Raw genomic sequence first — 57671 nt, forward strand, 5'->3', positions numbered from 1 at the left:
ACAGCCGCAAGCGCCTGGCGAACATGAAGCAGTACGACCAGGCCACGCAGGCCCAGGAGCGCGTCCTGGAGAAGCTGCTCGAACTGGCCGAGGTCCCCGTCCCCGAGAAGCTCCTCGCGGACGAGATCCAGACCCGCAAGCACAACCTGGTGAACCACCAGCTCGGCCAGATGGGCCTCGACCTCGCGAAGTACCTGGAGATCCAGGGCAAGACCGAGGAAGAGTTCGACGCCGAGACCAAGGAGCAGGCCGAGAAGGGCATCAAGACGCAGTTCGTCCTCGACGAGCTCGTCAACAAGGAGAAGCTGAACGTGAACCAGGAGGAGCTCACCGAGCACCTCATGCGTCGCGCGCAGTCCTCCGGCATGTCCCCCGACCAGTTCGCCCAGGCCGTCGTCGAAGGCGGCCAGGTCCCGATGCTGGTCGGCGAGGTCGCCCGCGGCAAGGCCCTCGCGGTCGTCGTCGAGGCGGCGACGGTCAAGGACACGAACGGTGAGGTCGTCGACCTCGAGGACGAGGACGAGGACGAGACGGCTGCCGCCGAGGGCGAGCAGACCGAGGCCGCCTCCGACGAGGCCGCCGAGGAGAAGACCGAGGCCTGAGCAGCCTCGCTCTGACCCACGCATCACGGGCCCCTGGGATTTCGATCCCGGGGGCCCGTGTCGTGCTCCGTATGGGGCGCGGTGAACCGCGCGGCCGGCCACGTACAAGCCGCAGAAGCCGTAACACCTGGCGTGGCAGACGCGACTGCGGCGCCGCGCGGGCTGAGCGCGCAGTTCCCCGCGACCCTGACGGGGCACCTCCCGGGCCCGGTCAAAGGCGCCCCCGCCAGAACCTGCGCTCACAGCGAACAGTTCCTTCTGCGGGATTCCCCGAAGGGGTCCGCGCGTTAGGGTCCATGAATACGAGGGCAGGGGAGTCCCCGGAGCCGCCCCGGAGCGGCTGGCACGCGGGGTCCCAGCCCCAGCTGAAGACGTGAGACGGCCCGGCGCCGTCGTAAGACGAGCAGGTGGATACGTGACGAATCTGATGCCCTCCGCCGCCGGCGACCCCTCCATCGGTGGTGGCCTCGGCGACCAGGTCTACAACCGGCTGCTCGGCGAGCGGATCATCTTCCTCGGCCAGGCCGTGGACGACGACATCGCCAACAAGATCACCGCGCAGCTGCTGCTCCTTGCCGCAGAGCCGGACAAGGACATTTTCCTCTACATCAACAGCCCCGGCGGCTCGATCACTGCGGGCATGGCTGTCTACGACACCATGCAGTACATCAAGAACGACGTGGTGACGATCGCGATGGGCATGGCGGCCTCCATGGGCCAGTTCCTGCTCAGCGCCGGCACGCCCGGCAAGCGCTTCGCGCTGCCGAACGCCGAGATCCTGATCCACCAGCCCTCCGCGGGCCTGGCGGGCTCCGCGTCGGACATCAAGATCCACGCCGAGCGGCTGCTGCACACCAAGAAGCGGATGGCCGAGCTCACCGCTCACCACACCGGCCAGACCGTCGAGCAGATCACCCGCGACTCGGACCGCGACCGCTGGTTCGACCCGCAGGAGGCCAAGGAGTACGGCCTCATCGACGACATCATGCCCACCGCCGCCGGCATGCCGGGCGGGGGCGGCACGGGAGCCTGAGGCACGCCTCAGCGCCCTGTAAGCCGAATCCTCAGCCCCCGCTCCTCAGGAGACCAAGACAGATGAACAACTACCCCGGCAGCGGCCTCGCCGCGCAGGCCGAGTTCACCGGCGCCCGCGCCGAGTCCCGCTACGTCATCCCGCGCTTCGTCGAGCGCACCTCGCAGGGCGTGCGCGAGTACGACCCGTACGCGAAGCTCTTCGAGGAGCGCGTGATCTTCCTCGGCGTGCAGATCGACGACGCCTCCGCCAATGACGTCATGGCGCAGCTCCTGTGCCTGGAGTCGATGGACCCGGACCGCGACATCTCCATCTACATCAACAGCCCCGGCGGCTCGTTCACGGCCCTCACGGCCATCTACGACACGATGCAGTTCGTGAAGCCGGACGTACAGACCGTGTGCATGGGCCAGGCGGCCTCGGCCGCCGCCGTCCTCCTCGCGGCCGGTACGCCGGGCAAGCGCATGGCGCTCCCGAACGCCCGCGTCCTGATCCACCAGCCCTACAGCGAGACGGGCCGCGGTCAGGTCTCCGACCTGGAGATCGCCGCCAACGAGATCCTCCGGATGCGCGCGCAGCTGGAGGACATGCTGGCCAGGCACTCCACGACGCCGATCGAGAAGATCCGCGACGACATCGAGCGCGACAAGATCCTCACGGCCGAGGACGCGCTCGCGTACGGCCTGGTCGACCAGATCATCTCCACCCGGAAGATGAACAACGCCTCGGTCGTCTGACGCAGAGCTGTAGCATCTGCCGCTCCTTGGCATGGTTCGCGCACGACCCGCGTCGAAGCGAACCGTGCCAAGGGGGGCCCGAACGGGGGGCCCGGCAAGGTACCGTCGGATATGAGGCACCAGGAGCCGCTGAACGTGGCGTCTCCCAGGCGAAGGGGAAGCACCTCGTGGCACGCATCGGTGACGGCGGCGATCTGCTCAAGTGCTCGTTCTGCGGAAAGAGTCAGAAGCAGGTCAAGAAGCTCATCGCAGGCCCCGGTGTGTACATCTGCGACGAGTGCATCGACCTCTGTAACGAGATCATCGAGGAAGAGCTCGCGGAGACGAGCGAGGTCCGCTGGGAGGAACTGCCCAAGCCTCGCGAGATCTACGAATTCCTTGAGGGCTACGTCGTGGGCCAGGAGCCCGCGAAGAAGGCCCTCTCGGTAGCGGTGTACAACCACTACAAGCGGGTCCAGGCAGGAGAGAACGGCGGCGCGCAGGGCCGTGACGACGCGATCGAACTCGCCAAGTCCAACATCCTGCTGCTCGGCCCGACCGGCTCCGGCAAGACGCTCCTGGCGCAGACGCTCGCCCGCATGCTGAACGTCCCGTTCGCCATCGCGGACGCGACGGCGCTGACGGAGGCGGGCTATGTCGGCGAGGACGTCGAGAACATCCTGCTCAAGCTCATCCAGGCGGCCGACTACGACGTCAAGAAGGCCGAGACCGGGATCATCTACATCGACGAGATCGACAAGGTCGCCCGCAAGAGCGAGAACCCGTCGATCACACGCGATGTCTCGGGCGAGGGCGTCCAGCAGGCGCTGCTGAAGATCCTGGAGGGCACCACGGCCTCGGTCCCGCCGCAGGGCGGCCGCAAGCACCCGCACCAGGAGTTCATCCAGATCGACACGACGAACGTGCTCTTCATCGTGGGCGGCGCCTTCGCCGGCCTGGAGAAGATCATCGAGTCGCGGGCGGGCGCCAAGGGCATCGGCTTCGGCGCCACCATCCGCTCCAAGCGCGAGCTGGAGGAGAAGGACCGGTTCGAGGACATCATGCCGGAGGACCTGGTGAAGTTCGGGATGATCCCCGAGTTCATCGGCCGCCTCCCCGTGATCACCTCGGTCCACAACCTCGACCGCGAGGCCCTGCTCCAGATCCTGGTGGAGCCGCGCAACGCGCTCGTGAAGCAGTACCAGCGCCTGTTCGAACTCGACGGCGTGGAGCTGGAGTTCGAGCGTGAGGCCCTGGAGGCCATCGCGGACCAGGCGATCCTCCGCCAGACCGGCGCGCGAGGGCTGCGCGCCATCATGGAGGAAGTCCTCCAGTCGGTGATGTACGAGGTCCCGTCCCGCAAGGACGTCGCCCGCGTCGTCATCACCTCGGAGGTCGTCCGCTCGAACGTGAACCCGACGCTGGTGCCGCGTGAGGTGCGGGGGCCGGGGGCCGGGGAGCAGAAGTCCGCGTAGTACATGCAGTAGTACTCGTAGTACGCGCATGAAAGGGGCGCCCGGCGATTCGTTCGCCGGGCGCCCCTTTTCATACGCCTGGTGAAAGCTACTTGACCTCGACGCGCACGTCGTCGCGGAGATTGGCGACCTGCGTGGCGACGTCGCTCAGTGCGATGTCCTTGCCGCTGCCGGTCGCGGCGGCATCGGAGTACACGGCGTACGCGACCGTGCTGTGGTCGCCCCAGACACACATCGGCGTCTGGAAGCTGTTGGGGACGCCCTCGTCGTCCGCGCCGACCTCGCCCATCTTGAACTCGGCCTTCTGGCACTTCATGATGCCGTTCTCGAAGCCGTCCGGCGTGAACTCCTCCGGGTCGCCGATGAGCTTCATGGCTCCGTCGGAGCCGTTCATCGAATTCTTCTCCATCTCGGCGAACATCGCGTCGACGACCTTCTCCGGATCGTCGACCTCGCCGTACACACCGAAGTAGTTGAGGGACTTCAGACCCGCGCCCTCGCCGTAGCTGTACGCGGCGTGGACGTCCTTGGGGTTGCTGACGCCCCGCTTCTCCAGGTCCTTGAGGTCGCTCGACGACGTACCGCCGCCACCGGACCCCTCGACCTTCTTGTAGCTGCCGAGCACGGTCGCGGGCGCCGTCAGCTTGTACGTCTTGCCGTCGTCGGCGACGGAGGAGCTGTCGCCCTTGGCGAAGAGGAAGTACCCGCCGACCGCGGCGGCGGCCACGACCACCACGGCGCCGATGATGAGCCCGGTCTTCTTGCTCCCACCGCCCTGCGGGGGCGGGGGCGCGGGGAACTGCCCGTAGGGGGGCTGCGGCGGCTGCCCGTAAGGGGCGGGCTGCTGCGGAACGCCCTGGGGCGGCTGGGTGCCGTACGGGCCGGGCTGGTTGTAGCTCACTGCGTCGGGGTTCCCCTCATAGGTGGTGCGGCGGTACGGCGGTGCTGTGTCCCGGTGTCAGAGCTTGACGCGGACTTCCTTGCGGACCTTGAGCGTGGTGGCCGAGGCGTCGTCGAGCGAGACCTTGCCCGCCAGGGCGTCGGCGGCCACCACGGGAACGACGACGGCGACGGTGCTGTTGTCGCCCCAGATGCAGACCGGCATGTGGATCTCCTTGGGACCGGACGAGCCGGTGCCGCTCGGGCTGTCGTTCTTGATCACGGACTCCTGGCACTTGAGGACGACGTCGCCCGTGCTGAAGTCCTTGACGTTGCCGACCAGCTTGCCCGTCTGCGCGCCGGGCTCCTGGGAGTCCTTCTTGACCTTGGCGAACATGCCGTCGACGACCTTCTCCGGGTCGCCGACCTCGCCGTAGACACCCATGAACTGGATGGCCTTCTGCGCCAGGGGGTTGCCCCCGCTCTCCGTCTTGTAGCCGGCGTCGACGTCCTTGGGGTTCTTCACCCCGGCCTTCTCGGCGGCCTTGATGTCGCTGGAGTTGAAGCCTCCGGCCTGGGCGTCGTCCTTCTTGTACTCGCTGAGCACCGTCTCGGGCGTGACCAGCTTGTGCGCCCCGTCGTCCGCCACGGAGGAGGAACCGCCGCCGCTGTCGCTGCCGTTGAAGAGGAAGTACGCGCCGACGCCGAGGGCGGCGACCACCGCGATGCCACCGATGATGAGCCCGGTCTTCTTCTTGCCGCCGCCCGGGAGCGGGGGCGGGACCTGCCCGTAGGGCATCTGCGGCGGGACCTGCCCGTAGGGGCCGGGCTGCTGGGGCTGGCTGTAGCCGCCCTGCGCGGGGGCCTGCTGCGGGTAGCCGTAGCCGGGCTGGGGCTGCGGCGGGGGCGCCTGCTGGGGGTAGCCATAGCCGGGCTGCGGGGCTTGCGGCGGCTGCCCGTAAGGGCCGGGCTGCTGCGGCTGGCCGCCGTACGGACCGGGCTGCTGGGGCTGGCCGCCGTACGGGCCCGGCTGCTGGGGCTGGCCGCCGCCGTACGGCCCGGGCTGCTGCGGCTGCTGCCCGCCGTACGGGCCCGGCTGGTTGTCACTCATGGGGCTTCCCCTCCGAAACGCTTATATGTTCCCGACATCCTGACGCAAGAGGGCCCGGTCGGATGACCGAGCCCCGCCCCCGGGGCCGACGGGCCGCGCGCGCCCCGCCGGGCGTCAGAGCTTGACGCGGACTTCCCCGCGGAACTTGGCCGTGGTCGTCGCGGCCTCGTCGAGGTCGGCGCCCTGGCCGGAGAGCGCGCTCGCCACGTCCGTGGTGACGACGTAGCCGATGGTGCTGTGGTCGCCCCATATGCAGGTCGAGGCGGACATCTCGCTCGGTCCGGTGGAGCCGGTGGTGGAGCCGGTGGTGCCCGCGGCGCCACCCAGGTCGACCTTCATCTCCTGGCACTTGAGGACCGCGCCGTCGAGCTCGGCGGGCTTGAACTCCTTCGGGCTGCCGACCAGCGTGACCTTCTCGCCGCCACTGCTGGCAGTGCCGTCCTTGGCTTCCTTCTCGGCGTTCGTGAACATGTGGTCCACGACGCCCTCGGGGTCCTTGATGTCGCCGTAGATGCCGCCGAAGGACAGGACCTTCTGCGCCATCGGGTTGTCCTTGCTGCCCGACTGGTACTGGGCCTGCACGTCCTTGGGGTTCTTCACCCCGGCCGCCTCGGCCTTGTCGAGGTCGACGCTGTTGAGGCCGCCGGAGCCGCCCGGGTCCTTCTTGTACTCGGTCAGCGCCGTCTCCGGCGTCGTCAGCTTGTGCGGGCCGTCGTCCTTGACGCCGGAGTCGTCGCCTCCGCTGCCGGCCGCGTTCGAGGAGCCGCCGCCCTTGCCGTCGTCACCGCCCGCGAGGACGAAGTAGCCGCCGACCGCGGCCGCGGCGACGACGGCGACCGCGGCTATGACGAGGCCGGTCTTCTTGCCGCCGCCACCGGGGGGCGGCGGGGGCGGGACCTGTCCGTAGGGGCCCTGGGGCTGCTGCCCGTAGGGGCCGGGCTGCTGGGGATGGCTGTAGCCGCCCTGCTGGGGGGCGTGCTGCGGAGCCTGCTGCGGGTAGCCGTAGCCGGGCTGGGGAGCCTGCGGCGGCTGGCCGTAGGGGCCGGGCTGCTGGGGCTGGCCGCCGCCGTACGGCCCGGGCTGCTGCGGCTGCTGCCCGCCGTACGGGCCCGGCTGGTTGTAGCTCATTACTGGGGTTCCCTCCCGATGCTTACGCGTTCCGAACATCCTGGCGGACGGGGCACGGGGAGCGGGGCGGCCGGGCAGGATCGATGCGCAGTTGTTGAACGTCTGTTCCAGAGACCGGACGTGTTCCGGAGACCGCACGGAGACCGCACGGAGACCGCACGAGCTGAGCGCGCTCACGCCTTCACGCGGGCCGCCTCGCGGAGTTCGGCCGCGAAGGAGGCGACCTCGTCGGTGGTCATGCCGCCGCCCTTCGCCAGCGCCGCCATATCCATGCTGAAGACGATGCCGTACGTGTCGGCGGTCTGGCACTTCATGACGGCGTTGTCGAGGGCGTCGGGCTCGACGGTCTCGGGGTCGCCGACGAACGCGAACTCCTCGGGGTCGCCCGCGTTGTCGCCCGCGTCCTCCTTCGCGCTCTCCTCGGCCTTGGCGAAGCCGTCGTCGACGGACTTCTCCGGGTCGTCGATCTCGCCGTACATCCCCTGGAAGCTGATCTGCTTCCCCTTGAGAACCTCGCCCGACTGGTACGTGGCAGGCACGTTCTCGGCGTTACTGATGCCGATCTCCTCGGCGTTCTCCGTGGAGCCGAGTGGGCCACCGGGGGTGTCCTCGCCCTTCTTGTACTCGCCGACCGACGTGGGAGGCACCAGCTTGTGCGCCCCGTCGTCCTCGACCGACGAGGAGCCGCCGCCCCCGCCGAACAGGAAGTACGCGCCGACGCCGAGCGCGGCGACCACCGCGACGGCACCGATCACGAGGCCCGCCTTCTTGCCGCCGCCCTGCGGGGGCTGGGGCGGCGGGACCTGCCCGTAGGGGGCCTGCGGCTGCTGCCCGTACGGGCCTGGCTGCTGGTGGCTCATCGCGGGGTCCCCCTCCGAACTCTGATGTGTCCCGGACATCCTGAACGACGTACGGCAGCCGTGGAGCCCCGAACGGCAAGCGATATCGAACATTCCGGTTTCGGGACCGCTCCGTAACCCCTCTAAACTGACCGCGTGACCGACAACGCTCAGCAGCAGCCTTCAGCGACCACTCCCGAACTGCCGACCCAGTACGCGCCGGCCGAGGTAGAGGGGCCGCTGTACGAGCGCTGGGTGGAACGGGGCTACTTCGCCGCCGACGAGAAGAGCGAGAAGCCGCCGTACACCGTCGTCATCCCCCCGCCGAACGTGACGGGCGCGCTCCACCTGGGCCACGCCTTCGAGCACACGCTCATCGACGCCCTGACCCGCCGCAAGCGCATGCAGGGCTTCGAGACGCTGTGGCAGCCCGGCATGGACCACGCGGGCATCGCCACGCAGAACGTGGTCGAGCGCGAGCTGGGCAAGGAGGGCAAGTCCCGCCACGACCTGGGCCGCGAGGCGTTCATCGAGCGCGTCTGGAAGTGGAAGGGCGAGTCCGGCGGCCAGATCTCCGGCCAGATGCGCCGTCTCGGCGACGGCGTCGACTGGGACCGTGAGCGCTTCACCATGGACGAGGGCCTCTCGCAGGCCGTCCAGACCATCTTCAAGAAGCTCTACGACGACGAGCTGATCTACCGCGCCGAGCGCATCATCAACTGGTGCCCGCGCTGTCTGACGGCGATCTCCGACATCGAGGTCGAGTACCAGGACGACGACGGCGAGCTGGTGTCGATCAAGTACGGCGAGGGGAACGAGACGCTCGTCGTCGCCACCACCCGCGCCGAGACGATGCTCGGTGACACCGCCGTCGCGGTCCACCCCGAGGACGAGCGGTACAAGCACCTCGTCGGCAAGCAGATCAAGCTGCCGCTGACCGACCGCACGATCCCGGTCGTCGCGGACGAGCACGTCGACCCCGAGTTCGGCACCGGCGCCGTCAAGGTGACCCCGGCGCACGACCCGAACGACTTCGAGATCGGCCAGCGCCACGGCCTGCCGAACATCGCGGTCATGGACGAGCACGCCGTCATCACGGTCCCCGGCCCCTTCCAGGGCCTGGACCGCCTGGAGGCCCGCTCCGCCATCGTCGGCGCCCTGCGCGCCGAGGGCCGCATCGTCGCCGAGAAGCGCCCGTACTCCCACTCGGTCGGCCACTGCTCGCGCTGCAAGACCACCATCGAGCCGCGCCTGTCGATGCAGTGGTGGGTCAAGGTCGGCCCGCTCGCGAAGGCCGCCGGTGACGCGGTCCGCGACGGCAAGGTCAAGATCCACCCGCAGGAGATGGAGAAGCGCTACTTCGACTGGGTCGACAACCTCCACGACTGGTGCATCTCGCGCCAGCTGTGGTGGGGCCACCGCATCCCCGTCTGGTACGGCCCGAACGGCGAGGTCGTCTGCGTCGGCCCCGACGACGAGGCCCCGACCGGCGAGGGCTGGCGCCAGGACAACGACGTGCTCGACACGTGGTTCTCGTCGGGCCTGTGGCCGTTCTCCACGCTCGGCTGGCCCGAGGAGACCGAGAGCCTCGCGAAGTTCTATCCGAACTCCGTCCTCGTCACCGGCTACGACATCCTCTTCTTCTGGGTCGCCCGGATGATGATGTTCGGCCTCTACGCGATGGACGGCACCCCGCCGTTCCACACGATCGCGCTGCACGGCATGGTCCGCGACCAGTTCGGCAAGAAGATGTCGAAGTCCTTCGGGAACGCCGTCAATCCCCTGGACTGGATGGACAAGTACGGCTCGGACGCCCTGCGCTTCACGCTCGCCCGCGGCGCCAACCCCGGCACGGACGTGCCGATCGGCGAGGACTGGGTCCAGGGCTCGCGCAACTTCGCCAACAAGATCTGGAACGCCACTCGCTTCGCGATGATGAACGGCGCCACGATCGAGGGCGAGCTGCCCCCGGTCGAGCAGCTGTCCGCCACCGACCGCTGGGTCCTGTCCCGGCTGAACGCGACGGTCGCCGACGTCGACGCGCTCTACGACGACTTCCAGTTCGCCAAGCTCTCCGACGCCCTCTTCCACTTCGCGTGGGACGAGGTCTTCGACTGGTACGTCGAGCTGTCCAAGACGACGTTCATGGCGGGTGGCGAGGGCGCGAAGGTCTCGGCCCGCGTGCTGGGTGAAGTCCTCGACGTCACCCTGCGCCTGCTCCACCCGATCGTCCCGTTCGTGACGGAGACGCTCTGGACGGCGCTGACCGGCCGCGAGTCGATCGTCATCGCCGACTGGCCGGTCGACAGCGGCTTCCGCGACACCGCCGCCGAGCAGGAGATCGAGACCCTCCAGCAGGTCATCACGGAGGTCCGCCGCTTCCGCGCCGACCAGGGCCTCCAGCCGGGCCAGAAGGTCCCGGCCCGCCTCACCCTGGACGGCACGGCGCTCGCCCCGCACGAGGCCGCGATCCGTCAGCTGCTGCGCCTCCAGCCGGAGGGCGACGCCTTCACGGCGACGGCGACGCTGCCGGTCTCGGGCGCCACGGTCGCGCTCGACCTGTCCGGCACGATCGACGTGGCCGCCGAGCGCAAGCGCCTCGCCAAGGACCTCGCCGCCGCCGAGAAGGAGAAGGCGCAGGCCGAGGCGAAGCTCGGCAACGAGGCGTTCCTGGCGAAGGCCCCCGACCAGGTCGTGGACAAGATCCGCGGCCGCCTCACCAAGGCGGAGGCCGACATCGCGCGGCTGACGGCGCAGTTGGAGGCGCTGCCGGCCGCGTAAGACCCCCTCGCCCGACCCTCGTACTGCCTCGTACCGCCTCGTACCGCCTCGTACGAGAGTCAGGCGAGGGGGCGCGTGTCGCGTGCCCGCTCGTCGGCGGGTCCGGCGGGCGCGATGAGGTCGACCGGCCCGAAGAACTCGACCGGGCCGTCGCACGGGGCCGGGGGCTCAAGGCCGAGCCGCTCCAGCTCCGCGCCCGCCAGGGCGTCCAGGATCTCCGGGTCGCCGTGCCGCCAGCCCCAGGCGAGGCTGCCCGGGGTCGAGCCGGGGATGTCCGAGGCGGTGGCGGCCACCTCGTCCAGGGGCCTGAGCAGCGAACGCAGGGCCAGCAGGTCGCGGCCGTCGTCGGAGGCGGCGAGGTCCCGCGCCGCGCCCGCCTGGCGGATCCAGCGGAGCCGGCGTGGCAGCCAGACGACCAGGACCAGACCGACCGGTACGACGAACAGGGCGACGGCGCCCACCGCCACCGCCGTGCGCACGGTCACCGGGTCCATGGCGTCGACGGCGTCCGCCACGCGCCGCAGCGCCGTGTCGACGCGCCCGCCGACCAGCGGCAGCGGCGCCCGGTGCTCCTGGAGGGCGCGGGGCAGGGCGAGCAGACAGGTCAGCCGGTACGCGATGACGGCGGCGCCGGCCCACAGCGCGGTCCACAGGAGGACCGCGGCGTCACCGGCGAGCTGATGGGTCCGCCGGGCGGAATTCTGGGCATACCACATGGTCAGATCTGACCCCCGGCACAGTCCGGGGCCCGTCAGCCGCGCCGCGAGCCCGTGCGAGCCCGTGCCGCAAATCACCAAATTAGGGTCATAAGTCAGATGAACCGTGTCTAAAGACCTTGGATGATGGAGAGCATGCACGACCGCCCCGCCGCCCAGGCGATACGCCAGGCGGCGGCCACCGGCCGTCGCCTCGCCGGGCGCTGGGCCAAGGCGACCGCCACCCTCGACCTCCTCACGGCGCTGAGCGCGCTGGCGCTGATGAGCCTGGACGTGCCGGGCCTCGCGGCGGCGGACAACTCCCTCAACGGCCCGAGGGCCGCCCTCGTCCTGACGGCGGGCGCCGCCTCCCTGCTGCTGCGCCGCGCGGCGCCCTGGCTGCCGTACGGCATCGCGCTGCTGCTGCTCGGCTGGCTGCACGAGCTGACGCTGGCGCAGTTCGCGCTGTACTCACTGGGCCGCTACCGCGGGCGCCGGGCGGGCACGTTCGGCGTCGTCGGCTACGTCGCGTTCGCCTACGGGATGTTCCTGCTGCCCGGCTGGCCGCCCCACCGGGGCGAGACGCTGAGCGAGTTCCTGAGCCTCGTCGTACCGATCGGCGTGCTCGCGGCGGGGGTCGGCGTCGCCGCGAACCGGCAGGACCTGGTCCGCGCCCTGGAGGCGCAGCGCGCGGAGACGGACACGTTGCACGCCGTCCAGCGGGAGCGGGCCCGCATCGCGCGTGACGTGCACGACTTCGTCGGCCGCGAGCTGACGCTGCTGAGCGTGCGCTCCCAGGTGCTGGCGCGCCGGGCCGCGGGCGGGCCCTTCGCGGACGGTTTCGAGGAGCTGTCGGAGACGGCGCGCAGCGCGCACCGCATGCTGAACGAGATCATCGTCCAGCGCGGTACGGACGGGGCGCCGACGCCCGGCCTCGACGCGCTGCCCTCCCTCGCGGAGCGCAGCGGGCGCGCGGGGAGCCCTGTGGAGCTCCTGATCGACCCCGCGGCCCATCGGCTCTCGCCGCTGCGGCAGGCGGCGGTCCACCGCGTGGTCCAGGAGTGTCTGACGAACGCGGCGAAGCACGCGCCGGGGGAGCGGGTCACCGTACGGGTGGACGTGGCGGACGGCCGTCTTCACATCGCGGTCCGCAACGCGCTGCCTGCGGCGGCGCCCGCGGCTGCGCCGGTCTCGGCGGGCATGGGCACCACGGGGATGGCTGAGCGGATCCGGGCGGTGGGCGGTGGGTTCACGGCGGGGCCGGTGGACGGAGCGTACGAGGTCCTGGCGTGCCTTTCGGCGGGCGAGCTGTCCTGAGGGGTCCAAAAAGACCACCTGAGGGTCCAAAAAGACCACCTGAGGGGTTCAAAAGACCACAGGCCGCCTACGCCGCCGACATCACCCTTTCCAGCCCGTCGAAGTCCTCCACACACTTCCCGCACCCCAGCGCCACACTGTCCAGCGGATCCTCGGCCACGAACACCGGGATCCCGGTGCCGGAGGCGATCCGCAGGTCGAGGCCGGGGAGCAGCGCACCGCCGCCCGTCAGCACGATCCCGTGCTCCATGATGTCGCCGGAGAGCTCCGGCGGGCACTCCTCCAGAGTCGTCTTCACCGCCGCGATGATGTGCTCGACGGGCTCGTCGAGAGCGCCCCGGACCTCCCGTACCGTCAGGTCCACGGTCTTCGGCAGTCCGCCCACCTTCTCCCGCCCCCGCACGGTGAACGTCCGCCCTTCGAACTCCTCCTGCCCCGGCACGGGCCACGCGGAGCCGATCGCGACCTTGATGTCCTCGGCGGTGCGCTCGCCGATGAGGAGCGAGTGCTCCTTGCGTACGAAATCGGTGATCGCGATGTCGAGGCGGTCGCCGCCGACCCGCAGTGACTGGGCCGTGACGATCCCGCCCAGCGAGATGACGGCGACCTCGGTGGTGCCGCCCCCGATGTCGACGACCATCGACCCGCGGGGTTCGGCGACCGGGAGGCCCGCCCCGATCGCGGCGGCCATCGGCTCCTCGATGAGGTGGACGGCCCGCGCCCCGGCCCGCTGCGAGGCGTGCACGATGGCGCGCCGCTCGACGGGCGTGACGCCGCTCGGTACGCACACGACCATGCGTATGCGGGGCCGCCGCCCGGGCACGGCCTTGCGGACGAAGTGGCGGATCATCTCCTCGGCGGCTTCGTAGTCGCTGATCACGCCGTCCCGCAGCGGACGGATGGCGGTGATGGACCCGGGCGTGCGCCCGATCGTCTCCTTGGCCTCCGTGCCCACGGCGAGCACCCCGCCCTTGCCTCCCCTGTCCGACCGCACGGCGACGACGGACGGCTCGTTGAGCACGATCCCCTTGCCGCGCACGTAGAGGAGGGTGTTCGCAGTGCCGAGATCGATACCTATGTCCATGATCGCAAGTCTGCCGGGCGCCCCGAGGAAGCGGAGGGACCAAGGTCCCGAATCGGACGGGCCGAAAGTCCCGACGAGGTGTCGCGGGCCCGACCGACAGGTCGGGACGCCCGAGTGTCGGTGCGGCTCCGTAGACTGACGTACGTGAGTGACCTCCCCCCGCACGACGAGCACGCCGACCACCCCGCCGACGGCAACACCTTCGAGGAGATCGTCGGCGCCGAGACCGACCGGGACCCCGACCTCGCGGTGATCGAGGCGGGCAGCCGCACCCTGCGCACCCAGGCGGGTCCGCCGCAGGGCGACATCCCCGCCCGCCCCACCGACCCGGAGGTGGACAAGGCGCTGCGCGAGGTCGAGACGGAGCTCGCGGGCCGCTGGGGCGAGACGAAGCTGGAGCCGTCCGTCAGCCGTATCGCCGCGCTGATGGACGTCCTGGGCGAGCCCCAGCGCGCGTACCCCTCGATCCACATCACGGGGACGAACGGCAAGACGTCCACGGCCCGCATGATCGAGGCCCTGTTCTCCGCCTTCGACCTGCGCACGGGGCGGTACACCTCGCCCCACGTGCAGTCGATCACCGAGCGGATCAGCCTGGACGGCGCCCCCATCGAGGCCGAGCGCTTCGTGGAGACGTACAACGACATCAAGCCGTACGTGGAGATGGTCGACGCCCGGCAGGAGTACAGGCTCTCGTTCTTCGAGGTCCTCACCGGCATGGCGTACGCGGCCTTCGCGGACGCCCCCGTGGACGTGGCCGTCGTCGAGGTCGGCATGGGCGGCAGCTGGGACGCGACGAACGTGATCGACGGCTCCGTCGCCGTCGTCACGCCCATCGACCTGGACCACACGGACCGCCTGGGCTCCACACCCGGCGAGATCGCCACGGAGAAGGCCGGCATCATCAAGCCGGACGCGACGGTGATCATGGCCCAGCAGCCGGTGGACGCCGCGCAGGTGCTCCTGAAGAAGGCCGTCGAGGTCGACGCCACGGTCGCCCGCGAGGGCCTGGAGTTCGGTGTGGTGGCCCGAAAGGTCGCGGTCGGCGGCCAGCTCATGACGCTGCGCGGGCTCGGCGGGGAGTACGAGGAGGTCTTCCTGCCCCTGCACGGCGAGCACCAGGCGCACAACGCCGCGGTGGCGCTCGCCGCCGTGGAGGCGTTCTTCGGCATCGGCTCGCAGCACGCGCGCCCGCTGGACATCGACGTGATCCGCAAGGCGTTCGCCTCGGTCGCGTCGCCGGGCCGTCTCGAGGTCGTGCGCCGCTCGCCCACCGTCGTCCTGGACGCCGCGCACAACCCCGCGGGTGCCCGCGCCGCCGCCGCCGCGATCGGCGAGGCATTCGACTTCAGCAACCTCATCGGTGTGGTCGGCGCGAGCGAAGGCAAGGACATGAGGGGGCTGCTCGAAGCCTTCGAGCCGATCTTCGCCGAGGTCGTCATCACACAGAACACCAGCCACCGCGCGATGGGCGCGGACGAGCTGGCCGCGATCGCCGTCGAGGTCTTCGGCGACGACCGCGTCCAGGTCGAGCCGCGTCTGCCGGACGCGCTGGAGGCCGCGATCACGCTCGCCGAGGCAGAGGGCGAGTTCTCGGGCGGCGGCGTTCTGGTCACCGGTTCCGTCATCACGGTCGGCGAGGCCCGACTGCTTCTGGGGAGGGGCTGACTCCAGTGCGTACGCTCTGCGCTTCGACGCTGATCGGTGAGTTCTTCGTCGTCGGCTTCGCCGGTCTGGTCGCCATGAAGGACCCCGACCTCTCCATGGGCACCGTCTGGACGGTCAGCGGTGTCGCGATGTTGCTGTGCGTGCTGCTGTGCGGTGTGATCACCCGGCCCGGTGGGGTGCAGCTGGGCTGGGCCCTCCAGATCGCGCTGATCGCGAGCGGCTTCGTGGTGCCGATGATGTTCTTCCTGGGCGCGGTCTTCGCCGGCCTGTGGTGGGCGTCGGTCCACTTCGGGCGGCAGATCGACGAGGCGAAGGCCAGATTCGCGGCGATGGCGGAGGGGCAGGCGGAGGCCGGAGGTAACGCGGCGTAGCCGCCCCCGGTATCGTGCGGCCCGTCCCCACGTGATCGTAGCGATCGTAAGAACACCTCTTGGAGCCGCACATGAGCCAGCGCACCCTCGTCCTGCTGAAGCCCGACGCCGTCCGTCGTGGCCTGATCGGGGAGATCATCGGCCGCATCGAGCGCAAGGCGGGCTGGACGATCTCCGCGCTGGAGCTGCGTTCGCTGGACCAGGAGACCCTGGAGCAGCACTACGGCGAGCACAAGGGCAAGCCGTTCTACGAGCCGCTGGTCGCCTTCATGTCGTCCGGTCCGGTCGTCGCGCTCGTCGTCGAGGGCGAGCGGGTCATCGAGGGTGTGCGCGCGCTGGCCGGTCCGACCGACCCGATCGCCGCTGCGCCCGGCTCCATCCGGGGCGACTTCGGCACGATCGTGCGGGAGAATCTGATCCACGCCTCGGACTCCGAGGAGTCCGCCGAGCGCGAGCTGAAGATCTTCTTCCCGGGCGTGGCGTAACGCCCCACGCGCGGCGTAACGCCTTATGCGCGGCTTTCTGACGATGCGTTAGCCAAGCACTGCCCTGACCTGGACGGCCGGAGATATTCGGCCGTCCATTGGCATATGCGCCCCAATTGGGGGAACCCGTGCCCCCGATGGCACGTCTCCAAGAGCGGGGCGGTACATCATCTGCTGACAATGGCGAAGACCCTCGCGCCGAGTTCGCGCGACCGAGACTACGATGGAAGCCTCCACTGCCACTCAGCACCCACCTCGCCTACCTAAAAAGCCATCACAAGCTCCAATAGGGAAGGCCAGACGCATCCTCATGGGGAACAACATGTCGTTCATCGGCCGTGACATGGCTGTCGACCTCGGGACCGCCAACACGCTGGTGTACGTCAGGGGTCGGGGGATCGTTCTCAACGAGCCGTCCGTCGTCGCGATCAACACCAACACCGGTGGCATCCTCGCGGTCGGCGCCGAAGCCAAGAAGATGATCGGGCGCACGCCCGGCAACATCGTTGCGGTGCGTCCGCTGAAGGACGGCGTCATCGCCGACTTCGAGATCACCGAGCGCATGCTCCGCTACTTCATCCTGAAGATCCACAAGCGGCGCTATCTCGCGCGCCCGCGCGTGGTCGTCTGCGTGCCGTCCGGCATCACCGGCGTGGAGCGCCGCGCCGTCATCGAGGCCTCCTCGCAGGCCGGCGCGCGCCAGGTGCACATCATCGAGGAGCCCATGGCCGCCGCCATCGGCTCCGGCCTGCCGGTCCACGAGGCCACGGGCAACATGGTGGTCGACATCGGCGGCGGCACCACCGAGGTCGCCGTCATCTCGCTCGGCGGAATCGTCACGGCACAGTCGATCCGCGTCGCGGGCGACGAGCTGGACAACGCGATCATCCAGCACATCAAGAAGGAGTACTCCCTCCTCCTCGGTGAGCGCACGGCCGAACAGATCAAGATCACCATCGGTTCCGCGTACGACATGGACGCCGACGAGCACACCGAGATCCGCGGCCGCGACCTGGTCTCCGGGCTGCCCAAGACCGTCGTCATCTCCGCCGCCGAGGTCCGCAAGGCCATCGAGGAGCCGGTCAACGCGATCGTCGACGCGGTCAAGACCACCCTGGACAAGTGCCCGCCCGAGCTGTCGGGCGACGTGATGGACCGCGGCATCGTCCTGACCGGCGGCGGCGCCCTGCTGCGCGGCCTCGACGAGCGGCTGCGCCGCGAGACCGGTATGCCGATCCACATCGCCGAGGACCCGCTGGACAGCGTGGCGCTCGGCTCCGGAAAGTGTGTCGAGGAGTTCGAGGCGTTGCAGCAGGTGCTGGACGCCCAGCCGCGCAGATGATCTGACGCGAGAACATCCGCCGTACGAGTGCCTGCCACCTCGTGCGGCGGATCGTTGATATAGAGGCAAGAACAGAAGAATTCCGGCAACGCAGAAGAATTCCCCAGAACCCCGTGGAACGCGCAGATTCCACGGAATCCGATTGAGGAAGGCACGCCGCCGCACGTGAGGGACACACGAGAGAGCCGGCTGCTCCTGGTGCTGCTGATCGCCATCGCGTTCGCTTTGATCACGGTGGACATCCGCGGTGGTGAGGACTCGCCGGTCGACGGTGCCCGCCAGGCCGCCGCCACCGTCTTCGGTCCGGTCGAGGAGGGGATGTCCTCCGCCGTCGACCCGATCGGCAACGCCATCGGCGCGGTCCGTGACTCCGGCGACCGCCACGACCGCATCGCCGAACTGGAGCGGCAGAACGCCGTGTTGAAGGCGAAGCTCGGCAGCGACGACCGCAACCGCAGCCGCGTACGCCAGCTCGACGGCATGCTGAAGACGGCGGGCGCCGGGCAGTACGGCATCAAGGGCGCCGAGGTCATCGGCATAGGAGCGGCCCAGGGCTTCTCCTGGACCGTCACCATCGACGTCGGCGCGAACGACGGAATCAAGCGCGACATGACCGTCCTCAACAGCGAAGGGCTCGTCGGCCGCGTCACCACGGTCGGCCCGAACACCGCGACCGTGCTGCTCGCCAACGACCCCGACTTCACCGTCGGCACCCGCATGGAGAAGACCGACGAGCTGGGCTTCGCCACCGGCCAGGGCGACCGGCCGCTCTCCGTCCAGCTGCTCAACGGCAAGGCCAAGGTCAAGAAGGGCGACCGCCTGGTCACGTTCGGCTCGCAGCAGGACAGGCCGTTCGTGCCGGGCGTACCCGTCGGCGAAGTCGTCCGCGTCGACCCCTCGGGCGGTGACCTCACCCGCAACATCTACGTGAGGCCGTACGCCGGGTTCACCAAGCTCGACATCGTCGGCGTCGTCGTCGAGGCGCCCCGCAAGGACCCGCGCGACACGGTTCTGCCGAAGAAGCCCGAGAAGCCCAAGCCGACCCCGACGGTGACCGTCACGGCCACCCCGTCAGGACAGCCCCCGGCCGACGGCGCGGCCGACGGCACGGCCAACGGCGACGAGCAGTAGGAGACCGGACCCATGCGCTTCAACCGAATCCTGCTCTCCACCACCCTGGTCGTCGTCGCCCTGGTCATCCAGGTCAGCGTCCTGGCCCGGCTCCAACTGCCGGGCGCCGTACCGGACCTGGTGCTGCTCACCGTCCTCGGCCTCGCCCTGGTCTACGGCCACGTCGGCGGAGCCCTCATCGGCTTCGGCGCGGGCCTCCTCTCCGACCTGGCCCCGCCCGCCGACCACGCCGCCGGGCGGTACGCGCTGGTGCTCTGCGTCGTCGGTTACCTCGCGGGCCTCGCCAAGCCCGACAGCGGCCGGCTGCGCTCCGCCACCGGTCCGCTCGTCGTGGTCGTCGGGGCGGCCATCGGCTCGACGCTGCTGTACGCGGGTGTGGGCGCCCTCGTCGGCGACACCGCCGCACGCCATGTGGGCCTCGGCGGGCTGCTCTTCACCGCCGCGCTCTACGACCTGCTGCTCGCGCCCTTCACGGTGCCGCTGATCATCGCACTCGCCAGACGCGCCGAGAACGACCCGCTGGGGGAGGGCACCCCGGCCAACAAGGCCACCGACGTCTCCTCAGGCTGGCTCGCCTCGGGCACCGGACTGAGCATCGGCAGCCAGCGCGGCGGCCTGCGCGCCAAGGCGGCCAAGGCACGCGTCGCGCGCGCCGGACGCATCAAGGGGGTCAAGCGCCTGTGAGGGCGAACCACTTCACCGGCCGCGCCGAAGGACGCAGCACCGACCGCGCCGAAGGACCCGAAGGACGTACCGCCGGCCGCGCCGAAGTACGTATCGCAGGACGTATCAGGGGAGGGGAGAAGTGACCAACATTCCGGAGACCGGACGCACCCCCCGCGTCCAGATCCGCCTCATCGTCATCCAGATCCTCGTCGTCTCCCTCCTGCTCACCCTCGGCGGCCGCCTCTGGTACCTCCAGATCCGCAACGGCGACGAGTACGCGGAGGAAGCCTCCGGCAACCACGTCCAGCAGGTCGTCCAGCCCGCCGTGCGCGGCTCGATCCTGGACGCCCGCGGTGTGCCGATCGCCGACAACCACACGCGTCTGGTCGTCTCCGCGTCCCGCACCGATCTGATGAAGATGAAGGACGACGGCAAGGCGGTCCTCGCCAAGCTCGCCGACGTCCTCGCCATGGACCCCAAGGACGTCGCCGACAAGGTCCGCCTCTGCGACGCCAAGACCCCGCAGCCCTGTTGGAACGGCTCGCCCTACCAGCCCATCCCGATCACCGACGAGGCCACGCCCAAGCAGGCCCTCCAGATCCGGGAGCGCTCCGAGGACTTCCCCGGCATCACCGCCGAACCCACCGCCGTGCGCCGCTACCCCGCGCCCGGCAACTCCAACACCGCGCAGGTCCTCGGCTACCTCTCACCCGTCACCGACGACGAGATCAACAAGGCCAAGGACACCGACTCCCCGTTCCTCCGCTCCGACCAGGTGGGCCGCTCCGGTCTTGAACGGACGTACGACAAGCAGCTGCGCGGCAAGGCCGGTGTGACCCGCTACGAGGTCGACAACCTCGGCCGCGTCATCGGCAAGGCCGAGTCCGACAAGGCCGAGCCCGGGGCGAACGTCGTCACCAGCATCGACGCGCGTGTCCAGGCCGTCTCCGAGTACTGGCTGAACGACGCGATGAAGAAGGCCCGCCAGGAGTTCGACAAGAACACCGGCGAGAACTACAAGGCCGACGCGGGCGCCGTCGTCGTCATGGAGAACAAGACCGGCCGCGTCGTCTCCATGGCCTCCAACCCGACGTACGACCCGAACGCCTGGGTCGGCGGCATCTCCGGCAAGGACTACGCCCAGCTCACCGGCAAGAAGTCCAACTACCCGCTGCTGAACCGCGCCATCCAGGGCCAGGCGGCCCCCGGCTCGATCTTCAAGGTCATCCCGACGGCCGCCGCCGTGAACGCGGGCTACGACTTCAACGCCCTCTACCCGTGCCCCAGCTCGTACTCGATCGGCGGCCAGACCTTCAAGAACTTCGAGTCCAAGGGCCACGGCGCCATCACCCTCGGCAAGGCGCTCGAAGTCTCCTGCGACACCGTCTTCTACAAGCTCTCGCACGACCAGTGGGCCAGGGACGGCGGGAACAAGCCGAGGCCCGACGCCAAGGACTGGTTCTACAGGACCGCCCACCAGTTCGGCCTCGGCAAGGAGACCGGCATCGACCTCCCCAACGAGGTCACCGGCCGCGTCCCCGACCGCAAGTGGAAGAAGGACTACTGGAAGGCCAACAAGGACGCCTGGTGCAAGCAGGGCAAGAAGACCGGCGGTGACTACGCCGCGCGCATCGCGTACGAGAACTGCCTCGAAGGCATGAAGATGCGCGCCGGTGACTCCGTCAACTACTCCATCGGCCAGGGCGACACCCTCGTCACGCCGATACAGATGGCGACGATCTACTCCGCCATCGCCAACGGCGGCACCCTCTACGACCCCACCGTCGGCAAGGCGATCATCAGCGCCGACGGAAAGCAGGTGCGGGAGATCGAACCGCGGTCGCACGGCAAGCTGCCCATGGACGCCGAGCTCCAGAGGGACATAGACGGTGCCCTCGCGGACGTCGCGACGCGCGGCACGGCGGCCTGGCGGTTCCAGGGCTGGCCACAGGACAAGATCCCGATGCACGCCAAGACGGGTACCGCCGAGGTCTACGGCAAGCAGACCACCTCGTGGTTCGCGACCTACACCAAGGACTACACGATCGTCATGACGATCTCCCAGGGCGGCACGGGCTCCGGCGCCTCCGGACCCGCCGTCCGCAAGATCTACGACGCGATCTACGGCCTCGACGACAGCGGCAAGCAGGACAAGAAGAAGGCGCTCCTGCCCGAGCCGCAGAAGAGCCTGCCGAAGATCGAGAGCGACGGCTCCATCGACCCTCCGAAGATCAAGCCCTACAAGCCCGAGGCGCCCAAGGAGCCGGACGAGCAGCAGGAGCTGGCCGGCGCCCCGGCCGACTGGAGGCGTGACTGATGACCGGCAGCGGCTTCTCCGTCTCCGGGTACGGCCCCGAGCGCTCCAACATGTCGCGGCTCATGGCCCGTGACTCGATAGTGCGCCGACTCGACTGGCCGATGCTGCTCGCGGCGATCGCGCTCTCCATGATCGGCACCGCGCTCGTCTACTCGGCTACCCGCAACCGCACCGAGCTGGTCGGCGACGACCCGTACGCCTTCGCGCTCAAGCACCTCCTGAACACCGGCATCGGCTTCGTCCTGATGATCGGCACCGTCTGGCTCGGCCACCGCACGCTGCGCACGGCCGTGCCGATCCTCTACGGCATCTCCGTCTTCCTCGTCCTGCTCGTGCTCACCCCGCTCGGCGCGACCATCAACGGCGCCCACGCGTGGATCGTGCTCGGCGGCGGCTTCTCGCTCCAGCCCTCCGAGTTCGTGAAGATCACGATCATCCTGGGCATGGCGATGCTGCTCGCGGCCCGCGTGGACGCGGGCGACAAGGACCACCCCGACCACCGCACCGTCGTGCAGGCCCTCGGCCTGGCCGCCGTGCCGATAGTGATCGTCCTGCTCATGCCCGACCTCGGCTCGGTCATGGTGATGGCGATGATCGTGATCGGCGTGCTGCTCGCCTCGGGCGCCTCCAACCGCTGGGTCTTCGGACTGCTCGGCACCGGCGTCGCCGGTGGCGTCGCCATATGGCAGCTCGGCGTCCTCGACGACTACCAGATCGCCCGCTTCGCCGCCTTCGCCAACCCCGCGCTCGACCCGGCGGGCGTCGGCTACAACACCAACCAGGCCCGCATCGCCATCGGCTCGGGCGGCCTGACCGGCACGGGCCTGTTCAACGGCTCCCAGACCACCGGGCAGTTCGTCCCCGAGCAGCAGACCGACTTCGTCTTCACCGTCGCGGGCGAGGAGCTCGGCTTCGTGGGCGCGGGCGCGATCCTGGTCCTCCTCGGCGTCGTCCTGTGGCGCGCCTGCCGCATCGCCCGCGAGACGACCGAGCTGTACGGCACGATCGTCGCCGCCGGGATCATCGCCTGGTTCGCCTTCCAGTCCTTCGAGAACATCGGGATGACGCTGGGCATCATGCCGGTCGCGGGCCTTCCGCTGCCCTTCGTCAGCTACGGAGGCTCGTCGATGTTCGCGGTCTGGGTGGCCGTCGGACTGCTCCAGTCGATCAAGGTCCAGCGGCCGATGTCGGCGTAGTCCCACCGATGACCTGCCCCGCGTCGCGCTTCACGTCTAGATTCGGTTCATGGCGGAGACGAAGCGCGAGATCGAGCGGAAGTACGACGTCGGGGCGGACGCGGAGCTGCCCGACCTGACCGGTGTGGCCGGGGTCGGGGACGTCGTCGACAGAGGCGTCGTCGAACTGGACGCCACCTACTGGGACACCCCCGACGAACGCCTGGCCGCCGCCTCGATCACACTGCGCCGCCGCACCGGAGGCGCGGACGAGGGCTGGCACCTGAAACTGCCCGTGTCGCTCGCCGAGGGCGTGCGCGACGAGATCCACGCGCCGCTCTCCGACGAGGTGCCCCGCGCCCTCCTCGGCCTCGTGCGCTCCCGCGTCCGCGAGACCGAACTCACCCCCCTCGTCCACCTCTTGTCCGCGCGGAACCTCCGCCACCTCGTCGACGCGCGGGGCGCGCTGCTCGCCGAGGTCAGCATCGACGCGGTACGGGCCGAGCGGCTCACCGCGGGCGGCGGCACGGCCGCGTGGTCCGAGATCGAGGTGGAGCTGGCCGAAGGCGGCGACCCCGCGCTCCTCGACAAGGTCGAGAAGAAGCTGAGGAAGGCGGGCGTACGACGCTCCTCCTCGTCGTCGAAGCTGGGCAGGGCGCTGACGGAGACCGCGCCCAAGGGACGTAAGGCGGGTCGGCCCGCCGAAGGCGCTGCCGTCAGGAGCGGAAAGAAGGCCGGAATGAAGGCCGGAATGAAGGCCGGGAAGCGCGAGGCCGTCGCCGAGGCCGTGCGGGAGACCGTCGGGGACGGACCCGGAACCGCCGGCGACCACGTCGTCGCCTACCTCCGCGCCCAGCGCGACGCGATCGTCTCCCTGGACCCCGCCGTCCGCCGCGACCTGCCCGACTCCGTGCACCAGATGCGGGTCGCCACCCGGCGGATGCGCAGCGCCTTCACGTCGTACCGCAAGATCCTCGACCGGACGGTCACCGACCCGGTCGGCGACGAACTCAAGTGGCTCGCCGGGGAGCTGGGCGTCGACCGCGACCAGGAAGTCCTCGCCGAGCGGCTCACCGCTCGCGTCGGCGCGCTGCCGAGGACCCTCCTCCTCGGCCCGGTGCGCGGCCGGCTCCGCATCTGGTCCGTGGCCCGCCGCACCGGCTCGCGCGGCAGGACGGTCGCCGTCCTCGACAGCAAGCGCTACCTCGCGCTCCTGGACGCCGTCGACGCCCTGCTCGCCGCGCCCCCACTGCGCCCCGCCGCCTCCGCACCACCCGGCAAGGCGCTCCCCAAGGCGCTCCTCAAGGAGTACGCACGCCTCGCCACCCGCGTCCGGCACGCCCTCGCGCTGCCCTCCGGCGAGGAGCGCGACCAGGCCATGCACGCCGCCCGCAAGGCCGCCAAGCGCGCCCGGTACGCGGGCGAGGCGGCCGTCCCCGCGCTCGGCGACCCCGCCGAGCGGTTCGCGAAGCGGATGAAAGCCGTACAGACCGTGCTCGGCGACCACCAGGACAGCGTGGTCGCCCGCGACGCCCTGCGCGCCCTGGCGGTCCAGGCCCATCTGGCGGGGGAGTCCGCGTTCACCTGGGGCCTCCTGTACGGCCAGGAGGAGGCGAGCGCGGCGGACCGCGAGCGGGAGCTGCCGCAGGTGTGGGCCGATGCGTCCCGGCGGAAGGTGAGGGCGGCGCTCGGCGGCTGAACGCCGGGGTACGCTGGATGGTCATCCCTGCCAGCTCATGAAGGTTCACGATGTCTGAATCGGTCTTCCCACAGCTCGAAGCTCTGCTCCCGCATGTGCAGAAGCCCATCCAGTACGTCGGTGGTGAGCTGAACTCCACCGTCAAGCCGTGGGACTCCTGCGACGTCCGCTGGGCGCTCATGTACCCGGACGCGTATGAGGTGGGGTTGCCCAACCAGGGCGTCATGATCCTCTACGAGGTCCTGAACGAACGTCCGGGCGTCCTCGCCGAGCGCACCTACAGCGTGTGGCCGGACCTGGAGGCCCTGATGCGGGAGCACGGGGTACCGCAGTTCACCGTGGACTCGCACCGGCCCGTCGGCGCCTTCGACGTCTTCGGGCTCAGCTTCTCCACCGAGCTGGGCTACACCAACATGCTGACCGCCCTCGACCTCGCGGGCATCCCGCTGGAGGCCAAGGACCGCACCGTCGAGGACCCGATCGTGCTCGCGGGCGGCCACGCCGCGTTCAACCCCGAGCCGATCGCCGACTTCATCGACGCCGCGATCATCGGCGACGGCGAGCAGGCCGTGCTCGACATGACCGAGATCATCCGCGCCTGGAAGGCGGAGGGCCGCCCCGGCGGCCGCGAGGAGGTCCTGCTCCGCCTCGCGAAGACGGGCAGCGTGTACATCCCGGCGTTCTACGACGTCGAGTACCTCCCCGACGGGCGGATCGGACGCGTCGTACCCAACAGGTCGGGCGTGCCGTGGCGGGTGTCCAAGCACACCGTCATGGACCTCGACGAGTGGCCCTACCCCAAGCAGCCCCTCGTCCCGCTCGCGGAGACCGTCCACGAGCGCATGTCCGTCGAGATCTTCCGCGGCTGCACCCGCGGCTGCCGTTTCTGCCAGGCCGGCATGATCACGCGCCCCGTGCGGGAGCGAAGCATCACCGGCATCGGCGAGATGGTCGAGAAGGGCCTGAAGGCGACCGGCTTCGAAGAGGTCGGCCTGCTCTCGCTCTCCTCCGCGGACCACAGCGAGATCGCCGACGTCGCCAAGGGCCTCGCCGACCGGTACGAGGAGGACAAGATCGGCCTGTCCCTCCCCTCGACCCGCGTCGACGCCTTCAACGTCGACCTCGCCAACGAGCTGACCAGGAACGGCCGCCGCTCCGGCCTGACCTTCGCCCCCGAGGGCGGCTCCGAGCGGCTGCGCAAGGTCATCAACAAGATGGTGTCCGAGGAAGACCTCATCCGCACCGTCTCGACGGCGTACGGCAACGGCTGGCGCCAGGTGAAGCTGTACTTCATGTGCGGCCTGCCCACCGAGACCGACGACGACGTCCTCCAGATCGCTGACATGGCGACGAAGGTCATCCAGAAGGGCCGCGAGGTCTCCGGAGCGAACGACATCCGCTGCACGGTGTCGATCGGCGGCTTCGTCCCCAAGCCGCACACCCCCTTCCAGTGGGCCCCGCAGCTCTCCGCCGAGGAGACCGACGCCCGCCTGGAGAAGCTCCGCGACAAGATCCGCGGCGACAAGAAGTACGGCCGCTCGATCGGCTTCCGCTACCACGACGGCAAGCCCGGCATCGTCGAGGGCCTCCTCTCGCGCGGCGACCGCCGCATCGGCGCCGTCATCCGCGCCGTCTACGAGGAAGGCGGCCGCTTCGACGGCTGGCGCGAGCACTTCAGCTACGAGCGCTGGATGCGATGCGCCGACAAGACGCTGCCCGAGATGGGCGTCGACGTCGACTGGTACACCACGCGTGAACGTACGTACGAAGAGGTCCTGCCCTGGGACCACCTGGACTCCGGTCTCGACAAGGACTGGCTCTGGGAGGACTGGCAGGACTCCCTCGACGAGACCGAGGTCGAGGACTGCCGCTGGACGCCGTGTTTCGACTGCGGTGTCTGCCCGCAGATGGACACGCAGATCCAGATCGGCCCCACCGGCAAGAAGCTGCTGCCGCTCACGGTCGTGAAGTAAAGGCAGCGGCACCGGCACATGCCTCAACTCACCCCGCCCACCGTCCTGGTGCACCGCTCCTACATCGCCGCGATGGAGGAGTTCCGGGCCGAGGGGCGGGGCGGTCCCGACGACGACTCGACGCTCGGCCGCACCCTGCGCGACTACGGCGACAAGTGGCACGACCCCGTCGTCTTCGAGCGGTACGTCGCCGAGACCCACCGCGCCGCCGAGCACACCGACGGGCCGCTCGCCGTCCCCGTCACAACCCTCTGGTACGTCGACGGCAGCACCGACTACCTCGGCCGCGTCGCCGTCCGCCACAGCATCGCCACCCGTTTCCTGCGCGAGTACGGCGGCCACATCGGCTACGACGTCCGCCCCACCGCGCGCCGCCGCGGCCACGCCACCGGGATGCTGCGCGCCTGCCTGCCGTACGCCGCCCGACTCGGCCTGGAATCCGTCCTGGTGACCTGCGACACCGACAACACCGGTTCACGCAAGGTCATCGAGGCCGCGGGCGGCGTATTCGAGGACGAGCGGGGCGGAAAGCTGCGGTACTGGATCCGAACCGAACTCCCACGCGTCTAGGACGACATGGACCTGGAAAAACGACCTCCCCACGAGGCTGTGCGTCAGCCGCCACCGGGGCAGGCCGACCGCCGGCCCGAGCAGGCCGAAGGCTGTCTCGCCGTCGCCATCCGACTGCCGGTGCGGATCGTGGTGCTGGTGCTCGTCGTGCCGGTGCGCCTGGTCTGGGACGCGCTCGCCGTCTGCGGCCGCTTCCTCTACTACAGAGCCCTGCGCCCGGTAGGACGCGCCATCGGCACCGTCCTCACCTGGCTGCTCAAAGCGGTCTTCGTGTGGCCGTGGGTGGGGCTTTGGCGGTACGTGGTCGTGCCGGTCGGCGCCGGGCTCGCCTGGCTGGGCCGGATGCTGATCGTCGTCCCCGCGGTGTGGCTGTACGAGGCCGCCCTGACGCCGATCGGGCACGGCATCGCCTGGCTGGCGCTGGGCATCGGCCGGGGCATCACAGCCCTGGCGCTCGGCATCGGCGCGGGCTGCGCATGGCTGTGGCGCCACCTCGTCGCGATCCCGGCCGCGTGGCTCTACGCGCGCGTGCTGACCCCGATCGGCCATGGCATCGCCTGGCTCGCACGGACCGTCGGCACCGGAGCGGCGGCGGCCGGACGCGGCATCGGCGCCGTCCTGACCTGGCTGTTCAAGGCGGTCTTCGTGTGGCCGTGGGTGGGACTGTGGCGGTACGTGGTCGTGCCGGTCGGCATCGCCCTCGCCTGGCTCGGCCGGGTACTGATCGTCGTCCCCGCGGTGTGGCTGTACGAGGCCGTCCTGACGCCGATCGGGCACGGCATCGCCTGGCTCGCGCGCGGCATCGGAGCGGGCGTCGACTGGCTGGCGCGCGGCATCTGGACCGTCGTCTCGACGCTGTTCCGCTGGATCCTCGTCGCGCCCGCCGTCGCCGTGTGGCGCTGGGTCCTCGCGCCCGTCGGACGGGCCGTCGCCGTCGTCGCGCGCGAGATCGGCGACGCGCTCGGACACGCCTGGCGCATCGCCGGGCACATCTCCCTCGTCGTCGGCCGCTTCCTGGCCAGACTCCTTCGGTGGATCTTCGTAGAGCCGGTGCGGTGGGCGTACCGCTCCGTCCTCACACCCGTCGGACACGTCGTCCGCGACGCGGTGTGGCGCCCCGCCGCCAAGGCCGTCAAGGAGGCCCGCCGCGCCACCCGGCAGGCCCTCTCCGCCGCACGCGAGAGCGTGCGACAGGCGCGGGCCGACGTGCGGCGCATGCTGTTCGGAGCACCGAGGCAGCCGGTGCCTGTGGCGGCGACGCCGGGGGAGCCCGTCCCCGTACCGGTGGCCCGGCGGGAACCTGACACGCCCGGGGGACGTACTCTAGGTAGCAGTACGACCGCACTCACGAAGGACTGACGACACTGGGCAAGCGACAGCCCGAAGGCCCGCCGCCCGCACCCGCGGTGCAGCGCATCCGACTGCGCTACACCAAGCGCGGCCGCCTCCGGTTCACCAGCCACCGTGACTTCCAGCGCGCCTTCGAGCGTGCGCTGCGCCGCGCCGAGGTGCCCATGGCGTACTCGGCGGGGTTCACCCCGCACCCGAAGGTGTCGTACGCCAATGCCGCACCCACCGGCACGGGCAGTGAGGCCGAGTACCTGGAGATCGCGCTCACCGCACCGCGCGACCCCGACCAACTGCGCGATCTGCTCAACGAATCGCTGCCGGACGGTCTGGACATCACCGACGCCGTCGAGTCCCGCACCTCGGGCCTCGCCGACCGGCTCACCGCCTCCATCTGGGAGCTGCGCCTCGACGGCGTGGAGCCCGCGGAGGCACAGCGCGCGGCCGAGCTGTTCCGCGCCGCCGAGACGGTCGAGGTGCAGCGCCGCACGAAGAACGGCATGCGCACCTTCGACGCGCGCGCCGCGGTCGTCGGCCTGGAAGCGATCAACGACGGTAAAGCGATCAACGATGGTGAAGCGATCACTGACGGTGCAGTGATCACGCGCGACACTGATAGGCCGAGCGACAAGCCCTGTGCGATACTGCGGCTGGTTGTTCGGCACGTGACACCTGCCGTACGACCTGACGACGTCCTGTCCGGTCTCCGAGCTGTGGCCGACCTGGCGCCGCCGGTCCCCGCAGCGGTGACCAGGCTGGCGCAGGGGCTTTTCGATGAAGAGACCGGCACGGTGACCGACCCGCTCGCGCCCGACCGCGAGGCAGTCACGGCCGCCACACCCACGGCCGCCGTCTCTGCCGCCGCGAAGGCGCCGGCGCCGGAAGGCCCCCGTTAAGGACGTACGTCAAAGCGCAGCCCTCGTACTCGGGAGCCACCTGGGTCGGGCAGCGCACTGACCGAGACTTTCGCCAGGCCGTTCGCATTTGGGCGTACGGAACCGGCGAGACAAGACATAGAGAGCTCCCGTGCGGCGCCCACGCCCCCGGATGGCGGCCCCGCGCATCTAGCGCGAGCCGCGTACATCACCGGACCAGGCGCGGCGCCCGGGAGCGTGACGGGAGAACCGCCCGCATGCTTGAGCCGAACGAACCCACTGAGGGCTCGCAGAACAACAGCCCCAGCGACACCCTTCCGCCGCGCCGTCGGCGCCGCGCGGCATCGCGCCCCGCAGGCCCGCCCGCGGGGACCGCGAAAGCCGCGGCGCCGGCCATACCGGCCACCCCCGCTGCCGAAGAGGTCGAAGAGACCGAAGAGGTGACCGAGGCCACCGAGTCCGGCGCCGAGCCCGTCGCCGAGGAGGCCGCGCCCGCCCCGCGTGCGCGCCGTCGTGCGACGCGCCGTGCTTCGGCGCCCACTGGTGCCCCGCAGGCCGCCGCCGAGGCGCCTGCGCCCGTAGTCGAAGAGGCCGATGAGGCCGATGAGGCTGAGGAGGCCGCGCCTGCGCCGCGTGGCCGCCGTCGTGTGGCCCGGCGTGCTTCGGCGCCAGCTGGTGCGCCGGAGGCCGCCGCTGAGGCGCCTGCGCCCGTAGTCGAAGAGGCCGAAGAGGCCGATGAGGCTGAGGAGGCCGCGCCTGCGCCGCGTGGCCGCCGTCGTGCGGCCCGCCGTGCTTCGGCGCCCGCTGGTGCGCCGCAGGCCGCCGCTGAGGCGCCTGCGCCCGTAGTCGAAGAGGCCGAAGAGGCCGATGAGGCTGAGGAGGCCGGGCCCGCGCCGCGTGGCCGCCGTCGTGTGGCCCGGCGTGCTTCGGCGCCCGCTGGTGCGCCGGAGGCCGTCGCCGAGGTGGCGGAGCCGGTCGCCGAGGCGCCCGCGTCCGCCGTCGAAGAGGCCGATGAGGCTGAGGAGCCCGCGCCCGCGCCCGCGCCCCGTGCGCGCCGTCGTGCGACGCGTCGCGCTTCCGCGCCCGCTGGTGCGCCGGAGGCCGCCACCGAGGTGACCGAGCCTGTTGTCGAGGCGTCGGCGCCCGCCGTCGAAGAGGCGGAAGAGACCGAAGAGGCCGCGCCCGCCCCGCGTGCGCGCCGTCGTGCGTCCCGCCGCGCCTCCGCACCCGCCGGTGCGCCCCAGGCCGCCGCCGAGGACGCGCCCGCCGCCGTCGAGGAGGCGCCCGCCGCCACCGCGCCCGCCGAGGCCGAGCCGGTCGCCGACGAGGGCGCTCCCGCGCCGCGTGCCCGCCGTCGTGCCACCCGTCGCGCCTCCGCGCCCGCCGGTGAGCCGAAGGCCGCGGAGAAGGCCGTGGAGCAGCCTGCCGAGAAGGCGCCCGAGAAGGCCGCCGAGCAGCCCGCCCCCATCCAGGAGGCCCCCGCCGAGCCCGTCGAGGACGACGCCCCCCGTGGCCGTCGCCGTCGCGCCACCCGCAAGACCGCGGCCGCCGGATTCTCCGCGCCCGCCGGTCACAAGGCCCGCAAGGCCCAGGCCGCCGACGAGTCCGGTGAGGGCGGCCGTAAGCCCGCCCGCCCCGCCGTCGCCGTGTTCCAGGCGCCGGTGTTCGCCGCGCCGATGTTCCAGACCCCGGAGCGCGCCGCCGCCGCGGCCGCCGCAGAGGCCGCGGAGGAGCCCGTCGAGGAGCCCACCGCCGCCGCCGCCCCCGCCCCCGCCCCCGTGGCCGAGGAGGACACGGCCCCGCGCCGTCGCCGCCGCCGTCGCGCCGCGGACGAGCAGCCCGCCGCCGTAGAGGAGCGGGAGCCCGTCAAGGCGGTCGAGGAGCAGCCGGCCGACGAGGCCGAGGACGTCGCCGTCGAGCAGGCCGACTCCGCCGGCGCCGACGGCTCCGACGACGACACGGAGGAGTCCGGCGAGCGCCAGGGCCGCCGTCGCCGCCGCGGTGGCCGTCGCCGTCGCCGCGGTGACCTGGCCGACCAGGACGGCGAGCAGCACGACACCGCGGCCGAGTCCGACGACGACACCGTGACCGTCGCCGCCGAGCAGGCGGAGCAGGACGCCGAGGACACCGCCGAGCAGGCCGCCGAGGACGCCGAGGACGCGGACGACATGGGTTCGGACGCCGGTGGTGCCGGCTCCAGCAGCAGCCGTCGCCGTCGTCGCCGCCGCCGTCGCGCCGGTGACTCCCCCGAGGGCGAGCCGGCCGACGGCGACCCCGAGCGCACGGTCGTGAAGGTCCGCGAGCCCCGCAAGAAGGAAGAGCGCGAGCTCGGCACGGGCGCCGACGAGGTCCAGTCCATCAAGGGCTCGACGCGCCTCGAGGCCAAGAAGCAGCGCCGCCGCGAGGGCCGCGAGCAGGGCCGCCGCCGGGTGCCGATCATCACCGAGGCCGAGTTCCTGGCGCGCCGCGAGGCCGTCGAGCGCGTGATGGTCGTCCGCCAGAACGGCGAGCGCACCCAGATCGGCGTCCTCGAGGACAACGTGCTCGTCGAGCACTACGTCAACAAGGAGCAGGCCACCAGCTACGTCGGCAACGTCTACCTGGGCAAGGTCCAGAACGTACTGCCGTCCATGGAGGCCGCGTTCATCGACATCGGCAAGGGCCGCAACGCGGTCCTCTACGCCGGTGAGGTCAACTTCGAGGCGCTCGGCATGGCCAACGGCCCCCGGCGCATCGAGTCCGCCCTGAAGTCCGGCCAGTCGGTCCTCGTACAGGTCACGAAGGACCCGATGGGCCACAAGGGCGCCCGCCTGACCAGCCAGGTCTCGCTGCCCGGCCGTTATCTGGTCTACGTCCCCGAGGGGTCGATGACCGGCATCAGCCGCAAGCTGCCCGACACCGAGCGCGCGCGTCTGAAGACCATCCTCAAGAAGATCGTCCCCGAGGACGCGGGCGTCATCGTGCGCACCGCCGCCGAGGGCGCCAGCGAGGACGAGCTGCGCCGCGACGTCGAGCGTCTGCAGGGCCAGTGGGAGGACATCCAGAAGAAGGCGAAGGCGGCCTCCACGAGCGCGCCGGGCCTGCTGTACGGCGAGCCGGACATGACCGTCCGCGTGGTCCGCGACATCTTCAACGAGGACTTCTCCAAGGTCATCGTCAGCGGTGACGACGCGTGGGAGACCATCCACGGATACGTCTCGCACGTCGCGCCCGACCTGGCGGACCGCCTCTCCAGGTGGACCTCCGAGGTCGACGTCTTCGCGACGTACCGGATCGACGAGCAGCTCGCGAAGGCCCTGGACCGCAAGGTCTGGCTGCCGAGCGGCGGCTCGCTGGTGATCGACAAGACCGAGGCGATGATCGTCGTCGACGTCAACACCGGCAAGTTCACCGGTCAGGGCGGCAACCTCGAAGAGACCGTGACGAGGAACAACCTCGAAGCGGCCGAGGAGATCGTGCGCCAGCTGCGCCTGCGCGACCTCGGCGGCATCGTCGTCATCGACTTCATCGACATGGTTCTGGAGTCCAACCGCGATCTGGTCCTGCGCCGTCTGCTCGAATGCCTCGGGCGCGACCGTACGAAGCACCAGGTCGCCGAGGTCACCTCGCTCGGCCTGGTCCAGATGACCCGTAAGCGTGTCGGCCAGGGGCTCCTCGAGTCCTTCTCCGAGACGTGCGTGCACTGCAATGGCCGCGGCGTCATCGTCCACATGGAGCAGCCGACCTCCGCCGGTGGCGGCGGCAAGCGCAAGAAGCGCGGGCGTGGCGGCGCGGACCAGCAGGACCACGGTCACGAGCACACCCACGAGCACGAGGCCGACGGCGTCGATGTCGCCGACCTCGCCGAGACCGAGGCCGACATCGCGGCGGAGATCGCCGCTCCGGTGGCGCTGCCCGAGCCCGAGTTCGTCCCGGACGAGGAGCTGTACAGCAGCGCGGCCGAGGCCGAGGCCGCCGCTTCGCGCGGTGGCCGCTCCCGGCGCAGGGCGACGCGGCGGGCCTCGGCCCCGGCGGGCGCTCCCCGTGCCGAAGCCGCTCCCGAGGAGGCCGTGGAGGCCCCCAGGCCGGAGACGCCGAAGCGGTCGGGCAAGAGGGCCAGGGCTGCCGAGAAGGCCGCCGAGAGGGCCGCTGAGAGGGCCGCGAGGGCCGAGGCGGAGACCGCCGAGGCCGAGGTCCCCGTCGTCGAGTCCGTCGTCGCGCGCACCGAGGCGCCGGCCGCCGAGGACCCGATCGTGGGCACCCCTGAGGCCGTCCACGCGGCGCACGAGGCTCCCGCGGCCCCCGCGGAGGACGCCGCGCCGAAGGGACGTACGCGCCGTCGCGCCGTCCGCAAGGCGACGTCGCCCGCCGGTTCGCCGAAGGCCGCGGAGACCGAGCCCGAGGCCGCCGAGGTGGTCGTCGCTCCGGCGCCCAAGGCCGAGCCGGTGGCGGAGCCCGTCGCCGAGCCGGTGGCCGAGGCGCCCGTCGCCGACGCCGCTCCGGCCCGTCCGCGCCGCCGTGCGGTGCGCAAGGCCACCGCGCCGACCGCGTCGGAGGAGGCGGCCGTCGTGGTCGTCCCGTCGGCGGAGAAGGCCGAGCCGGTGAAGGCCGAGCCGGAGAAGGCCGAGTCGGAGAAGCCCGCGGCCGAGGCCGAGGCCCCCGCCGAGGAAGCCGTTCCGGCCAAGAAGACGGCGCGCAAGGCCGCCAAGAAGGCGCCCGCGAAGAAGGCCGCCACCAAGAAGACCGTGGCCAAGAAGACGGCCGCCAAGAAGACGACGGCCAAGAAGGCGTCGAAGGCGACGACGAAGAAGGCCGCGGCGGCCGAGCAGGCGCCGTCCGGCGTCTCCGCGACCGCCGCCGACGAGGGCTGACCGCCGTCGGCGAGAGCTGACCGCTCTTCGCGACCCAGTGCCCCCCTGTCCGGCCGGAATGGCTGAGCAGGGGGGCACCGCTGTGTCCGGGAAACGGCGCACCACAGCTCGAAAGCGTGAACCGGCCACCATGGTCTTTGAGTAAGGGACAACTACCTGTAAAACTCATGCGGTCTGACGGGTGAACAGAGACGTGAGCGCGCGCGTGGGGAGCCCGCGCGCCGGCGTCAGGGAGGGATGACAGATGGCGCACGCGCGCCTGCGAGGCACGGGACGGCACCGTGCGGCGAAGCCGGCCAAGGGCGGACGCCAGGCGGTGGCGCTGGCCACGGTCCTGTCGGCGGCGGGGATCCAGGCCGCGGGCTCCGTGGGGACCGCGTCGGCGGACACGTCGCCCACCTGGACCGAGGGCCCGATCTTCAACGACCCGAAGGGCGACGTCGACCAGCAGCACGCGATCCGCACCCGGCTGATCGAGCTGACGAACGCGGCGGTGCCCGGCTCGACGATCAAGGTCGCGGTCTACCACGTGTGGGAGGCCCCGATCGTCGACGCGCTCGTGGCCGCCAAGAAGCGCGGTGTGCACGTCCAGGTCCTGCTCGACGAGACCAGCAAGAGCGACCGGCCCACGAACAACTCGTTCCCCAGGCTCATGCAGGCGCTCGGCACGAGCAAGAGCAGGCCGTCCTTCGTGACGCTCTGCCCGACCGGGAAGTCCTGCCTCGGCGACCCGCGGTACGACAAGTCGATCATGCACAACAAGTTCTGGCTGTTCTCGCAGGTCAAGGGCGCCAGGGACGTCGTCGTACAGACCACGTCGAACTCGACGCCGTCCGCGCACACGAAGTTCTTCAACGACGCGCTGCTGCTGCCGAACAACCCCGCCATGTACGACGCGTACGCCGACTACTTCGCCGACATGCTCGGCAAGCGCTGGCAGGACTGGGACTACCGCACGGTCAGCAGCGGCCGCTACAAGACGTACTTCTTCCCGCGCAACGGCACGGTCAACGAGACCGACACCATGTACTCGGTCATGAACAACATCAAGTGCACCTACAAGGACTCGGCAGGTGTGACGCGGCGCACCAAGGTCCGCGCCGCCATCTTCAAGATCACGCGGAAGCAGATCGCCGACAAGCTGGTCTCGCTGAAGAAGGCCGGCTGCGACGTGAGCATCCTGTACGCGGAGACGGACAGCGCCAAGAGCCAGGGCGGCACGCCCGGCACCTGGGAGCAGCTCCACAAGTCCGGCGGCCCCTCCGTGCGCTGCTACAACGACGACAGGGACCCGCTGCGCCCCGGCTCCAAGCTGACGACGCCCTACATCATCCACTCGAAGTACCTGCTCATCGACGGCATGTACGACGGCAAGCGGAACAAGGTCTCCTTCACGGGCTCGCAGAACTACACGGCGCCCGCCCTGCGCGAGAACGACGAGGCGATCGTCAAGGTCGACGACGACTCGGTGCACGACACCTACCGCTCGCACTTCAACCGCACGCGGGCCGTCGCCTGGCCGGGCACCTCCGACAGGACCGACCTGTGCAAGGGCGTCAAGCCGCTGCCGCCGGACGGTGAGAAGCCGACCACGTGAGCGGGGGTGCGAGGTCGGTTTGACCCTTCAGGCCGGGCCCCGTAACCTGGACCGTCGGCGTGTTCGTATGCACGCCCGCCCCCTGTAAACCCTTTTCCTCCTGAGCCGCGGGCACTGCTTCCGGGTCGGGAGAGGCCGCCTGCTTTCGTGGGTGGCTGGACTGCGGGGGTCCCGTTCCGAGCGAAAGAGAGATCCGCGTGTACGCCATCGTGCGCAGCGGTGGTCGCCAGCACAAGGTTGCTGTCGACGACATCGTTGAGGTTGACAAGATTCCCACCGCCGAGGTTGGCGACACGGTCGAGCTCTCGACCCTGCTCGTTGTCGACGGTGACGCCGTGACGAGCGACCCGTGGGTGCTTGCCGGTATCAAGGTCACGGCCGAGGTCGTGGACCACCACAAGGGCGCGAAGATCGACATTCTTCGCTACAAGAACAAGACCGGCTACCGCCGTCGCCAGGGTCACCGCCAGCAGTACACGGCGATCAAGGTCACCGGTATCCCCACGGCTGCGAAGTAAGGGACTGAGACAAGATGGCACACAAGAAGGGCGCATCGTCCACTCGGAACGGTCGCGACTCCAATGCTCAGCGGCTCGGCGTGAAGCGCTTCGGCGGTCAGGTCGTCAACGCCGGTGAGATCCTGGTCCGCCAGCGCGGTACGCACTTCCACCCGGGCTCGGGTGTCGGCCGCGGCAAGGACGACACGCTGTTCGCGCTCGACGCCGGCGCGGTGGAGTTCGGTACCCACCGTGGCCGCAAGGTCGTGAACATCGTTCCGGTCGCCTGATCGGTTCCTTTCGCGAGGCGGACCTCACTTCCCCGTCGGGAAGCGGGTCCGCCTTTCGCGTGTTACGCAAGAGACAACCCCGCACGTTCCTTCTGGAGGCACCCCACCATGACCACCTTCGTGGACCGCGTCGAGCTGCATGCCGCCGCGGGTAGCGGAGGCCACGGCTGTGCCTCCGTTCACCGTGAGAAGTTCAAGCCGCTCGGCGGCCCGGACGGCGGCAACGGCGGCCGTGGCGGTGACGTCATCCTGGTAGTCGACCAGGACGTCACCACGCTGCTCGACTACCACCACAGCCCGCACCGCAAGGCCACCAACGGCCAGCCCGGCGCCGGTGACAACCGCTCCGGCAAGGACGGCCAGGACCTCGTCCTGCCCGTCCCCGACGGCACCGTCGTCCTCGACCGGCAGGGCAACGTCCTCGCGGACATGGTCGGCCAGGGCACCATCTTCGTCGCCGGCCAGGGCGGCCGCGGCGGCCTCGGCAACGCGGCCCTCGCCTCCGCCCGGCGCAAGGCCCCCGGCTTCGCGCTGCTCGGCGTGCCCGGTGAGGAGCGCGACCTCGTCCTGGAGCTCAAGTCCGTCGCCGACGTCGCCCTGGTGGGCTACCCGAGCGCGGGCAAGTCCTCGCTGATCTCCGTGCTGAGCGCCGCGAAGCCGAAGATCGCGGACTACCCCTTCACGACGCTCGTCCCCAACCTCGGCGTCGTGACGGCGGGATCCACCGTCTACACCGTCGCCGACGTGCCCGGCCTCATCCCCGGTGCCAGCCAGGGCCGCGGGCTCGGCCTCGAATTCCTGCGGCACGTCGAGCGGTGCAGTGTCCTCGTACACGTACTCGACACGGCGACCCTGGAGTCCGACCGCGACCCCGTCTCCGACCTCGACGTCATCGAGGAGGAGCTGCGGCAGTACGGCGCGGGCCTGGAGAACCGTCCGCGCATCGTCGTCCTCAACAAGATCGACATCCCGGACGGACAGGACCTCGCCGAGATGGTCCGGCCCGACCTGGAGGCGCGCGGCTACCGCGTCTTCGAGGTGTCGGCCGTCGCCCACAAGGGCCTCAAGGAGCTCTCCTTCGGCCTGGCCGAGATCGTCGCCGCCGCCCGTGCCGCGAAGCCTAAGGAGGAGACGACCCGCGTCGTCATCCGCCCCAAGGCCGTCGACGACAGCGGCTTCACCGTCACCCGCGAGGACGACGGCATCTACCGCGTGCGCGGCGAGAAGCCGGAGCGCTGGGTGCGCCAGACCGACTTCAACAACGACGAGGCCGTCGGCTACCTCGCGGACCGGCTCAGCCGCCTCGGCGTCGAGGACCAGCTGATGAAGGCGGGCGCGCGCAGCGGCGACGGCGTCGCCATCGGCCCCGAGGAGAACGCGGTCGTCTTCGACTGGGAGCCGACGATGATGGCCGGCGCGGAGATGCTCGGCCGCCGCGGCGAGGACCACCGCCTGGAGGCTCCCCGCCCCGCCGCCCAGCGGCGCAGGGACCGCGAAGCGGAGCGGGACGAGGCGGAGCGCGCGTACGACGACTTCGAGCCGTTCTAGGCGGACGCGTCACCCTGCGTACTGCGCCACCCCGCGTACGAGGAAGGGCCCCGGAGCACAAGCTCCGGGGCCCTTCCTCGTACGTACCGTCAGCGGGCGGTGGTCACGCCGTGACCGAGTCCTCCGCGCCGTTCGACTCCGTCGGGTCCTGCGCCGTCTCCTCGGCCGCCTCCTCCGCGACGCGCTGGCCGGGGATCTCCGCGTCGATGCGGGACGCCATGCGGGCGCGGCGGGCGTCGGACTTCGCGCACAGGGCGAGGGCCGCGGCGTTGAAGCGGGCCAGGGAGGGCGGGTCCGAGGGGCCCAGGAGGTGCTCCTTCAGCTCGGCGCGGGCCTCCGCGTGGGAGTCCAGCTCCGGGGCGCGTACGGACTTCATGAGGGCCGCCACGCCGTCCGCCTCGGGGGCCAGTATCGTCGCCGCCGACACCGTCGGGAAGCTCGCCCGGAACTCCGCCTCGGACATGCCCGACGTATTGGCGACCGCGTACGGCTTCTCGCTGCTCAGCCAGTCGGACACGACCGACGAGACATCGCTGATCAGCAGGTCCGCCTGGTTGAAGCAGGAGAAGATCGCCGGGCGCGCGCCCGTGATGATCTGGTGCTCCCACTCCGGGAAGGACGCCCAGAACGCGGCCTCCCAGGCGGCCGTCGCCTCGGCCACGGCGGCCTGCTGGTCGCCGTCGGGGGAGCCCTGGAGCATCATCCGCTCCTGCTCGTCCGAGCTCTTGCGGAACGCGGTCGCGGTCAGCCTGTCCAGCTCCGCGGCGCGGCGCGTCAGCTCGGCCACGGCCTCGGGGCCGGGGCGGGCGCCGGAGCGCTTGGTGTTGGCCGCGAGGATCATCGCCTTGATGCGCTCGTTGGCGGCGCCCGCGCGCGGGTCCTGCGAGCCGGTCATCGGGTGCGGCTTGTAGAGCAGCCGCACGGTCGGGTCGGCGAGCAGCTCGCGGACGATGTTCTCGCCGGCCAGGACCACCGAGGTGTTGCCCGGGTTGCCGTCCCAGCCCTCCCAGGTGGGGGCGTACAGCACGGTCGTGTACGGGCCCGTGGGCGCGCCCGTGAACGGCAGGATCGGGGAGAGCTGGGGGCGGCCCACCTCGACGACGTCCTTGTCCTCGACGCCGATGTCCGCCAGCTGGTAGCGGTCGCGGGCCGCGGGGCCCGCCACCCACACCTCGTCGTAGGCCTTCGCGTACGGGTTGCAGGAGGACAGCTTGTCGCTCTCGCCGTGGTTGATGAAGGCGTGCTTGATCGTCGGGATGCGCAGGACCTGCGAGGTCTTCGCGGCGTTCGCCGGGTGCAGCATCATCTTCAGCGTCGACGTCTCCAGGGAGAACATCGTCGCCACCTTCGGGAAGCAGATGATCGGGACGTCCGTCGCGTCGATCTTCTGCACCATGAACCGCTCACGCAGCACGATCAGCGGCTTGCCGTCGAGCTTGGAGAGCGTGGAGAGCCACATGTTCGCCTGGTACGCCGACGTCGTGCCGCCCGAGAAGTACATGGCGACCGTCGGCTTGTAGTCGGCCAGCCACTGGTCGAGCCACTCCATGACCCGCTCGTCGTTCTTCGCCCGCTTCTTGGGCAGCAGCCACGTGGCGAGGTACAGGGCGCCGCCGCCGATCAGCACGAGCGAGATGCCGAGGCCGATGCCGCCCCAGTACGCGTCCGTGGTGGCCGCGGTGAGCAGCAGGCCGACCGTCGTGGGCACCGAGAAGGTCAGCAGCCGGTGGGCCTGGCGCCGGGAGAGGATCCGCGGCGGGGCGGCCGTCAGGTGCAGTGCCGAGGCGTCGATGTTGCGCGTGACGATCGGCATCGCGCGCGTGCGGCGCACCATCACGGCGACGGCCTGGCAGCCGAAGTGCAGGGCGTAGAACGCGAGCAGCGTGATCGTCAGCGGCGACTGCTCGGCCAGCGGCTCTATGCCGTCGATGCGCAGCAGGCCGACCAGGACCAGCATGTCGCGCAGGAGCTGGCGGACCGTGACGTCGAAGCGGATCTTGCCGAGGAGCGACAGGAGGCCCGGCTGCTTGTACTGCAGATAGATGTCGAGCGCGAGGTTCGCGGCGGCCGCGGCGATGAACACCGGGACGTAAGGGAGCAGCGCGGTCACGAGCTGGGTCGTGAAGAGTGCGAGCATCGCGAACAGCGCGGAGAGCTGCACGATGCGTCGAGGGACGAGTCCGGCAGAGGGCACGGGTGTGGGCTCCTGGCGGGGATGATGAGGGAATGGGGGGAAGTCGACCACTGACCGTATGACGCGCGGTGGCTCCGTAGCAATCTTCCGTGACATCAATCACCGGAAAAAGGGGCAAAGAAGACTGAACCTCGGGGGAGTTTTTCCCCTCGGCCCCTCCGTCGGGCGCTCCGGGTCCGCCGCTCGGAAGGCCAGGGTCCGCCCCTCGGAACGCGCGGGCGCCCCGCGGACGCACTCGCGTAGATTGCAGGTCCGGAACATCGGGATCACTTGGGGAAGCGCGTGACAGCGGCAAGGCAGGCGGCAAGGCAGTCGGTGGCAGAGGCCAAGCGGGTCGTCGTCAAGGTCGGGTCCTCGTCCCTGACCACCGCGTCGGGGGGCCTGGACGCCGACCGCGTCGACGCCCTCGTGGACGCGCTGGCCAAGAGCCGCGGCGGCGGCGAGCGCGAGATCGTGCTCGTCTCCTCCGGCGCCATCGCCGCGGGCCTCGCCCCGCTCGGCCTCGTGCGGCGCCCCAAGGACCTGGCCCGCCAGCAGGCCGCCGCCAGCGTCGGCCAGGGCCTGCTCGTGGCCCGCTACACCGCTTCCTTCGCGCGCTACGGCGTACGCGTCGGCCAGGTGCTCCTCACCTCCGACGACATGGCACGCCGCGCCCACCACCGCAACGCCTCCCGCACCCTGGACCAGCTGCTCGCCATGGGCGCGCTGCCCGTGGTGAACGAGAACGACACGGTGGCGACCGACGAGATCCGCTTCGGCGACAACGACCGGCTCGCCGCCCTCGTCGCCCATCTCGTCCACGCCGACCTCCTCGTACTCCTGTCCGACGTGGACGGTCTGTACGACGGTGACCCGGCGAAGCCCGGCACCTCCAGGATCTCCGAGGTGACGGGGCCCGCCGATATAGCGCACGTGCAGATCGGCAGCGCGGGCAAGGCCGGTGTCGGCACCGGCGGCATGGTCACCAAGGTCGAGGCCGCGCGGATCGCCGCCGCCGCCGGCATCCCGGTCGTCCTGACCTCCGCCAGCCAGGCCGGCGACGCCCTCGCGGGCCGCGCCACGGGCACGTACTTCCACCGCACGGGGCGCCGCTCCGCCGACCGCCTCCTGTGGCTCCAGCACGCCTCCGAGCCGCGGGGCGCGCTCGTCCTCGACGACGGGGCGGTGCGCGCGGTCGTCCAGGGGCGCAAGTCGCTGCTGCCGGCGGGGATCGCCGCCGTCGAGGGCGACTTCACCGCGGGCGACCCCGTCGAGCTGCGGGACACCGCGGGACGGGCCGTCGCGCGCGGCCTGGTGAACTTCGACGCCAAGGAGCTCCCGCAGCTCCTCGGCCGCTCCACGCGGGATCTCGCACGCGAGCTCGGACCTGCGTACGAGCGTGAGGTCGTCCACCGGGACGACCTCGTCCCGCTCCACGGATAGCGCTCCGAAAGCCGCAGGTGGTGTCGGACCGTCCGTCCCACGCGCGTCTCACGCGCCCCGGCTGAAAACGATCGCGGGCGGCGGCGGGCGCCCGGTCCACGTGAGGTGAAACTCCCCAAAACCGCCCCGCGGGACCGCTTGGCCTGCTCAACTTTGTTGAAGACAGTTCCGCATGACCGTTGCGTATCCGCACCGACACTGCGTAAAGGAGGCCGTCGTGAGACGAGTGCGCCCAGGGGCGGCGGCCCGCGGCTCGGCTGAGCGGGCGCTGACGAGCGTCGCCGCGGGCGAGGCGTACGAGAGCGAGGCGCACGCCGGGCACGAGGGGGAGGCGCACGAGAGCGGGGAGGTCGAGACGGTGGAGGCGCCCCGGCTCTGGCACGTCACGCTGAGCGTCTCGGGCGCCGAGGCCCCGCTCAAGGAGCTCAGGCGTGGCCTCGAACAGCTCGCCCACGACCACCCCTTCCTGCTCACCAGCCGGTACGCGCCGGACCACGCCGAGATCCGCTACTGGGAAGAGGCCCGCGATCTGCACGACGCCGCGGCGGTGGCGCTGCGGCTCTGGGGCGAGCACCGGCAGAGCGCACGGCTGCCCGCGTGGGAGATCGTGGGGCTCGAAGTGATCGACCGCGACACTTATCACCAACGGGTTGCGGAGGGGTACGGGCCGCTGCCGGCTACGCCGGTGGGCGTACATCCGTTCTGAGGAACGTCTGTTTCAAGCCGTCGTCCCGGAGCCGCCCACACCGCCGCACACCGTCCCCGCCCGGTCTCGGCAACTGGGATACCGAGTGGACGCCCCGCCCGCGGGGATTACGCTGCGGGCATGACGTCGCTCTCTCCCGTCTCGCCCTACGACAACCTCTCGCCGGTCGCCCAGGCCGCCTACCGCGCCCGCGGCGCCGCCGCCACGCTCGCGCCGCTGCCGCGCGCCGCCAAGGACGACGCGCTGCTCGCGATCGCCGACGCCCTGGAGGTGCGGACCGCCGAGGTCGTCGAGGCCAACGCCAAGGACACCGCGCGCGCCCGCGAGGCCGGGACCAGCGAGTCAATCGTCGACCGGCTCACCCTCACCCCCGAGCGGGTGCGCGCCATCGCCGCCGACGTGCGTGACGTGGCCGCCCTGCCCGACCCGGTCGGCGAGGTCGTCCGTGGTTCCACGCTCCCCAACGGCATCGACCTGCGCCAGGTCCGCGTCCCCCTCGGCGTCGTCGGGATCATCTACGAAGCCCGCCCGAACGTCACCGTGGACGCGGCCGCCCTCTGCCTGAAGTCCGGCAACGCCGTGCTCCTGCGGGGCTCGTCATCGGCGTACGAATCGAACACGGCGCTCGTGCGCGTCCTGCGTGACGCGGTGCACGGCGCGGGTCTCCCCGCGGACGCCGTCCAGCTCGTCCCGGGCGAAAGTCGCGACTCCGTACGGGAGTTGATGCGCGCCCGCGGCCTCGTCGACGTGCTCATCCCGCGCGGCGGCGCCTCGCTGATCAAGACCGTCGTCGAGGAGTCCATCGTTCCGGTCATCGAGACCGGCACCGGCAACTGCCACGTCTACGTGGACGCCGCGGCCGACATCGACATGGCCGTCGACATCCTGATCAACTCCAAGGCGCAGCGCCCCAGCGTCTGCAACGCCGCCGAGACGCTGCTCGTGCATAGGGACATCGCCGACGTGTTCCTGCCGCGCGCGCTCGACGCCCTCGCCGAGGCGGGCGTCACCGTCCACGCCGACGAGCGCGTCCTCACGTACGCCGACGGGACGAAGGCCACCGTCGTGGCCGCGACGACCGAGGACTGGGAGACCGAGTACCTCTCGTACGACATCGCGGCCGCCGTCGTCGACACCCTGGAGCAGGCCGTCGAGCACATCCGGCTGTGGACCTCCGGGCACACGGAGGCCATCGTCACCACCTCGCAGCAGGCGGCGCGCCGCTTCACGCAGCTCGTCGACTCCACGACGGTCGCCGTCAACGCCTCGACGCGCTTCACCGACGGCGGACAGTTCGGCTTCGGCGCCGAGATCGGCATCTCCACGCAGAAGCTCCACGCGCGAGGCCCGATGGGCCTGCCCGAGCTGACTTCGACCAAGTACATCGTGACGGGCGACGGCCACGTGCGGTGACGGCCGCGTCCGCCGAATTGCCCTGCGGTCTGCCCAAATTGCCCCTCCCAGGGCTACGCTGGGAGGGTGCCGGAGGACGTGGGGGGCACGCCGTCGTTCCCTGACGGCTGGGAGCCCGACGACGACCACGACCGCGGGGGTGCGGACGAAGAGTTCGCCTCCGTGGTCTTCGACGAGGACTTCGTACGGGCCGCCGAAATACACGAACCGTCCGCCGTGGAGCGGCTGTTGGCCGCCGCCCAGGCGCGCGCGGACGCCTCCGAGGCCGAGGCCCGCCGGGCCCGCACCCGCGGCGCGAGCGGAGACACGGCGGACGACGACTTCTACGACGACGGCTTCGGCCCCGACGACGGCGGCGAATTCGGCCACGACGACGAGTTCGACGAGGCCTACGAACACGACCCCTCGGACGGGCGCTACGGACGGTACGGCAGCCCGGGCCGCCACCCCGGCCCCGCCCGCTGGCACCGCCCCGTCGCCTGGATGCTCGCCCTCCTGATGGGCATCGGCATGGTCGCCCTCGCCTTCACCGCTGTCTACCGGGGAGCCTCCTCGGGCCGCCAGGACCGCGTGCCCGCGCCCGCCTCCACCGAAGTGGGCCAGAGCGCCGACAAGGAGGTCTCGTCCAGCCCCTCGGCGTCCGCCGAATTCGGCCGGTCGGCCGTGCCCGCGGAGCCGCGCACGCCGTGAGGAGCCGTCAGAAGTTGTCCCGTACCAGGGCGTTTACCTGACGGCCCGGAGACCTACTCTGAAAGTATGGGCGGGCCAGGAGACCCACCCGCGGGGACACCCGAGGGCGCTCCCAGCGGTGGTGAGGACGAGTACCGATCCGTTGTCTTCGACGAGTCGTTCGTGCGGGCTGCCCGTCTCCAGGAGTTCTCCGCGCAGGAGCGCATGGGCGACCACGCGCGCGCCGTGCGCCGCCGTCCCGCGCTCCACCGCGGCCTGTCCCGGCAGGTCGTACTTCTCGTCGTACTGATCGCTCTGGCGTTCGGTACGGCGATCTTCATGGGCATCCGGCACCCCTACCAGAGCCCCACGGCCAAGCGCCCCGAGCCACTGCGGATGACGGTGGTACCGCTCGCCCCGCAGGGCCGCGTGCCCGGCTCCACGAGGGTCGCCGATCTGTACGCGCGCAGCCCCGCCGCGCAGTTCCGGATGGGCGCCGGCGGCATCAACCTCCCCGGCGCGCGCCGCACCGCGCACTTCTCGGACAGCCAGGTGACGGCCGCCCTGACCGCCGCCAAGGACTACCTGGTCGAGTCCTCGCTCAACCCGGACACGCTCACCGGCGGCTCGCCGCGCTCCGTACGGCTGCTGCTCGATCCGGATCAGCACACCCAGTTCGACCGGAGCTTCGCGCACCCGGCCGCCGACGGGCGGCACGCGCCCACCGGCTGGCTGGTGCGGTTCGACCCGACGGAGACCGCGCTCGCCGACAAGAGGGTCAGGACCCAGGGCACGCTGCGGCTCGTCGAGACGGACAAGAACACGCTTGAGGTGACCTCGGACCATACGTTCGTATACGCGCTGCGACCCGCGGCCGAGGACGGCGCCGGGGCCGGGGGTGAGGCTGGATCCAGGTCTGGGGCCGAATCCGGGGACGAGGCGAAGGCGTCCCTGTTCACCGTCCGCCGCGAGCTGCACTTCCGCTTCGACCGCGACGACCTGCGGATGCACCGCGCCGAGCTGATCTCCTCCACCACCCAGGCGGGGCCGCTCACCTGCGCCGCCAAATCGGCGAACCATCTGCGGCCGCTGCTCGCGGGGCAGCGGGCGAAGGCGGGCGGCCCGGCCGGCACCGACCCGTACGCGACGGGGAAGGTGACGGCGCTGTGCGGCTCGCTGGCGGCTTCCGCCCAGCCTTCGCTGTCTCCGTCCTGAGGTCTTGCGACCCGCGGTCCTGACGGCTACTTGCCGTCCGAGGGGCCGCCGCTGTCCTGCCCGCCCTGACCGCCCTGACCGCCCTGCCCCGTGAACTTCCCGCGCAGCTTGCCGCCCAGGTCGCCCGCGCCGCCCGCGATGTCGCTGACCAGCTTCATCAGCGGGTCCTTGCTGTTGCGTACGTCGTCCGCGTACGAGGAAGCCGACTGCCGGAAGGAGTCGGAGACCGAGGCGTCCCTGTCCTCGTCGCGGCGCGGGTAGTGACCGTCCATGATCCGCTGGAAGTCGCGGGACTCCGCCCACTTCTTCAGCTCGGCGGCGCGCACGGTGGCGAAGGGGTGCGTACGCGGCAGTACGTTCAGGATCTTCAGGACCGAGTCGCGCAGGTCGCCCCCGGCCTCGTACTCCTCGGCCTGCTCCAGGAACGCGTCCACGTTCATCTCGTGCAGGTGGTTGCCGCCCGCGAGCTTCATCAGGCCCCGCATGGAGGCCTTGATGTCCTGGCCGACCAGGAGGCCGGCGCGGTCCGCGGACAGCTCCGACTTGCGGAACCACTCGCGCAGCGCCGTCACGATCGCCATGATCGCGACATTGCCCAGCGGGATCCACGCGACCTTCAGCGCGAGGTTGGTGAGGAAGAGCAGGATCGTGCGGTAGACGGAGTGGCCGGAGAGCGCGTGGCCCACCTCGTGGCCGACGACCGCCCGCATCTCCTCCTCGTCGAGCAGCTCGACCAGGCCCGTGGTCACGACGATGATCGGCTCGTCCAGGCCGATGCACATGGCGTTCGGATTCGGGTCCTGGTTGACGTACATCGGCGGGACCTTCTCCAGGTCCAGGATGTAACAGGCGTCGAGCAGCATGGTGTTGAGGTGCGCGAACTGCGCGTCGGAGACCCGTACGGAGTCGGACAGGAAGAGCAGCCGCAGGCTGCGCTCGGGCAGCAGGCCGCTGAGCGCCTTGAAGACCGTGTCGAATCCGGTGAGCCTGCGCAGGGCCACCAGGGCCGAGCGGTCGGCCGGATGCTCGTAGGCACGCGAGGAGATGCCGGGGAAGCGCCTGCGCTGTCGGCTCGGCACATGCTCGTGGCCCGCGCCGTGGCCGTCGCCGTTCGCGCCGCCGTCCCCGCCGCCGCTGTGGTGGTTGCCGTCCGTCATGCCGATTCCCCCATGTCTCGTCCTCTTGTGCCCCCGAGGTGGAGTCCAGCCTAGGCGGAGATACCGTGACAGGGCAGCACACAGAAGGAGTCTTCCGTCATGGAGCACAACCCTGGGGCCGTCTGGCTCACGGAGGCGGCCCGGGCCGCGCAGCAGCAAGGGCCGGGCAATCTGCTGCGGATCGTGCTGATCGTCATGGTCGTCGGATGCGTGCTGGTGGGCTGGTTCCTGCTGCGCGGGTACCGGCGGGACGGCGACGCGGGCCAGCAGGGCCGCGACGTGAGCCATCAGGGCCCCGACGAGGGCCGGCGTGGTGGCGATGAGGACACCAAGAGCTGAGTCGACGTGAGCCGGAGCCGGGCCCCCGCTTACGATGGGCCGGAAGTCCCTATGTCCATCCCACCCCCGGATAGGTCCTGCCTGAGATGAGCCTCCACAGCACCGCCGCCCAGCTGGTCACTCTCGCCTCCGAGGGCGGCGAGCACGGCGGCGACCACGAAAGCCTCAGCCCCCTCCTGACCGGCGGCGGCGCGTTCCTCGCCCTTCTGCTGCTCCTCTGGATCACCACGCGCTTCAACCGCGACCGCTGAGCGCCCCCGGGGGTCCTTGCGGGGACCGCCGAAACGGAGCCCGCCGACCGGGCCGGTAGGGTCTGCACGCATGGGAGAGCAGGACATGCCTACCGGTCCGGGGACCGGTCCGGCGAGCAACGGCAAGCGCCGCCTCGGTGTCATGGGCGGAACGTTCGACCCGATCCACCACGGACACCTCGTGGCGGCCAGTGAGGTCGCCGCGCAATTCCACCTCGACGAGGTGGTGTTCGTGCCGACCGGGCAGCCGTGGCAGAAGAGCGACAAGCGGGTGTCCCCGGCCGAGGACCGCTATCTGATGACGGTCATCGCGACCGCCGAGAACCCGCAGTTCTCGGTGAGCCGCATCGACATCGACCGCGGCGGAGCGACGTACACCACGGACACGCTGCGCGATCTGCGCGTCCTCAACCCCGACACGGACCTCTTCTTCATCACGGGCGCCGACGCCCTCGGCCAGATCCTCACCTGGCGGGACACGGAAGAGCTGTTCTCCCTCGCGCACTTCATCGGGGTCACCCGGCCCGGCCACACCCTGACCGATCCCGGACTCCCCAAGGGCGGCGTCTCCCTGGTGGAGGTCCCGGCCCTGGCCATCTCGTCCACGGACTGCCGCGCGCGGGTCGCCAAGGGCGATCCTGTCTGGTACCTGGTGCCGGACGGCGTGGTGCGTTATATCGACAAGCGCGAGCTGTACCGCGGCGAATGAGCCGAGAGGGGCACCGGTGAACGACCGACAGTACGACCCTTATGCGGGCGAGTACGTGGGTGAGTACGCCGCCGACCAGTACCAGGTCGTCGGGTACGACGAGTACGGGCGGCCGGTGTACCAGCAGGTGCAGCCGCAGGTGCCTCAGCAGCAGGCCCAGCAGGCCCAGCAGCCTCAGCAGGCTCAGGGGTACGGGTACGACCCGTACGCCGGCGGGCAGCAGCAGGGCTACGAGGCCGGTGCTTACGGCACGGGGGCCGGTGCGGGCGCGCATGGCTCGTACGGTTCGTACGACTCGCGATCCTCGTACAGCGCTGCCCCGGCAGCCACCTCCTACGGCACCGAGACCGCCTGGGTCCCTCAGCAGCAGCAAGCCCAGCCCCTTGAGCCGGAACCGGATCGGGAACCCGATCCGCAGCCCGAGTACAAGACCGAGCAGTTCTCCTTCATCGAGGAGCCGGACGAGGACTCCGAAGACGTCATCGACTGGCTGAAGTTCACCGAGAGCCGCACCGAGCGGCGCGAGGAGGCCAAGCGGCGCGGGCGTTCCCGTGTCGTCGCGCTCGTCGTGGTCCTCGCGCTGGTGATCGCGGGCGGTGTCGGCTATCTGTGGTTCGCGGGCAAGCTGCCGGGCCAGTCGGACGGCAAGGGCGGCGCCGCCGACGCGGCCGGACCGCAGAAGCGCGACGTGATCGTCGTCCATCTGCACAACACCAAGGGCGGCGGCACCTCCACCGCGCTCCTGGTCAACAACACCACCACGGAGCGGGGCGCCACCGTCCTGCTGCCCAACTCCCTCGCCGTGTCGGACGACGAGGGCAGCGCGACGACGCTCGGCAAGTCCGTCGACGACGACGGCTCGACCGGCACCCGGGAGTCGATCGACACCGTCCTCGGCACCGAGGTCGAGGGCACCTGGCGCCTGGACACCCCGTACCTGAACAACCTCGTCGAGCTCGTCGGCAACATCGACATCGACACGGACGCCGACGTGCCCGACCCGAAGGCCGCGAAGGGCGAAGCGCCCCTGGTGAAGAAGGGCGAGCAGCAGACGCTGAGCGGCGCGATGGCCGTCGCGTACGCCACCTACCGCGCGGCCGGCGAGAGCGAGAGTGCTCAGCTGGACCGCTTCGGCCAGGTCATGCAGGGCATTTTGCGCAAGCTCTCCTCGGACCCGAAGGCGGCCACGACCACCGTGGAGTCGCTCGCCCAGATCCTCGACCCCTCGCTGAAGGAGAAGGACCTCGGCGCCTTCCTCGCCAAGCTCGCCGACCGCGCGAAGGGCGGCGACTACGAGACGACGCTGCTGCCGGTGCGCCCGGACGGCACGCTGACCCAGAAGGCCGGCGACAGCGTGGTCAAGGACGTCCTCGGCGGTGTGGTGAAGAGCCCGGAGAAGGGCGCGGCCGTACGGGTCGGCGTCAAGAACGCCTCCGGGGCGAAGGACGCGGTACAGGACGCCCGGGTCTCGCTGGTCAACGGCGGCTACACCTTCGTCGACAGCGGCGCGGTATCGGCGGCCCGGCCCACCTCGCAGGTCACCTACGCCGACGAGGCGAGGAAGACGCAGGCCACCGAGGTCGCCAAGACCCTCGGCCTGCCGACGAGCGCGGTCCGCGAGGGCAGGACGGCACCCAACGCAGACGTGTCCGTGGTCCTCGGCCAGGACTACAGGACGGGGTGAGACGGGGGCCGGCGGAGGCGGTGACGTAATCGTCTGGGGTGTGGACGGCGGTCCGTGAGACCCTTGAGGTGTCTTGACCATCTGAAGGAAAGCTCACCAGTGACCGCCACGGACCGCTCCATCGAGCTCATCAACGTCGCCGCCCAGGCGGCTGCCGACAAGCTCGCGCACGACATCATCGCGTACGACGTCAGCGACGTGCTGTCGATCACCGACGCCTTCCTGCTCGCCTCCGCGCCCAACGACCGCCAGGTCAAGTCGATCGTCGACGAGATCGAGGAGCAGCTGAACAAGCAGCTGGGCACCAAGCCGGTCCGCCGCGAGGGGGACCGCGACGCCCGCTGGATCCTCCTCGACTACGTGGACATCGTGGTGCACGTCCAGCACAGCGAGGAGCGGGTCTTCTACGCTCTTGAGCGCCTCTGGAAGGACTGCCCCGAGATCGCGCTGCCCGAGGACGCCACGGCGACCCGCGGCAAGGGCGCCGAGCACGCCGATCAGCGGGCCGCGGAGGAGGCTGACCTGGACGGTGAGCTTCGGTGAACAACCGCGGCTGCCGGATCATCCTGTGGCGGCACGGCCAGACGGCCTGGAATCTGGAGCGCCGCTTCCAGGGTTCCACGGACATCGAGCTGACCGGGACGGGCATCGGCCAGGCCAGGCGCGCCGCCCGGCTGCTCGCCTCCTTGAAGCCGGACGCGATCATCGCCTCCGACCTCAAGCGGGCGGCGGCCACGGCGGGCGAGCTGGCCGCCGTCACCGGCCTCCCCGTCACGTACGAGGAGGGCCTCCAGGAGACGTACGCCGGTGAGTGGCAGGGCCTGACGCACGACGAGATCATCTCCCGCTTCGGCGACCAGTACACGGCGTGGAAGCGCGGTGAGTCGGTGCGCCGCGGCGGCGGCGAGCTGGAGACCGAGGTCGCCGACCGGGCCGCGCCCATCGTCCTGCGCCACGCAGAGAAGCTGCCCGACAACGGCACGCTGGTGGTGGTCAGCCACGGCGGCACCATCCGCACCACGATCGGTCGTCTCCTCGGTCTGGAATCCCACCACTGGGAGGGGCTCGGCGGTCTCTCCAACTGCTGCTGGTCGGTCCTCGGCCAGGGCGCGCGGGGCTGGCGCCTGCTGGAGCACAACGCCGGCACGCTGCCGGAGCCGGTGCTCGGCGACGACGACTGAGCGCCCCCGGGAAGCTCCGGGGGGCGGCCGGGACCCGGATTTCACATTCCGGCTGGTCGCAGGCTAAAGTTCTTCTTGTTCGCCCCGCACAGCGGGGCGAAACACCGTGCGGCTCGGCCGCATGGCACAAGGGGCTATAGCTCAGTTGGTAGAGCGCCTGCATGGCATGCAGGAGGTCAGGAGTTCAATTCTCCTTAGCTCCACAGCAGTGACGTTCTTGAGTCCGCTCAGGATCGTCCCAGAGATCCCGTCCGATCGTTTCGATCGGGCGGGATCTTGCAGTTTCCGGGGTGACCCAACTGGATCTCGCCTAACAAATCGGTCAGACAATTGATACCCATAACACCGCGGGTGTTTCCGCGAATACACCGCAGGATCAAGTCCGCCTTCGCTCTCGCCTTCGGCGCGTGGCGTGAACCACGGGTGATCCTGTGGGTCACGGCGGGTGCGGTGGCGCTCGGATTCCTCGTCGCGCTGGAGATCGCCGCGCGTCATTACGCCGGTCAGCCGGGGCCGATCACCAACCAGGCGCGAGAGGTGCTGTTCCCTCCCAAGCCGGGGCCGCTGTACGGCGGTATGGCGCTGATGATGGTGGTGCTCACCTGGCGGGAGCGGTTCATCGCGGCCGGTGCCGCGATCGGCATCGACGTCGTCTTCGTGTTGGTGCGGTGGGCGGTCGGCGCCGAGACGCCCGAGGACCACTACTTCGGCAACGGTGCGCTGTGGGTGATGCTGGGCTGCGGGGTCATCGCCCTCACACGCCGCACCGGCCCGGAACGAGGCCTGCTGCTGAAGGGCGTCGGCCTCGGCCTGCTGCTGGTGGCCGGCCGCAAGACCGGCGACACCTGGCTGCTCATCACGGCGAAGACCCACCCGACCGTGCTCGACCCCTATGTGGCGATCGCCGACCACGCGCTCGGCAACCCGTCGTGGCTGGCGGGCCGGATACTCCACGCCACCGGCCCGGTCGGCACCCATCTTCTCGACTGGGTGTACGCCCAGCTCGCGGTGGCCGCGATCGTCGTCGCGCTCTACCAACTGCGCGACGTGGCCGTCGAGCGCCGCTTCCCCCGCCACCACCTGGTGCGCACCTTCCTGCTCATCGGCCTCCTCGGACCAGGCATCTACATGATCTTCCCGGTGGTCGGACCGATCTTCGCCTACGGGCCGGGCACCTCCGGAACCGGCGGCGTGCAGTGGGCGGTGGCCAACCTGTGGCCGCACACGCCGCTGCCGATCAGTACCCCGCACCCCGTGCCGTACGACGGGATCACCCCGCGCAACTGCGTGCCAAGCCTGCACACGGCGTGGGCCACCGCGATCTTCATTCATTCCCGCAAGGGCCCACTGATTCTGCGATGCGCGGGCGCGTTCTGGCTGATGGCCACGCTCGGCGCGACGCTGGGATTCGGTTATCACTACGGCGTGGATCTCATCGCCGGTGTGGTGTTCGCGCTCACGATCGAGGCGGCTCTGCGCGCGTACGACCGCGGCTGGGATCGGTCAGGGGTCCAGCTGGTCGGCTACGGCACGACGGTCTTCGCCGCGCTCCTGGTGTCCTATCGCTATCTGCCGATGGAAATGGCCCAGCATCCGTGGGTATTCGGACCACTTCTCCTTCTGGCGATGACTTCAGTGATCTACGGCTACGTACGCACCACCGGACTCTGGGAAGCGGAGGCCGCGCCGGCCCGGCAACCCGGAAACCCCGTCCCCCTCAGGGAGCGGAAGGTGCTGGTGCCGCCCCGGCCGCCGCTCCCGCCTCCGTCCTGAGCCGTCGCGCCCGCAGCTCGGCCGTGTGCCGTCTGCTCTCCTCGTCGTCCGGGGTGTAGACGACGATCCGGGACTCGGGCATGCCGTTGATGCTCAGGGAGACCGACGTCATGCGCAGCTCGCCGATCGCCTTGTGCCGGAACGTCTTCACCCGCGGTCCTGGCGGCAGGACGTCGCCGCTGTCCCAGAGCTTCGCGAAGTGCGGGCTCGTGGCGGACAGCCCGTGTATGAAGCCCTCCCATTCGGGCTCGCCCACATGCCGGCCGTACGCACTGCGCAGGGTCGCCACCATCACCGGCAGCTCCGAGTCGCGGAAGACCAGCGGGCACTCCTGCGCGGGCACGGTGAACAGCGACCACAGCACGTTCGCGACGCCGGTCGTGGGCGGCTGCGTCGGGGGTGGCCGCGTCGCGGGCGACTGCGCGATGAGGAAGAGGTCACGGTAGGCGGGGTTCGTGGCGAGGATGTCGTACCGCGCGTTGTAGACCACCGCGGGGTGCGGGTCCACGGCGTCGATGATGCCCTGGATCTCCGGGCCCACCGCGCCCGCCGCGGCCTCGCGGGCGGGGGCGTACGGCACCTCTGCCAGGTGGTACAGATGCTCGCGCTCCGGCCGGTCCAGGCGCAGGGTGCGGGCCACGGCGTCCAGGACCTGGGGCGAGGCGTTGATCGGGCGGCCCTGCTCAAGGGAACTGTTCACCCCCTGGGACATGACCGGCGTCACACCGCCTGTAGTGCCCGGGGCAGGTCCCTGGAGAATCCCTTGCGCTCTAGCGTTGGCATGAAGCCGAACACTGCCGCATCTTCGCTGGTCAGCGACGCCAGGCAACCGACTCCCTTGAAGGGAGGTATGCAGACCCTTGCCCGTGCCGGGGCGCTCATGTCTCGTGCTGGGGACATGCCGCCCGTGGTGATCAGGCAATCCACCCGCTCACGGGGAGGCATGACCCCCGATACCGTTGTTCCTGCCCGCGCTGAGCTTGCTTTCAGCCTCCGCCTGTCCCGTTCTTCCGATGAGTCGTCGTCTCTGGACGTCCAGCTTCGCGCCTGCCGTCTGAAGGCGGAGGCACTGGGTTTCGATGAGGACACCATTGCCGCCGCCGTGGCGAAGGCCTATGTGGACGACGGCGTATCGGGCGGGTCGGCTCTTGAGGCTCGCAAGAAGGGCATGGTCCGGATCATGGCGGACCGCCCGAAGGTGGTCATCGCGTGGAAGCTGGACCGGTTCGCGCGCTCCGTCCGTGAGTTTCAGAAGCTCTTGGACTGGGCCGACGAGAACGGCGTACGGCTGGTCACGTCGGACAGCCTGTTGGACTCCGCCGACAAGTCCGGCACGGGGCGGCTGATCGCAACGATCATCGCGGCTGTGGCGGAATGGGAACTGGGCATCATCACGGACCGCAGCGAAGCCGCCCACGAAGAGCGCCGGACTCAAGGCCGCTGGATCTCCGGCAAGGCACCGTACCCGTACAAGGTCGAACGCCGGGGCGGCAAGGCGTACTTGGCCGAAGATGCCGACGCGTTCACCCTGGTGCGTGAGCAGATAGCCAAGCTCCTTGAGGGCGGCAAGGGGGCGACGCTGGCCGGGACCGCGCGGGCACTGCCCATCGGTCGTGCGCAGTGGCGCAAGCTCCTTCGCGGCGTGATGCTGCGCGGGTGGCGTGAGCACGACGGGGAGCTTGTCACCGAAGCCGATGGGGTAACCCCGGTGCAGTTCGGGCCGGAGGTTATCGACGCCGCGACGGCCAAGCGGGTTCGGGACCGATTGAAGGAGCTTGAGGCCGGGAAGCGGGCGGAACGCAGCGATGCCCCGTGGCTTGCGGGCATGGTGGTCTGCGCGTGCGGCGCGAAGTGGAACGGCGGGCAGTCCAGCCGTAAGAAGCCGCTCTACAAGGGTTCCTGCGGGCACGGTTCGATCATGGCGCACCTGATAGAGCCGCTGGTGTTTGAGGACTTCCGCAAGGAGCACGGGGACACGCCGCTGTACGAAGTCACCTACACCGGCGGCACTGATCACAGCGGGGAGCTTTCCGACCTGGACGCGAAGATCCGGCGCGGGAACGCGAACCTCCTCCTCATGGACGCCGACGACGCGGCAGACCTCCGCGCCCTGGTGTCAGACCTCAAGGCCACACACGCCCGTCTGAGCGCGGAGCACGACCCGGAGGTCACCGAGACATGGACGCTGACGAACACGCTGCTGTGGGAGGCGTGGGATCAGGCCACGGAGGACCAGCGGCGAAGGATGCTCACCAACCACCAGTGCAAGGTAACCGTCCACCCTGCCGGGCGCCCTGGCGGACGCGTGACCATCGACTGGGAGCCCGTGACGAGTGAGGGCGACGCCGAGTACGAGACGGCTGCATAGGCCCGTCCAGCATTCCGTGCGGCCCCGTTGGTCCCCGGTGACCAGCGGGGCTCTCTCGTGCCCGCAGGCAGCCCCTGGGCTCCGGTGGTGACGAGTGGTGAAACGGCGGTTCTCCTCGGAGTCATGGTCTCCCTGGGGACATCTACATCTACGTAACTTGCTCAACTTGCAAAACCACTGCTTACAGCGGGAATAGAGCTGTGTGTTTCTTGCTCAGGTTTTGCGAAGTCCTTGAACGTGCCTTGCGAGACAGCGGGGCGAACAGACCTGAGAGGCCGGTTGTGGACAACTTGAAAAGTTCCAGCGTGGGCGAGTGGGCCGAACTGATCGGGGACGCTGGCAGGCGCTACTTGAGTCCGCCTGTTCTATGGTGCCCCGCCTCGCGTTGCTGGGTGGACGGGAAAGCGCCTTACGCACCGCTTGACCCTGCCCTTTGGCGGGTTCACATGTCGTCGTTCCTAAACACGCTTGAGATGCATGCGGATGGTCCCGGAGAGTTCGGCATTGCCGAAGAGGGGAAAGAGCCGGTGCAGTCCCGTCGCATGTATCCCACGTGGCAGCGCATGGCCCGTGAAGTGCGGTACGCGTCCGGCCCTGTGACACGGGACTTGAAAGAGGTCTTGTCGGGCGAGTCGGCGTTCCGGCGTGAGTCCGCGATGACGCCTGAACGCTGGCTCTCGCTGTGTGATCAGTCGGCAGCGTCATTCGTTTCTCGTCGTGACTTGATAGCTGCGTTCCGGCGTGACTGCCCGAACGCCGTGGTTGGCGAACGCGCTTTTCTGTTGCTGGCTCGTCAACTGTTCGGGCGGGATGGCCGATTCGGCCCGATGGGTGCGCGTGGCCCCTGGGGGTTTCGGGTCCGTCTACCTCGCTGATCACCGACTCACGTGAGTCACTGCCCCGGCTTCACTGAACCGGGGATTTTTCATGCCTAAGACCGGAGAGACCCCGTGTACTACAACCCAACTGGTGTGACTGAAACCGAGATTGACGCGCTCATCGACACTCCCGACGAACTGACGGAGCACGTTGCCCCGGAGGTTCGGCGGGCTTGGATGGAGTGGGATACCGCCCGCTTCATGTCCGGGGAGAACGGCCAGGTGCACGTGCGCGCTGGGTTCGCCCGTGGCGGGTACCGACTGATAGCCGATCCGTTCCGACCTCTGTGGGAGTTCCCGCCCGCGCTACGTAATGACGTGCTCCGGTCCCGTCAGATCATTCGTCGTCGTGAGGCCCGTCCCATGTCATGGGTGACTAAGGGCGGCGCTATCCGCGTGGTGGACGGCGTAAAGGTATTCACGGGTGAATGCCAGGTATGCGGCACGACCTATGAGGAGAAGCGCCCGGAGGGGCAGAAGCGCCGTTGGCCGCTGATGTGCTCGGACGAATGCAAGGCGGAGCGTACCCGGCAGCGCAAGCGCGAATGGGCGGCGAAGAACCGCGCCACGAGTGACGCCGCGTAGACACTTACTAATACAGGTGAGGGGACATTCCAAAGTCCCCGCTAGTTCGCAGCCAGCCGGACCTAACTATTCAGGTTCCGGCCTTTTTTCTGCCATCACACCATGGGGTGGGTTCTTTGAGTCATGCCGAGATTGCGCGGGTCGCGATGGAGAAGCGGCAGGCCGTTTCCGACAAGCTCCGCACATTTTCCGAGAAGATCGGGAAGCGTTCGCTTTCCGCTGCTGAGCGCAAGGAGGAGTCCAGCCTCCTGGATCAGATCAAGGAGCACGACGACACAGCCAAGCGGCACATTTCCGCGTCTGCCGCTGAGGAAATGGCCATGCGGGTGAACTCCCCGCTTCAGCAGATGGGGACCACGCGCGGCTTCCCGTTGGGGCAGAGTGCGGGTGCTGGGGTCATTCCTGGTGAGCTTCTGAAGCGCTCTGTGGAAATCTCCCGTGGCGTCATCACGACGGGCACGGGTAAGGCGTTCAGCCCAGAGGAGATGGCGAAGAAGTTCGTTGACCTTCTCGCCCCTCAGTCGGTTGTCATGGCGTCCGGCGTGAACCGGGTGCAGACGAACGCTGAGACCTACTCGTTTCCCGTGATCCGTTCGGACTTCGCGGCCGGTTTCGTGGGTGAGCTGGACGACCTGCCGACGGGCGGTTTCGGCGCTGAGCCGCTGAAGGTGACACCGAAGAAGATTGCCGCCGCTGACATGCTCGCCAATGAGCTTGTGGAGGACGGGGGTTCGGCATTCATGGACCCGGTGGCCAAGTCGCTTATGCGGTCGGTCTCCCTGGGGTTCGACCGTGAGGCGCTGATTGGCACGGGAGCCAACAAGGGCTTCGTGGGCATCGCGAACACGCCTGGTATCCAGACCCACGAAGCCAAGGGCGGATTCAAGGACCTGGACGCATTCGTTGCCGCGTTCGGGAAGCTCGAAGCGGTCAACTCGAAGGCTACGGCCGTTGTAATGCACCCGACCACATGGGCCGGACTTATGGCGCTGCGGGAAACATCGGGTTCGCTGAAGCCTCTTCTGAGCGAGTCGGCTGGTTCGCCTACCGCTGGCATTCAGCGCGC

General features: G+C 70.2%; 48 protein-coding genes and 1 tRNA gene (2 of these 49 cut by a window edge). 40 read left to right on the forward strand and 9 right to left on the reverse strand.

What is annotated here, in order from left to right:
- The 4 genes from tig to clpX all read left to right on the forward strand — a co-directional run.
- Positions 1 to 602, forward strand: partial view of a trigger factor gene (gene tig, locus ACWDVB_RS16760; RefSeq protein ID WP_451513179.1) — the 3' end only. The gene continues 793 nt to the left of window position 1, outside the view; 602 of the gene's 1395 nt are visible here — the last part of the coding sequence; its start codon lies off the left edge, out of view; its stop codon occupies positions 600 to 602.
- A gap of 427 nt (positions 603 to 1029) precedes the next feature.
- Positions 1030 to 1635 (forward strand): ATP-dependent Clp protease proteolytic subunit, encoded by a 606-nt coding sequence (locus ACWDVB_RS16765; RefSeq protein WP_030783279.1) that lies wholly within the window; start codon positions 1030 to 1032, stop codon positions 1633 to 1635.
- Positions 1636 to 1697: 62 nt separating this feature from the next.
- Positions 1698 to 2372, forward strand: a complete 675-nt coding sequence (locus tag ACWDVB_RS16770; protein WP_451513178.1) for an ATP-dependent Clp protease proteolytic subunit — start codon at positions 1698 to 1700, stop codon at positions 2370 to 2372.
- Positions 2373 to 2539: 167 nt separating this feature from the next.
- The gene (gene clpX, locus ACWDVB_RS16775) at positions 2540 to 3826 is read left to right on the forward strand and encodes an ATP-dependent Clp protease ATP-binding subunit ClpX (RefSeq protein WP_451513177.1); all 1287 of its coding nucleotides are present in this window, start codon (positions 2540 to 2542) and stop codon (positions 3824 to 3826) included.
- 88 nt (positions 3827 to 3914) lie between these two features.
- Here the strand turns inward: clpX and ACWDVB_RS16780 are convergent, their stop codons facing one another.
- From ACWDVB_RS16780 to ACWDVB_RS16795, 4 genes are all read right to left on the reverse strand, one after another.
- Complete coding sequence (locus ACWDVB_RS16780; RefSeq protein WP_451513176.1) at positions 3915 to 4727, reverse strand: hypothetical protein; 813 nt, start codon at positions 4725 to 4727, stop codon at positions 3915 to 3917.
- A gap of 57 nt (positions 4728 to 4784) precedes the next feature.
- A complete protein-coding gene (locus tag ACWDVB_RS16785) occupies positions 4785 to 5816 on the reverse strand; it encodes a hypothetical protein (RefSeq protein WP_451513175.1) in 1032 nt (343 codons plus the stop codon).
- Between the two features lie 114 nt (positions 5817 to 5930).
- Positions 5931 to 6944 carry a hypothetical protein gene (locus ACWDVB_RS16790; protein WP_451513174.1) on the reverse strand — a complete coding sequence of 338 codons (1014 nt, stop codon included), beginning with the start codon at positions 6942 to 6944 and terminating at the stop codon, positions 5931 to 5933.
- A gap of 173 nt (positions 6945 to 7117) precedes the next feature.
- Positions 7118 to 7804, reverse strand: coding sequence for a hypothetical protein (locus ACWDVB_RS16795; RefSeq protein ID WP_451513173.1), 687 nt, complete (start codon positions 7802 to 7804; stop codon positions 7118 to 7120).
- A 135-nt stretch (positions 7805 to 7939) separates the two neighbouring features.
- Between ACWDVB_RS16795 and ACWDVB_RS16800 the strand changes: the two genes are divergently transcribed.
- Positions 7940 to 10564, forward strand: coding sequence for a valine--tRNA ligase (locus tag ACWDVB_RS16800; RefSeq protein WP_451513172.1), 2625 nt, complete (start codon positions 7940 to 7942; stop codon positions 10562 to 10564).
- 59 nt (positions 10565 to 10623) lie between these two features.
- On the opposite strand, the gene ACWDVB_RS16805 is transcribed toward ACWDVB_RS16800, so the two are convergent.
- Entirely contained in the window at positions 10624 to 11280 is a 657-nt protein-coding gene (locus tag ACWDVB_RS16805) for a hypothetical protein (RefSeq protein ID WP_451513171.1), read from the reverse strand.
- 135 nt (positions 11281 to 11415) lie between these two features.
- Here ACWDVB_RS16805 and ACWDVB_RS16810 point away from each other — a divergent pair, with 135 nt between their 5' ends.
- Positions 11416 to 12576 (forward strand): sensor histidine kinase, encoded by a 1161-nt coding sequence (locus ACWDVB_RS16810; protein WP_451513170.1) that lies wholly within the window; start codon positions 11416 to 11418, stop codon positions 12574 to 12576.
- Positions 12577 to 12643: 67 nt separating this feature from the next.
- Here ACWDVB_RS16810 and ACWDVB_RS16815 read toward each other — a convergent pair whose 3' ends face one another.
- Positions 12644 to 13660 carry a rod shape-determining protein gene (locus tag ACWDVB_RS16815; RefSeq protein WP_451513169.1) on the reverse strand — a complete coding sequence of 339 codons (1017 nt, stop codon included), beginning with the start codon at positions 13658 to 13660 and terminating at the stop codon, positions 12644 to 12646.
- 144 nt (positions 13661 to 13804) lie between these two features.
- Between ACWDVB_RS16815 and folC the strand changes: the two genes are divergently transcribed.
- From folC to obgE, 18 genes are all read left to right on the forward strand, one after another.
- A complete protein-coding gene (gene folC, locus ACWDVB_RS16820) occupies positions 13805 to 15328 on the forward strand; it encodes a bifunctional tetrahydrofolate synthase/dihydrofolate synthase (RefSeq protein ID WP_451513168.1) in 1524 nt (507 codons plus the stop codon).
- 5 nt (positions 15329 to 15333) lie between these two features.
- Complete coding sequence (locus ACWDVB_RS16825) at positions 15334 to 15699, forward strand: DUF4233 domain-containing protein (RefSeq protein WP_451513167.1); 366 nt, start codon at positions 15334 to 15336, stop codon at positions 15697 to 15699.
- Positions 15700 to 15770: 71 nt separating this feature from the next.
- The gene (gene ndk, locus ACWDVB_RS16830; RefSeq protein ID WP_127911807.1) at positions 15771 to 16184 is read left to right on the forward strand and encodes a nucleoside-diphosphate kinase; all 414 of its coding nucleotides are present in this window, start codon (positions 15771 to 15773) and stop codon (positions 16182 to 16184) included.
- A 322-nt stretch (positions 16185 to 16506) separates the two neighbouring features.
- Complete coding sequence (locus ACWDVB_RS16835; protein ID WP_030362602.1) at positions 16507 to 17526, forward strand: rod shape-determining protein; 1020 nt, start codon at positions 16507 to 16509, stop codon at positions 17524 to 17526.
- A 165-nt stretch (positions 17527 to 17691) separates the two neighbouring features.
- A complete protein-coding gene (mreC, locus tag ACWDVB_RS16840) occupies positions 17692 to 18657 on the forward strand; it encodes a rod shape-determining protein MreC (protein WP_451513166.1) in 966 nt (321 codons plus the stop codon).
- Positions 18658 to 18669: 12 nt separating this feature from the next.
- Complete coding sequence (mreD, locus tag ACWDVB_RS16845) at positions 18670 to 19341, forward strand: rod shape-determining protein MreD (protein WP_451513165.1); 672 nt, start codon at positions 18670 to 18672, stop codon at positions 19339 to 19341.
- Between the two features lie 121 nt (positions 19342 to 19462).
- On the forward strand, positions 19463 to 21640 hold the full coding sequence (mrdA, locus tag ACWDVB_RS16850; RefSeq protein ID WP_451513164.1) for a penicillin-binding protein 2: 2178 nt from the start codon (positions 19463 to 19465) through the stop codon (positions 21638 to 21640).
- A complete protein-coding gene (rodA, locus tag ACWDVB_RS16855) occupies positions 21640 to 22836 on the forward strand; it encodes a rod shape-determining protein RodA (protein ID WP_451513163.1) in 1197 nt (398 codons plus the stop codon). Before mrdA ends, rodA begins: the two co-directional genes overlap by 1 nt.
- Positions 22837 to 22885: 49 nt before the next feature.
- A complete protein-coding gene (locus ACWDVB_RS16860) occupies positions 22886 to 24514 on the forward strand; it encodes a CYTH and CHAD domain-containing protein (protein WP_451513162.1) in 1629 nt (542 codons plus the stop codon).
- Positions 24515 to 24564: 50 nt separating this feature from the next.
- The gene (locus tag ACWDVB_RS16865) at positions 24565 to 26487 is read left to right on the forward strand and encodes a TIGR03960 family B12-binding radical SAM protein (RefSeq protein ID WP_451513161.1); all 1923 of its coding nucleotides are present in this window, start codon (positions 24565 to 24567) and stop codon (positions 26485 to 26487) included.
- 18 nt (positions 26488 to 26505) lie between these two features.
- Positions 26506 to 27057 carry a GNAT family N-acetyltransferase gene (locus ACWDVB_RS16870; RefSeq protein WP_451513160.1) on the forward strand — a complete coding sequence of 184 codons (552 nt, stop codon included), beginning with the start codon at positions 26506 to 26508 and terminating at the stop codon, positions 27055 to 27057.
- A 6-nt stretch (positions 27058 to 27063) separates the two neighbouring features.
- Positions 27064 to 28416, forward strand: a complete 1353-nt coding sequence (locus tag ACWDVB_RS16875) for a hypothetical protein (protein WP_451513159.1) — start codon at positions 27064 to 27066, stop codon at positions 28414 to 28416.
- 47 nt (positions 28417 to 28463) lie between these two features.
- Complete coding sequence (locus tag ACWDVB_RS16880; protein ID WP_451513158.1) at positions 28464 to 29300, forward strand: TIGR03936 family radical SAM-associated protein; 837 nt, start codon at positions 28464 to 28466, stop codon at positions 29298 to 29300.
- 236 nt (positions 29301 to 29536) lie between these two features.
- Positions 29537 to 34129 carry an Rne/Rng family ribonuclease gene (locus ACWDVB_RS16885; RefSeq protein ID WP_451513157.1) on the forward strand — a complete coding sequence of 1531 codons (4593 nt, stop codon included), beginning with the start codon at positions 29537 to 29539 and terminating at the stop codon, positions 34127 to 34129.
- Between the two features lie 244 nt (positions 34130 to 34373).
- Complete coding sequence (locus tag ACWDVB_RS16890; protein WP_451513156.1) at positions 34374 to 35726, forward strand: phospholipase D-like domain-containing protein; 1353 nt, start codon at positions 34374 to 34376, stop codon at positions 35724 to 35726.
- A 197-nt stretch (positions 35727 to 35923) separates the two neighbouring features.
- The gene (rplU, locus tag ACWDVB_RS16895) at positions 35924 to 36244 is read left to right on the forward strand and encodes a 50S ribosomal protein L21 (RefSeq protein ID WP_451513155.1); all 321 of its coding nucleotides are present in this window, start codon (positions 35924 to 35926) and stop codon (positions 36242 to 36244) included.
- Between the two features lie 14 nt (positions 36245 to 36258).
- Positions 36259 to 36513 (forward strand): 50S ribosomal protein L27, encoded by a 255-nt coding sequence (gene rpmA, locus ACWDVB_RS16900; RefSeq protein WP_010986870.1) that lies wholly within the window; start codon positions 36259 to 36261, stop codon positions 36511 to 36513.
- Between the two features lie 108 nt (positions 36514 to 36621).
- Entirely contained in the window at positions 36622 to 38061 is a 1440-nt protein-coding gene (gene obgE, locus ACWDVB_RS16905) for a GTPase ObgE (protein ID WP_451513154.1), read from the forward strand.
- 103 nt (positions 38062 to 38164) lie between these two features.
- On the opposite strand, the gene ACWDVB_RS16910 is transcribed toward obgE, so the two are convergent.
- Positions 38165 to 40255 carry a hypothetical protein gene (locus tag ACWDVB_RS16910; protein WP_451513153.1) on the reverse strand — a complete coding sequence of 697 codons (2091 nt, stop codon included), beginning with the start codon at positions 40253 to 40255 and terminating at the stop codon, positions 38165 to 38167.
- A 315-nt stretch (positions 40256 to 40570) separates the two neighbouring features.
- Here ACWDVB_RS16910 and proB point away from each other — a divergent pair, with 315 nt between their 5' ends.
- From proB to ACWDVB_RS16935, 5 genes are all read left to right on the forward strand, one after another.
- On the forward strand, positions 40571 to 41677 hold the full coding sequence (gene proB, locus ACWDVB_RS16915) for a glutamate 5-kinase (RefSeq protein ID WP_451513152.1): 1107 nt from the start codon (positions 40571 to 40573) through the stop codon (positions 41675 to 41677).
- 226 nt (positions 41678 to 41903) lie between these two features.
- On the forward strand, positions 41904 to 42383 hold the full coding sequence (locus tag ACWDVB_RS16920; protein WP_451513227.1) for a hypothetical protein: 480 nt from the start codon (positions 41904 to 41906) through the stop codon (positions 42381 to 42383).
- A gap of 120 nt (positions 42384 to 42503) precedes the next feature.
- Entirely contained in the window at positions 42504 to 43796 is a 1293-nt protein-coding gene (locus ACWDVB_RS16925) for a glutamate-5-semialdehyde dehydrogenase (RefSeq protein ID WP_451513151.1), read from the forward strand.
- A gap of 66 nt (positions 43797 to 43862) precedes the next feature.
- Positions 43863 to 44486, forward strand: coding sequence for an SCO2584 family spore wall biosynthesis protein (locus ACWDVB_RS16930; protein WP_451513150.1), 624 nt, complete (start codon positions 43863 to 43865; stop codon positions 44484 to 44486).
- A gap of 66 nt (positions 44487 to 44552) precedes the next feature.
- Positions 44553 to 45680, forward strand: coding sequence for an SCO2583 family membrane protein (locus ACWDVB_RS16935; RefSeq protein WP_451513149.1), 1128 nt, complete (start codon positions 44553 to 44555; stop codon positions 45678 to 45680).
- Between the two features lie 26 nt (positions 45681 to 45706).
- Here the strand turns inward: ACWDVB_RS16935 and ACWDVB_RS16940 are convergent, their stop codons facing one another.
- Positions 45707 to 46837 carry a M48 family metallopeptidase gene (locus tag ACWDVB_RS16940; RefSeq protein ID WP_451513148.1) on the reverse strand — a complete coding sequence of 377 codons (1131 nt, stop codon included), beginning with the start codon at positions 46835 to 46837 and terminating at the stop codon, positions 45707 to 45709.
- A 99-nt stretch (positions 46838 to 46936) separates the two neighbouring features.
- On the opposite strand from ACWDVB_RS16940, the gene ACWDVB_RS16945 reads away from it, so the two are divergent.
- The 8 genes from ACWDVB_RS16945 to ACWDVB_RS16980 all read left to right on the forward strand — a co-directional run bounded on the left by ACWDVB_RS16945 (position 46937) and on the right by ACWDVB_RS16980 (position 52774).
- The gene (locus tag ACWDVB_RS16945; protein WP_451513230.1) at positions 46937 to 47176 is read left to right on the forward strand and encodes a hypothetical protein; all 240 of its coding nucleotides are present in this window, start codon (positions 46937 to 46939) and stop codon (positions 47174 to 47176) included.
- 86 nt (positions 47177 to 47262) lie between these two features.
- Positions 47263 to 47427: a hypothetical protein gene (locus tag ACWDVB_RS16950; RefSeq protein ID WP_451513147.1), complete on the forward strand. Its 165-nt coding sequence runs from the start codon at positions 47263 to 47265 to the stop codon at positions 47425 to 47427.
- A 70-nt stretch (positions 47428 to 47497) separates the two neighbouring features.
- On the forward strand, positions 47498 to 48136 hold the full coding sequence (gene nadD / locus ACWDVB_RS16955) for a nicotinate-nucleotide adenylyltransferase (protein WP_451513146.1): 639 nt from the start codon (positions 47498 to 47500) through the stop codon (positions 48134 to 48136).
- Positions 48137 to 48152: 16 nt separating this feature from the next.
- Complete coding sequence (locus ACWDVB_RS16960; RefSeq protein WP_451513145.1) at positions 48153 to 49820, forward strand: LCP family protein; 1668 nt, start codon at positions 48153 to 48155, stop codon at positions 49818 to 49820.
- Positions 49821 to 49919: 99 nt separating this feature from the next.
- On the forward strand, positions 49920 to 50363 hold the full coding sequence (gene rsfS, locus ACWDVB_RS16965; protein ID WP_451513144.1) for a ribosome silencing factor: 444 nt from the start codon (positions 49920 to 49922) through the stop codon (positions 50361 to 50363).
- Positions 50360 to 51001 (forward strand): histidine phosphatase family protein, encoded by a 642-nt coding sequence (locus ACWDVB_RS16970; RefSeq protein ID WP_451513143.1) that lies wholly within the window; start codon positions 50360 to 50362, stop codon positions 50999 to 51001. Before rsfS ends, ACWDVB_RS16970 begins: the two co-directional genes overlap by 4 nt.
- A gap of 130 nt (positions 51002 to 51131) precedes the next feature.
- Positions 51132 to 51204: transfer RNA gene (locus ACWDVB_RS16975), tRNA-Ala, on the forward strand.
- 223 nt (positions 51205 to 51427) lie between these two features.
- A complete protein-coding gene (locus ACWDVB_RS16980) occupies positions 51428 to 52774 on the forward strand; it encodes a phosphatase PAP2 family protein (protein ID WP_451513226.1) in 1347 nt (448 codons plus the stop codon).
- Here ACWDVB_RS16980 and ACWDVB_RS16985 read toward each other — a convergent pair.
- On the reverse strand, positions 52719 to 53474 hold the full coding sequence (locus ACWDVB_RS16985) for a helix-turn-helix transcriptional regulator (RefSeq protein ID WP_451513142.1): 756 nt from the start codon (positions 53472 to 53474) through the stop codon (positions 52719 to 52721). The genes ACWDVB_RS16980 and ACWDVB_RS16985 overlap by 56 nt on opposite strands.
- Before the next feature lie 243 nt (positions 53475 to 53717).
- On the opposite strand from ACWDVB_RS16985, the gene ACWDVB_RS16990 reads away from it, so the two are divergent.
- From ACWDVB_RS16990 to ACWDVB_RS17000, 3 genes are all read left to right on the forward strand, one after another.
- Positions 53718 to 55142 (forward strand): recombinase family protein, encoded by a 1425-nt coding sequence (locus ACWDVB_RS16990; protein ID WP_451513141.1) that lies wholly within the window; start codon positions 53718 to 53720, stop codon positions 55140 to 55142.
- 950 nt (positions 55143 to 56092) lie between these two features.
- Complete coding sequence (locus ACWDVB_RS16995; protein WP_451513140.1) at positions 56093 to 56605, forward strand: hypothetical protein; 513 nt, start codon at positions 56093 to 56095, stop codon at positions 56603 to 56605.
- 116 nt (positions 56606 to 56721) lie between these two features.
- Positions 56722 to 57671: the 5' portion of a phage major capsid protein gene (locus ACWDVB_RS17000; protein WP_451513139.1), read on the forward strand. Its footprint extends 226 nt past the window's final position; the window shows 950 of its 1176 coding nt (coding positions 1-950); its start codon is at positions 56722 to 56724; its stop codon lies beyond the right edge, outside the window.

The sequence above is a fragment of the Streptomyces sp. NPDC003379 genome (genome assembly GCF_053589195.1).

What these genes read in the sequence shown, in the direction of transcription:
- ACWDVB_RS16765 (WP_030783279.1), top strand. Translation starts at nt 1,030, where the DNA reads ATGCCCTCCGCCGCCGGCGACCCCTCCATCGGTGGTGGCCTCGGCGAC.
- ACWDVB_RS16770 (WP_451513178.1), top strand. Translation starts at nt 1,698, where the DNA reads ATGAACAACTACCCCGGCAGCGGCCTCGCCGCGCAGGCCGAGTTCACC.
- ACWDVB_RS16785 (WP_451513175.1), bottom strand. Translation starts at nt 5,816, where the DNA reads ATGAGTGACAACCAGCCGGGCCCGTACGGCGGGCAGCAGCCGCAGCAG.
- ACWDVB_RS16790 (WP_451513174.1), bottom strand. Translation starts at nt 6,944, where the DNA reads ATGAGCTACAACCAGCCGGGCCCGTACGGCGGGCAGCAGCCGCAGCAG.
- ACWDVB_RS16795 (WP_451513173.1), bottom strand. Translation starts at nt 7,804, where the DNA reads ATGAGCCACCAGCAGCCAGGCCCGTACGGGCAGCAGCCGCAGGCCCCC.
- ACWDVB_RS16805 (WP_451513171.1), bottom strand. Translation starts at nt 11,280, where the DNA reads ATGTGGTATGCCCAGAATTCCGCCCGGCGGACCCATCAGCTCGCCGGT.
- ACWDVB_RS16810 (WP_451513170.1), top strand. Translation starts at nt 11,416, where the DNA reads ATGCACGACCGCCCCGCCGCCCAGGCGATACGCCAGGCGGCGGCCACC.
- ACWDVB_RS16815 (WP_451513169.1), bottom strand. Translation starts at nt 13,660, where the DNA reads ATGGACATAGGTATCGATCTCGGCACTGCGAACACCCTCCTCTACGTG.
- ndk (WP_127911807.1), top strand. Translation starts at nt 15,771, where the DNA reads ATGAGCCAGCGCACCCTCGTCCTGCTGAAGCCCGACGCCGTCCGTCGT.
- ACWDVB_RS16835 (WP_030362602.1), top strand. Translation starts at nt 16,507, where the DNA reads ATGTCGTTCATCGGCCGTGACATGGCTGTCGACCTCGGGACCGCCAAC.
- mreD (WP_451513165.1), top strand. Translation starts at nt 18,670, where the DNA reads ATGCGCTTCAACCGAATCCTGCTCTCCACCACCCTGGTCGTCGTCGCC.
- rodA (WP_451513163.1), top strand. Translation starts at nt 21,640, where the DNA reads ATGACCGGCAGCGGCTTCTCCGTCTCCGGGTACGGCCCCGAGCGCTCC.
- ACWDVB_RS16860 (WP_451513162.1), top strand. Translation starts at nt 22,886, where the DNA reads ATGGCGGAGACGAAGCGCGAGATCGAGCGGAAGTACGACGTCGGGGCG.
- ACWDVB_RS16865 (WP_451513161.1), top strand. Translation starts at nt 24,565, where the DNA reads ATGTCTGAATCGGTCTTCCCACAGCTCGAAGCTCTGCTCCCGCATGTG.
- ACWDVB_RS16870 (WP_451513160.1), top strand. Translation starts at nt 26,506, where the DNA reads ATGCCTCAACTCACCCCGCCCACCGTCCTGGTGCACCGCTCCTACATC.
- ACWDVB_RS16875 (WP_451513159.1), top strand. Translation starts at nt 27,064, where the DNA reads ATGGACCTGGAAAAACGACCTCCCCACGAGGCTGTGCGTCAGCCGCCA.
- ACWDVB_RS16885 (WP_451513157.1), top strand. Translation starts at nt 29,537, where the DNA reads ATGCTTGAGCCGAACGAACCCACTGAGGGCTCGCAGAACAACAGCCCC.
- ACWDVB_RS16890 (WP_451513156.1), top strand. Translation starts at nt 34,374, where the DNA reads ATGGCGCACGCGCGCCTGCGAGGCACGGGACGGCACCGTGCGGCGAAG.
- rpmA (WP_010986870.1), top strand. Translation starts at nt 36,259, where the DNA reads ATGGCACACAAGAAGGGCGCATCGTCCACTCGGAACGGTCGCGACTCC.
- obgE (WP_451513154.1), top strand. Translation starts at nt 36,622, where the DNA reads ATGACCACCTTCGTGGACCGCGTCGAGCTGCATGCCGCCGCGGGTAGC.
- ACWDVB_RS16925 (WP_451513151.1), top strand. Translation starts at nt 42,504, where the DNA reads ATGACGTCGCTCTCTCCCGTCTCGCCCTACGACAACCTCTCGCCGGTC.
- ACWDVB_RS16935 (WP_451513149.1), top strand. Translation starts at nt 44,553, where the DNA reads ATGGGCGGGCCAGGAGACCCACCCGCGGGGACACCCGAGGGCGCTCCC.
- ACWDVB_RS16940 (WP_451513148.1), bottom strand. Translation starts at nt 46,837, where the DNA reads ATGACGGACGGCAACCACCACAGCGGCGGCGGGGACGGCGGCGCGAAC.
- ACWDVB_RS16945 (WP_451513230.1), top strand. Translation starts at nt 46,937, where the DNA reads ATGGAGCACAACCCTGGGGCCGTCTGGCTCACGGAGGCGGCCCGGGCC.
- ACWDVB_RS16950 (WP_451513147.1), top strand. Translation starts at nt 47,263, where the DNA reads ATGAGCCTCCACAGCACCGCCGCCCAGCTGGTCACTCTCGCCTCCGAG.
- nadD (WP_451513146.1), top strand. Translation starts at nt 47,498, where the DNA reads ATGGGAGAGCAGGACATGCCTACCGGTCCGGGGACCGGTCCGGCGAGC.
- ACWDVB_RS16990 (WP_451513141.1), top strand. Translation starts at nt 53,718, where the DNA reads ATGACCCCCGATACCGTTGTTCCTGCCCGCGCTGAGCTTGCTTTCAGC.